Genomic DNA, 43778 nt, shown 5'->3' on the forward strand with positions numbered 1-43778 from the left:
GGCCGTGTTGCCGCGGTGGCCCAGGCGGCGCGGGAGCAGCAGCGGGCGGCAGGCAACCTCGAAGCTGCCGCCGTGTCGGCCTACAACAGTGCCGCCAGCCGTATCCTCGACGCTACGAGGGACGGCTCACTGCTGCGTGGCGAGGTGCTGGCCCGCTGGCAGGACTTCGTGGGTACCGGAGAGTTTTTCCGGACCCTGGAACAGAACGTTGGCCGGTTCCGCGACCGTTTGGGCGCCTTCTTCCGCGGAGAACCGCCGCCCGCCATCCGCGTGGAAGCAGCCATCGAGACGGGCCTGCAGGCCGTCATCGTGGACGAAGCCGCGAATGCCGCCGAGGACACTGACCAGAGCTGGCGGAACGACTCCGCCGGACGCCATCTGCTGGGAACGGACGACCTTTCCGGGACATCCCCGGGCTTCGAGGACCGCGCAGCCGCCGCAATCAGGGCCTGGCAGGAGTCCCTGATGGAAATGATCCGCACCGAAGGCCAGGGAAAGCGGACCCAGGCCCGCTGGCTGTCCTTCGGCATCAACGGGCTGGGGGCGGCCCTGATGATCGTGGTGTTCTCGATGACGGCCGGACTGACAGGACTCGAAGTGGGCGTGGCGGGGGGAACGGCCGTTGTGGGACAGCGGCTGCTGGAGGCTGTTTTCGGCGAGGACGCCGTCCGGCGGATGGCCGAAAAAGCGCGGGAGGACCTGGACGTGCGCTGCCGGCAGCTGCTGCAGGACGAACAGCAGAAATTCCTGTCCCGGCTGCCGGAACAGGACGCCAGATCCGCCGAGGCCTTCGCTGCCCACGCGAACGCGCTGGCCCGGCTGGCGGACACCACATGAGCCGTCACAGCGACACGCGCGATGCCTCACGGCTGGACCGCAGGCTCTCCGCCCTCAACGACGCCCGGGAACTGGGCGAAGGCGTCCTCCCCGACGAATCGCTCCAGGAGGTGCTCAACGTCCTCGAGCGGGCCAGCTCCCGGCGGTCACTGTCCGCCGACCACACCGTGGTGGGCTTCTTCGGCGCCACCGGCAGCGGCAAGTCCTCCCTGTTCAACGCTGTGAGCGGAGCGGAGATCGCGACGGCGGCAGCGCGCCGTCCCACCACGTCCGAACCTTTGGCGGGGGTGTGGGGAGCGGAAGGCAGCGAACCCCTGCTGGACTGGCTGGAGGTCCGGAACCGGCACCATGCTGAAGCCGTGGACGGCTTCGCTGACGAGGCCACCGGCTTGATCCTGCTGGACCTGCCGGACTTTGATTCGACCAGGGCCGCCAACCGTGAAGTGGTGCAACAGATGGTGGGGCTCGTCGACGTCCTGGTCTGGGTCCTTGATCCCCAAAAGTACGCCGATGCGGCTGTCCACAACGACTTCCTGGCCCGCCTGGCCTCGCACGGGGCCGTCACCCTGGTGGTCCTCAACCAGGTGGACCGCCTTCCCGCCCAGGACGTCCAGCCGGTGCTGGAGTCCCTCCGGTCCATCCTTGCCCGTGACGGCCTCGCCAAGGTCCAGCTCCTGGCGGCTTCTGCACTCACCGGGGCAGGGGTGGACAAAGTCCGGGACGCTATCCGCGGCGTAGCGGTACACCGCAAAGCCCAGTCACAGCGGCTGGCGGCTGACATCACCCGGGCCTCAGCGGAACTGGGCACAGTATCCGGTGGCGGAGAGGCGGCTGGCGTCCGGTCCGGTGGAAAGACGCGCCTGGCGGACGAGTTGGCTGTTGCGGCGAATGTCCCCGCTGTTGTGCGGGCAGTGGGCCAGTCCTATCGCCTCGAAGCAGTGAAGCGGACCGGCTGGCCCGTCACCCGCTGGCTTTCCAGGTTCCGGCCGGACCCCTTGCGTCGCCTTAATCTGCGCAGCGCCGCTCCTTCGGAGCTGAACCGGACTTCGCTGCCGCAGGGGGGAGCGCCCGAGCGTGCCAGGACGGATGCAGCCGTGCGGGAGTTCGCCGACGCCGCCAGCGCGGGCGCTCCTGGCCCCTGGCGGGCGGCCATCCGGAGCGCGGCGAGGGAGGGCAGGGAGCGGCTGCCCGACGCACTGGACCAGGCGATTGCCGCTACCGACCTTGCGGCCAACCGTAAGTCGTGGTGGTGGACCGTATTCAACGTGGTGCAATGGCTGTCCCTGCTCACAGTCCTGGGCGGGCTGGGCTGGCTCGGCGTCCTGGCGGCGCTTGGCTACTTCCAAATGCCTGTACCGGAAGTGCCCAGGGTGGAGGGCTGGCCGGTGCCCACCCTGATGATCGCCGGCGGGGTGGTCCTGGGGATCTTCCTTGCCCTCACCGGCAGGTTCATAGCCGCGGCCGCCGCCAAGGCCAGGGCAGCACGGGCACGGAAGCGCCTTAACGCAGCGGTGGCGGCCGTGGCCGAGGAACTCGTGGTGGAACCAGTGGAGGTCGAAGTCAGCAGGCTTGCAGCGTTCAATGCGGCGCTGAAGGCAGCCGCCGGATAGGAGTAATGAGCGACGCCGGCGGGCAGCCAGTCAGCCGGCTGCGGAGAGTCCGACGGCGGCATCCCTGACTTTGATGAGGGTGCGCAGGTTCCGGGTGGTGGTGGAGGCCTTGAACCTGGCCTTGGAAGTGATTTTGCTGAACGGACTGTCCAGGGTTCCCCCGGCGGGGGCCAGCCAGGCCAGCGCTTCAGGGCCCAGCCGCTTTTGCTCAGCGCCCTCCAGTGCGGCTCCGGCTGCTTCGAGTTCGTCCAGCATGCCACTATCGGAGGAGAGCGTGATGTAGGTGTGAGTGGTCTTATCGTCGTCCGGGTAGGGGCAGGCAGTTACCAGGTCCGCCACCCGGGCTGCGTCCAGGACCACTACCCAGGCGTCATAGCCGAAGGTCTCCCGGAGGCATTTCTCGCATTCCCGTTTTACTGCGGTGGCGTCCAGGCTGCTGGTCAACACCACGTTTCCGCTGGCAAGCAGGGTTCGGGCGTCCGGAAAACCGGCGGACTTGAGCGCCTCCCGGAGCTCCGCCATCTTGATGTTGATGCCGCCCACGTTGATGCCCCGAAGAAACACTGCAAAGCTGCCCATGGCGAAATCCTAGCGTCCGCAGCACCGGGCGAGGGAAAAGCCTGCAGGAACAGGTTCCTGCGTCAGTCGTTGTTTTTGCGCAACGCCTCGGTGAGGATACGGCCGGCATTGCAGACCACTTCGGCGTGCAGCCTGCCGGGCTGGCGGGTGAGCCGCTCGATGGGACCGGAAATGGAAACTGCTGCAATCACCCGGCCGGACGGTCCGCGCACCGGTGCTGACACTGAGGCGACCCCCGGCTCGCGCTCGCCGAGGCTCTGGCCCCAGCCCCGCCGTCGTACTCCTGCAAGGACGGTGGGCGTGAAGCGGGCGGACTGCAGCCCTTCGAGCAGGCGGTCATGGTCCTCCCATGCCAGCAGCACCTGGGCGGCCGAGCCTGCCTTCATGGACAGCTGCGTTCCCACCGGAATGGTGTCGCGCAGGCCGATGGGACGCTCCGCGGAAGCAACGCAGACGCGCCAGTCGCCCTGGCGGCGGAAGATCTGTGCGCTCTCACCGGTGGCATCGCGCAGCTGCATCAGCACCGGCCCCGCCGATGCGATCAGGCGGTCCTCGCCCGCGGCCGACGCCAGTTCAACAAGACGGCTGCCCAGGACGAAACGGCCCTGGATATCGCGGCTGACCAGCCGGTGGTGGACGAGTGCCAGGGCAAGGCGGTGGACAGTGGGACGGGCCAGGCCGGTTGCCGCTACCAGCTGCGCCAGGGTGGTGGGGCCTGCCTCAAGTGCATCCAGCACTTGGGCCGCTTTATCAATGACACCGACTCCACTAGAATTGTCCATGTAATGATATTGCCGTCTCAATATCTGAGATGCAAATCTTTCGGCTGGCGCAGTGCCGAGCGTACTGGTTCAGTGGAACTATCAGCCAAACAGCAGTGAAGGGAGATGGCCATGGCAAAGACATTGGCCGAGAAAGTCTGGGACGCGCACGTGGTGCGCAAAGGCGACGGCGAAGGTGCCAATGCCCAGCCCGACCTTCTTTTCATCGACCTCCACCTGGTCCATGAGGTCACGTCCCCGCAGGCGTTCGAAGGCCTGCGCCTGGCCGGCCGCAAGTTGCGCCGCCCGGACCTGACCATCGCCACGGAGGACCACAACACTCCCACGCTGGACATCGACAAGCCTATCGCTGACCTGACCAGCCGCACGCAGATCCAGACGCTGCGCAACAACTGCGCGGAGTTCGGGGTGCGGCTGCATTCCCTTGGGGATGCAGAGCAGGGCATCGTCCACGTGGTGGGTCCGCAGCTGGGCCTCACCCAGCCGGGCATGACCGTGGTCTGCGGCGACTCGCACACCTCCACTCACGGTGCCTTCGGGGCGCTGGCCATGGGCATCGGAACCTCCGAGGTTGAGCACGTCATGGCCACCCAGACGCTGTCCCTGAAGCCGTTCAAGACCATGGCCATCAACGTCGAAGGCACGCTGCGTCCAGGCGTCACCGCCAAGGACATCATCCTGGCCGTCATTGCCAAGATCGGCACCGGCGGAGGCCAGGGCTACGTCCTTGAGTACCGCGGCTCCGCCATCCGCGCCCTGTCCATGGACGCGCGCATGACCATCTGCAACATGTCCATCGAAGCCGGCGCCCGCGCCGGCATGGTGGCGCCGGATGAGACCACTTACGGATACATGAAGGGCCGTCCGCACGCACCGCAGGGTGCTGACTGGGACGCCGCCGTCGAGTACTGGAACACCCTGCGTACCGACGACGACGCCACCTTCGACGTGCAGGTTGACCTTGATGCCGACACGCTGGAGCCCTTCGTCACCTGGGGCACCAACCCCGGCCAGGGCGTCTCCCTGTCCGAGTCCGTGCCGTCTCCGGAGGACTTCGGCGACGAGAATGCCAAGGCTGCCGCCGAGCGCGCCCTGCAGTACATGGGCCTCCAGGCCGGCACGCCCATGAAGGACATCCGGGTGGACACCGTCTTCCTGGGCTCCTGCACCAACTCCCGGATGGAAGACCTGCGTGCCGCTGCAAACATCATCCGCGGGCGCCAGAAGGACCCCAACATCCGCATGCTCGTGGTCCCGGGCTCGGCACGCGTCCGCCTGGAAGCCGAGGCCGAGGGCCTGGACAAGGTCTTCAAGGACTTCGGCGCCGAATGGCGTTTTGCCGGCTGCTCCATGTGCCTGGGCATGAACCCGGACCAGCTGGAAGTGGGGGAGCGCTGCGCCTCCACCTCCAACCGCAACTTCGAAGGGCGCCAGGGCAAGGGCGGCCGGACCCACCTGGTGTCCCCGGTGGTGGCAGCAGCCACCGCCATCCGCGGGACCCTGAGTTCGCCGTCGGACCTTGATCCGGCCCCCGAATCCGCCGCCATCCGTACCGACGCAGCCTAGGACACGCCATGGAAAAGTTCACCACCCACACCGGAATCGGCGTCCCGCTGCGCCAGAGCAACGTGGACACGGACCAGATCATCCCCGCTGTCTACCTCAAGCGCATCACCCGCACCGGCTTCGAGGACGCGCTTTTTTCGGCATGGCGCAAGGACCCTTCCTTCATCCTCAACCAGGAACCGTTCAACGCCGGTTCCGTCCTGGTGGCAGGCCCCGACTTCGGCACCGGCTCCTCCCGCGAACACGCGGTATGGGCGCTGAAGGACTACGGCTTCAAAACCGTGCTCTCCTCCCGCTTCGCCGATATTTTCCGCGGCAATTCGGGCAAGCAGGGCCTGCTCGCCGCCCAGGTGGCGCAGGACGACATCGAACTGATCTGGAAAGAGCTCGAAAACGCTCCCGGCACCCAGGTCACGGTGGACCTCGTGTCCAAAACCGTGGTGTGCGGCAACATCGTTGCTCCCTTCGACATCGACGACTACACCCGGTGGCGCCTGCTCGAAGGCCTGGACGATATCGGGCTGACGCTCCAGCACGAGGCGGACATCACTGCCTACGAGGCCACCCGCCCCGCCTTCCTGCCAAAAACCCTGCCGGCACGCCTATCCTGAGCGGGCGGAAGTACCTGCCGACCGTGCGACGGCGGTCCGCCACGCCCTGCCGCCGTCGCCGGCGTATTTCGGTTCGGTAACGCGACCTCCTATGCTTGGTTGGAGCCTTTGCAAGGTTTTGGGGGCTAGTTATCGTGAGGAAACCGGTATATGAGTAGTGTTCTGACAATCCGCGGCGGAGTCCCGCTCACAGGCCGCGTCAGCGTCCGGGGAGCGAAAAACCTCGTTCCCAAGGCGATGGTGGCAGCGTTGCTGGGCAACGAACCGTCCGTGTTGCGGAACGTTCCGGAGATCAAGGACGTGGAGGTAGTCACCTCCCTCCTGCAGCTCCACGGCGTGACCGTGGTCAAGGACCCCGTCAACGGGGACCTGACGTTGGACCCGAAGGCTGCCAAGACTGCGCCCAGCACCGCCATTGATGCCCACGCCGGCGACTCGCGGATTCCCATCCTGCTTTGCGGTCCCCTGATCCACGCCATCGGTGAAGCGTTCATTCCCGATCTCGGCGGCTGCAAGATCGGCGACCGTCCCATCGACTACCACCTCGACGTGCTGCGCCAGTTCGGTGCGGTAGTGGAGAAGCGGCCGGGCGGCATCCACATCTCGGCACCCAAGGGCCTGCACGGGGCGAAGATTTCCCTGCCCTACCCGTCCGTCGGTGCCACCGAGCAGGTGCTGCTCAGCGCCACCCGCGCCGAGGGCATCACCGAACTCTCCGGGGCCGCGACGGAGCCGGAGATCATCGACCTGATCGCCGTGCTGCAGAAGATGGGCGCCATCATCAGCGTCCAGACGGACCGGACCATCCGCATCGAGGGCGTCCGCGACCTCGGCGGCTACAACCACCGGGCCCTCTCGGACCGCAACGAATCGGCGTCGTGGGCCTCCGCAGCGCTGGTGACCAAGGGCGACATCTTCGTTGAAGGCGCCTCCCAGCGGGACATGATGACGTTCCTGAACACCTACCGCAAGGTGGGCGGCGGCATGGACATCGGCGAGGACGGCATCCGTTTCTACCACAAGGGCGGAAAACTCAACCCCCTGGTCCTGGAAACGGATGTGCATCCCGGGTTTATGACCGACTGGCAGCAGCCGCTGGTGGTGGCGCTGACCCAGGCTGAAGGTGTTTCGATCGTCCACGAGACCGTGTACGAGAACCGCTTCGGCTTCACTGACGCCCTGATCCGGATGGGGGCCAGCATCCAGGTGCACCGCGAGTGCCTGGGGAGCGTGCCGTGCCGGTTCGGCCAGCGGAACTTCCTGCATTCCGCGGTGATTTCCGGGCCCACCCAGCTGAAGGGAACCGACATCGACGTCCCTGACCTCCGCGGCGGCTTCAGCCACCTGATCGCGGCCCTCGCCGCCACGGGAACCTCCCGCGTGACGGGGATCGACATCATCAACCGGGGCTACGAGCGCTTCACCGAAAAGCTGGCCGGACTGGGCGCCGACTTCGACATCACCCCCACGAAGTAGCGGTACTGACGTGAAAGAGTCTGCGAAAAGCAGGGCCACCTTTATGTTCATCGCCGGGGTTGCCCGGCCGCTGTTGAACCTCATGATGGACAAGAAGTGGGAGGGAACGGACAAGCTTCCCGCCGGCGGGTTCATCGCGGCCCCCAACCACTGCACCGAAATTGATCCGCTGGTGGTGGGCCACATGCTGTACAACCACAAACGTGCACCGCACTTCCTGGCGAAGGCCGGCCTCTTCAAGGTGCCTGCCCTGGGCTGGCTGCTGCGCGCCACCAAGCAGGTCCCGGTGGAGCGTTCGACGGCGGGAGCGAACCGCTCGCTGCAGGTCGCCCAGGAGATTGTCGCCGAGGGCGGCGCCATCATCATTTACCCTGAGGGCACCCTGACGCGGGACCCGGACCTGTGGCCTATGAAGGGCCACACGGGCGCGGCGCGACTGGCGCTGGAGGGCGGCATTCCCGTGGTTCCCATCGCTCACTGGGGCGCCCACGAGGTCTTCCCCCGCTACGGCAAGCGGTTCCACATCTTCCCGCGCAAACGGTCCCGGGTGGTGGTTGGTGATCCCGTGGACCTCAGCGCCTTCTCCGGCCGTCCCCTGGACAAGGCCACACTGGCTGGTGCCACCGACGCCATCATGGACGCCATCACCGCTCTCCTTGCGGACCTGAGGGGGGAGCAGCCGCCGGCGGTGCGTTGGGATCCGGCCAAGCAGCAGCAGTCAAAGCACGGGCGCTTCGTGGAGCGCGGGCAGCAGCAGACCGGCGAACGGACGCCCGGTGATTCCTGAGGGGACGGTGATTCCTGAAGGGATACAGGGGGGATCGGCCCGTTCCGTTGCCGTGCTCGGGGCCGGCTCCTGGGGGACTACATTTGCGAAGATCCTGGCCGACGCCGCCACGGCGGCCGGTGTGCCGCGCACCATCCGGCTGTGGGGCCGGCGCAGTGAAGTGGTGGAGGAGATCAACACCTTCCACCGCAACAGCCAGTACCTGAAAGACATCGCCCTCCCCGACAGCATTACCGCCTACACCGAGGTCCGCCAGGTATTCGACGGCGCTGACTTGGTGGTCCTGGCGGTGCCGGCGCAGTCCCTGCGGCCGCAGCTGCGCGGGTGGAAGGACATGATCGTGCCCGGCGCCATGGTGGTTTCGCTGATGAAGGGCCTGGAACTGGGCACCGACGCACGGATGAGCGAGGTCATCAGCGAGGAACTTGGCGTTCCCACCGAGCGCATCGCCGTCGTATCCGGTCCCAACCTGGCGATGGAGATCGCCCGTGAGGAGCCCACCGCGTCTGTGGTGGCCTGCACCGATTCCGCAGCTGCCGGCTGGATTGCCCGCAGCTGCACCGCGCCTTATTTCCGGCCCTACACCACGGCGGACGTCGTTGGGGTGGAGATCGGCGGCATAGTGAAGAACGTCATCGCGCTGGCAGTAGGGATATGCGAGGGCCGGCAAATGGGGGACAACACCAAAGCTTCCGTCATCACCCGCGGCCTCGCCGAGACGTCCCGCCTCGCGCTGGCGCTGGGTGGTGACGCGAAAACGATGGCGGGCCTGGCGGGCCTGGGCGACCTCGTGGCCACCTGCTCTTCGCCCCTGTCGAGGAACCACACCGCCGGACGCTTGCTCGGCCAGGGCCTGACGCTGGAGGAAGTAGGCCAGAAGATGACCCAAACAGCCGAAGGCATTAAATCCGGCCAGGCCGTGCACGAACTCGCAGCAAAGCTGGGCGTCGAGATGCCCATCACAGCCGCCGTCGTCGCCGTGCTGGCAGGCAAGTTGTCCGTTGACCAACTGGGGCCCGTCCTGCTGGCCCGGGAACTGAAACCTGAAGGCGATTACTGAACATGTCCCACAATCTGACCGCAGCAGAGCCCGCCGGCGGGGCAAAGCCCCGGGTGGCAGTACTTTTCGGCGGACGGTCCAGCGAGCATGCCGTGAGCTGCGTTACCGCGGCCGGCGTCCTTGGTGCCATTAACAAGGACAAGTACGAGGTGATCCCGATCGGAATCGCCAAGACGGGGCAGTGGGTCCTTGCCGCCGACGACACAGCCCAGTGGTCCCTCTCCGCATCCTCGTTGCCTGAGGTGGTCCCGTCACAGAAAACAGTGACGCTGGCCGAGATCGGCGGTGAACACCAGCTGATCGTGGCTTCCCCGAACGAGGTTCCGCAGGAGCTCGGCACCGTGGATGTGGTGTTCCCGCTGCTGCACGGCCCGTTCGGTGAGGACGGCACCATCCAGGGGCTCCTGGAACTCTCGGACACCCGGTACGTCGGAGCCGGCGTCCTGGCCTCAGCTGTGGGGATGGACAAGCACTACATGAAGGTGGTCTTTGAAGCGGCCGGCCTTCAGGTGGGCCCGTACATTGCCGTCACCGACAGGCAGTGGCGCAAGGACGCGGAGTCCGTGCGGAAGCAGGTGGACCGGCTCGGGTTCCCCGTCTTCGTCAAGCCCGCCAGGGCCGGATCCTCGATGGGCATCTCCAAGGTGGACTCGCTGGATGAGCTGGATGCGGCCATTGAGGAAGCACGGCGGCACGACCTCAAACTCGTCATCGAGGCAGGAATTGCGGGCCGCGAGATTGAATGCGCAGTGCTCGAAGGCAGGGGGACCGATGCCCCCCGCACCTCCATGCCCGGCGAGATCTCCGTGGCAGGCGGCACGCACGAGTTCTACGACTTCAACGCGAAGTACGTCGAGGAAGACGCCGCGGCGCTCAGCTGCCCGGCAGACCTGCCCGAGGAAGCCATCACCAGGGTGCGTGAACTCTCGGCGGCTGCTTTTGACGCGGTGGGCGCAGAGGGATTGAGCCGGGTGGACTTCTTCTACACACCGGACGGCCAGCTGATCATCAACGAGATCAACACCATGCCGGGCTTTACCCCCAAGAGCATGTACCCGCAGATGTGGGCCGCCTCCGGCCTGGGCTACGCGGACCTGATCGATGAACTCATCTACTTGGCACTGAACCGCAAAACCGGACTCCGCTAGCCGCCTCGGTGGTCGGACTTCCCCCGTGGTTGACCGTGTCCGGCGGTTAGGCTTGCCGGAACCTACTGGCTTTCCGGCAGGTTCTGCAGCTCCTCCTGGCCCACGCAGTTCCTGCCGGCCGGGATCTCGGCTGCGGCAACTGCAAGGTCGGCAAGCACCGTGGCGGAGCTGATCTTGTCCGGGTCCATCAGGATCTCCGTAGCCGGCTCCCGGCCGTAGGTGGTGAGCGTCCACACGGGGTTGCCTTCCTTGATGACCCAGTCGATCCCGTTGACGGTCACGCACCGGTCGGTGGTGGGTCCCGGAACATTCACGCCGCAGCGCAGGACCACCAGCGAGGGATCACCCCAGGCGGCCGTGGCCTGGCTGTTCGTCTTGCGAAGTGCGGAGTCCCCGATGGCCTCAGGCAGCGCCACCATCATGGGGGCGCACGCCGGGTTTGCGGCATCCTTGGCAGCAGGAACGTCCACCACCGGCGCACAGGCAGCGAGCGGGAGGGCCGCAAAAGCCCCGATCAGTGCGGTCCTGGCAGCGCGGGCGGTCAGGGAAGCGTGGGGGCGGTGCATACTCCAAGCCTATCGCCGCCGCCACACCGGCCAGGACACGGTGCCGGCTGTGGGGGCCGCCAATGTCCGGGGTCCGCTGTAGCGTAGTGGCGTGCCAGAGAACTGTTTAACCGCCCACCCCCAGCCCACAGCCGTCGGTGCGCTGTCCGAAGCCGAATTGCTGGCGCGGATCTTCCCCCGCCTGTCCATGCCGGCGTCTCACTCCCAGGCCACGCTGCTGGGGCCGGGGGACGACGCCGCCGTGGTTGCAGCGCCGGACGGGAAGACGGTGGTGAGCATCGACACGCAGGTCCAGGACCAGGATTTCCGGTTGGAATGGCCCAACGGCTACCGGACCACCGGCTTCGACGTCGGCTGGAAGGCCGCGGCGCAGAACCTGAGCGATATCAACGCCATGGGAGCCACCGCCACGTCCCTCGTGGTGAGCCTGACCCTTCCACCTGAGACACCTGCCAGTTGGGTGGAGGACCTGGCGGACGGGCTGACGGCGGCCATCAGGGAGCTGGGGGCCGCGGGATGCTCGGTGGCAGGAGGCGATCTGGGGCGCGGCCGGGAAATCTCTGTCACTGCTGCCGTGCTCGGCACCCTCCACGGCGGCCGTGCCGTGCTTCGGTCCGGTGCGCGGCCGGGGGACGTCCTCGCGCTTGCCGGCACGGCCGGACATGCGGCCGCCGGCCTGGCCCTTCTGGAGTCCTCCGTACCCGTCGAAGCTCTGGGCGGACGTGAGCGGGTGTTCCTGGACCTGCAGTGCAGGCCGAGGCCACCGCTGAGTGCCGGCCCCGCAGCGCGGGCGGCCGGTGCCACAGCCATGCTCGATGTCTCGGACGGCCTGTTGCGGGATGGATTGCGGATGGCCGCGGCCAGCAGCACCACCCTCGATCTTGATCCGGCGCAACTGGAGGTGCTGGGGGAAGTCTTGCGGCCTGCCTCGGACCTGCTGGGAACGGATCCCGTGGCGTGGGTGCTCAACGGCGGGGAGGACCACGGCCTGCTGGCCACATTCCCTGCTGATGTTCAGCTGCCTCCCGGATTCGCTGCGATAGGCTCAGTACAAGCACTGGAAAGCAATGAAAGCCCGAGCGTCACAATTGCGGGCCGGCCCGCGGACGCCGGGGGATGGGATCACTTTGCACACTAAGGTTGCCGCCAACGCGCAAGCGATGAAGAGGTGGTTGAGCAAGGCTGAGACCGTCATTGGGAACCACAGCGACCGCCTCAACGCCATCAATATCTTCCCCGTGGCGGACGGGGACACCGGGACCAACCTGTACCTGACCGTCCGTGCGGCCGCCCGGTCCGCTGTTGCCGCTGAAGACCAGCCTGCCCAGCTGGATGTCGGCGTCGTCCTTGCTGCCGCCGGCCAGGCGGCGATGGAGGAGGCCCGCGGAAACTCGGGAACCCTGCTTTCCGTGTTCCTGTGCGCCGCGGCTGAACCCCTGGCGGGCCACACCCGGCTGACGTCCACGCTTCTTGCCGCAGCGCTCAACCGTGCCCAGATCAGGGCGTGGTCAGCCCTCAGCGACCCCGTCCCGGGGACCATGCTTTCAGTGATGGAGGCAGCGGCGCGGGCCGCCGCTGCGGTGGACGCCGGACAAAATGGTGACGACAGCAACCACGCCCTGGGCCTTGCCCTGGACGCAGCCGTTGAGGGTGCCCTGGCTGCCGTGATCCGCACCGAGGACCAGCTGGACGCCCTGACCTCGGCCCGGGTGGTGGACGCGGGCGGAGTGGGAATGCTTTTGATCCTGGATTGCCTCCGTTCCGCGGTCCTGGGTGAAGAACTCCAGAGTGAGCTGCTCGACGGCCTGCATGGCTATGACGTCTCGGATCCCCACATCCACACCGCCCTGCCCGACGATGACGGCGTTGAAGTCATGTTCACCATCAACCTTTCGCCCCTCCACGCAGCCACCCTCCGCCAGCAGCTGGACGAGATCGGCGAGTCCGTCATCATGAGCCAGGTGGGCGGCAACGAGGACGCTGACGGGAACTACCGCTGGCGGGTCCATGTGCACGTTCCCCAGCCGGAACCGGCCGTGAGCATCATCCGGGCCCTGGGGGAACCTTCCCAGCTCAGTATCAGCGAACTCGCGCTCCCGCGCGAACCCCACACGGATGCAGTGAACTCCAGTGGGCATGACCGCTGAACTGGATCTTGCGCTGGAACGGCGGCTTGGAAAGCGTTCCGCAACCGTCATCGAGAAGCATCTGGGCATCACCACCGTTGACGGGCTGCTGAACTACTTCCCGCGCCGCTACATGAACCGCGGCGAGCTGACGCCCATCAGCGAGCTTCCCCTCGACGAAGAGGTCACACTCATCGCCAGGGTGCTCTCCAGCAGTACCCGGAATATGCAGGCCCGCCGCGGCACCATCACAGACGTCATCGTGTCCGACGACGACGGGCAGCAGGGGCTCCGGCTGGTCGGCGGCACGGACTACCGCGGAAAAGTCCCCGGCACCCTCAAAATCACCTTCTTCAACGGGTACAAAGCAAAGACGGACCTCCTGCAGGGCCGCCGGGCCCTGTTCTCCGGAAAAGTAACCAGGTTCAAAGGCCAACTGGGCCTTACCAACCCGGACTTCCAGCTCCTGGATGAGGATCCTTTCAGCGAGGGCAGCCAGGACCCGGAAAAACTGGCCGCCATGCCCATCCCGGTGTACCCGGCCACTGCCAAGCTGCCCAGCTGGAAGATCCAGAAGGCCGTCCATACGCTGCTGGAAACCCTGGACCTGGATACTCTGCCCGATCCCGTTCCGCCCGCCGTCGCCCGGCGTGAAAAGTTCCTTCCGGTAGCCGAGGCCTACCGCCTTATCCACGCGCCCGAATCCGCCGAGGACTGGCGGCGGGCGCGGGACCGGCTCCGGTACCACGAAGCGCTGGTGCTGCAGTCCGCCCTGGCCCGGCGCCGGGCACAGCTGGCTGCGGAGGAAGCCACCGCCCGGCGGCAGGTTCCGGGCGGACTGCTGGAAGCCTTCGATGCAAACCTTCCCTTCACGCTCACGGCGGGGCAGGCCGCCATCGGCAAGACCCTGGCGGCCGAACTTGCCCACGACTCCCCGATGAACCGGCTGCTGCAGGGCGAAGTGGGTTCCGGCAAGACCATCGTGGCGTTGCGGGCCATGCTGCAGGTGGTGGACGCCGGGGGACAGGCCGCGCTCCTGGCACCCACCGAAGTCCTTGCCGCCCAGCACTACGAGTCGATCCGCCGCTCCCTCGGACCGCTCTCCAGGGACGGCCTGCTGGGCGGGCTGGACACCGCCTCCGTCCAGGTCACCCTGCTGACGGGTTCCATGCCGGCCGCCGCCCGCAAGCAGGCACTGCTCGATGCTGCATCCGGGACGGCGGGGATCATTATCGGCACCCATGCCCTGCTGAGCGGCAACGTGGGCTTCTACGATCTTGGCCTGATCGTGGTGGATGAGCAGCACCGCTTCGGTGTGGAACAGCGGGACGCCCTCCGTGCCAAGGCACGGAAGCCGCCCCACCTGCTGGTCATGACTGCCACGCCCATCCCGCGCACTGTGGCCATGACCGTATTCGGGGACCTTGAAACTTCCGTACTGGACGAGTTGCCCGAAGGCCGGGCCCCGATCAGCACCCATTTGGTGGGCCTTGCCGAAAACCCGGCCTGGGCCGGACGCATCTGGGCCCGGTCGCGCGAGGAAATCGACAACGGGCACCAAGTGTATGTCGTCTGCCCCAAGATCGGCACCGACGACGACGGCGACTTCAGCCCGGAGGAAGCGGACCTGTCCGATGGCCCTGAGGGGGAAAACGGGCGCGAACTCGCGTCGGTGACAGCCGTCGTCGAACATCTCCTGGCCGAGCCGGCACTTGCGGGTGTCCCCGTGGCCCCGCTGCACGGGCGGCAGCTGCCGGACGTGAAAGCCGCCGCCATGGCCGGCTTCGTGGACAACCGGGTCAAACTGCTCGTCTCCACCACCGTTATTGAGGTGGGCGTGGACGTCCCCAACGCCACGCTGATGGTCATCCTCGACGCCGACAGGTTCGGCATCTCCCAGCTCCACCAGCTGCGCGGCCGGGTGGGCCGGGGCGGGCTGCCAGGAACCTGCCTGCTGGTCACCGCCCTGGAGCCCGGCCACCCCAGCCGGAAGCGGCTGGAGGCGGTAGCCGCCACCACGGACGGTTTCGAGCTTTCCCAGGAGGACCTCAAGCTCCGCCGCGAGGGCGACATCCTCGGTGCCTCCCAGTCCGGCGGACGCTCCACCCTTCGGCTGCTGCGTGTGCTTGAGCATGAAGCCGTCATCAGCCGGGCCAGGGACGACGCCCAGCAGATCGTGTCACAGGACCCCTCGCTGGCTGGACATCAGGAACTGGCCGAAGCCATCGAGAAGTACCTCAACCCCGAAAAGGAGGCGTTCCTTGAACGCGGTTAGCAAGGCGGACCCCACAATGCGCGCCGGCGGAAGCAGAGGCCTCCAGTGAGCCGGATCATTTCCGGCGCAGCCGGCGGTACACCCCTGCAGGCCGTCCCGGGCTCCTTGACCAGGCCCACAACCGACAGGGTCAAAGAAGCGCTCTTCTCGCGCCTTGATGCCTTTGATGTCATCAGCGGCGCCAGGGTGCTGGACCTTTACGCAGGCTCGGGATCCCTCGGTGTGGAGAGCGGCAGCAGGGGAGCCCAAACCGTGGACCTCGTGGAGTCCGATGCGAAGGCGAGTGCTGTGTGCCAGCGCAACGCGGACCTCATCAACGGGGTCCTGGGCCGAAAAGCCGTGACGGTCCACCGGTCCAAGGTGGAACCATTCCTTGAGCGCGCCGATGCCGCCGCAACCTGGGACCTGGTGTTCCTGGACCCGCCCTATCCGCTGGAGGAGGTGGCTCTGGCCGCGGTGCTCGAAAAGCTGGCCGGGCACCTGACACCGGCGGCCGTGGTGGTGGTGGAGAGGTCGTCCCGCTCGCCGGAGCCGGCCTGGCCGGGCGGGCTGGCGCGGTTCGCGGAGAAAAAGTACGGCGAAACCAGGCTGTGGTTCGCTGAGCCGTTTGTCCCCGACGCCGTCGATGCCGAGGTCCTGGAGGCCGAAGGCGCGGATGCGGGCGGGAACACCCAGTAGGAAACCTTCCCCGCGAGGCCGCCTCAGACGGCGAGTGCGTCCAGGTCCACTCCGGCCAGGACCTTCGCCGGATGCGGCCCCCGGGCGGTCAATTCCTCGGACCAGCCGGCGGGCCAGGGTGTTTGCGTGCCGGCCAGGATGATGTTCCCGGGGTAGCGGCCTTCGAACATGCCTGCTTCAGCAAAGGCGGCGACGTCAGCCATTGCGCGCCGCATCGCCGACACCTGGCTGCGGAGCAGGGTGAGGCCTGGCTCGTCGCCCACATTGACGATCAGGAGCCCGCCCGGGGCCAGCCGTTCCCGCAGCTCGCTGTAAAACTCCGTGCACGCAAGATGCGCCGGGGCCTCGGGCCCGGAGAAGATGTCCAGGATCACCACGTCAAAAAGGAGGCCGGGCTCAAGGTCCGTCAGTGCATCCCTGGCATCTCCAATGACGGTGTGCAGGTTGGTCCCCTCGGGAAGGGGCAGCTGCTGCAGGACGAAATCAAGCAGTTCGCGCTCCAGCTCCACCGCGTACTGGGTGGAGCCCGGCCGGGTCGCCTGGATGTAGCGGGCCAACGTCAGGGCCCCCGCTCCCAGGTGCAGCGCCGTGACCGGCGTTCCTGCCGGACCCGCAAGGTCCACCAGGTGCCCGATCCGCCTCAGGTATTCGTAGAAGATCTCATCCGGCCGCGCCAGGTTCACGTGCGACTGTTCAGCGCCGCCGATACTGAGCACATAGCTGCCCTCAGTGAAAGCGTCCGGTTCGATGGCTGCGTGCTGCCCGCTGGTGCGAAGGAACCGGGCCGCCGCCCGCCCGCTGCCTGCCTGCATCAGACCAGTCCGCCAAGGGTGGCCAGCCGGGCGGCAGCCTCCTCAAGGACGTCGGTCTTTTTGCAGAAGGCGAAGCGAAGCAGGCTGCGCGTCCGCTCCGCACCTTCCGCATGGCAGAAGACCGGGACGGGAATGGCTGCCACTCCCACCAGGCCTGGCAGCCTGCGGGCCAAGTCTACCGAATCATGGATTCCCAGCGGGGCAGTGTCGACGTTGACGAAGTACGTACCCTGCGGGGAGTAGACGTCGAAGCCTGCCGCCCTCAACCCGTCGCTGAGGATGTCCCGCTTGCGCTTCAGGGTGGCGGCAACGTCCTCATAGAACGCATCCGGCAGGCCCAGGCCGGTGGCAATGGCCGCCTGGAAGGGGGTGCCCGAACTGTAGGTGAGGAACTGCTTGACCGTCCGCACAGCGGATACAAGTTCCTCCGGGCCCGTCACCCAGCCGATTTTCCAGCCTGTCAGCGAAAACGTCTTGCCGGCCGAGGAGATGGTGATGGTGCGGCCGGCGGCTCCGGGCAGGGAAGCCACGGGCACGTGGCGGGCGCCGAACGTGAGGTGCTCGTACACTTCGTCAGTGATGATCAGGCAGTCATGCTTCCGGGCCAGGTCGACAACGCGCTGCAGGATGCTCCGGGGAAAAACCGCACCCGTGGGGTTGTGCGGGTTGTTCAGCAGCACCGCCCGGGTCCGTTCGCTGAAGGCCGCTTCCAGGGCGGCCAGGTCCGGCATAAAATCCGGGGCCAGCAGCGGCGCCGTGACATGCGTGGCGCCGGACAGTCCGATCACCGCACCGTAGGAATCGTAGAACGGCTCGAAGGTCAGGACCTCGTCCCCGGGGCCGGTAAAGGCCAGCAGGGCAGCGGCGATACCTTCGGTGGCGCCGGTGGTAACGATGACCTCGGTCTGCGGGTCGAGGGACAGGCCATAGAACCTGTCCTGATGCGCGGCCACTGCTTCCCGGAGTTCCAGGATTCCCTTGCCGGGGGCGTACTGGTTCACGCCGGCGGCGATGGCGGCGCGGGCAGCCTCCCTGATTTCCAGCGGACCGTCCTCATCCGGAAAGCCCTGGCCCAGGTTAATGGCGCCGGTCTGCGCCGCGAGGGTGGTCATCTCTTCGAAGATGGTGACGCCCAGCCCGCCATCCGGCCCGAGGAGGTTGGCGCCGAGCGCGGTCCGTTGCCAGGGGGCAGGGGCCAGGGGGGTGGAAACTTCCCGTGGTGGATGCATCCAGTCATGGTATCCCGGCCTTTCCATGGGGTAGGTTCGGAGCATGAGACGCGCTGTCTGCCCCGGATCCTTCGACCCCATCCACAACGGCCATCTCGAGGTTATTGCCCGGGCCGCCAGCCTGTTTGACGAAGTAATAGTGGCGGTATCCACCAACCCGGCCAAAAAGTACCGGTTCGCGCTGGGGGAGCGCCTGGACATGGCCCGTGAAACCCTGGCGTCGCTCAAGGGCATCGTGGTGGAACCCGTGGGCGAAGGGCTCCTCGCGGAGTACTGCCGGCAGCGGGGTGTGTCGGCCATCGTCAAGGGCCTGAGATCGTCTTCCGACTTCGACTACGAGCTGCCCATGGCCACGATGAACCGGCAGTTGAGCGGTGTGGAAACAGTCTTCCTGCCGGCCGAGGCCCACTACATCCACTTGTCCTCAACTTTGATCAAGGAAGTCGCGGGCCTGGGCGGCAGCGTCTCCGACTACGTCCCCAGATCCGTGCACCGGAGAATGCTCGCGGGCGGGTCGGCGGAGGATCAGCAGCCAAGAGGGTAGGCTTGTCAGGTACTTCGGCGGTCCCCGCTGGCTGGTTTGAGTCCCCGCGGCTCTTCAGGCTAAGATGGTACGTCGGTCATATGTTCAACAGGAGTTCTCATTAAAAGAGATGCTGGTTCGCCCCTGGCGTTCGACGTCAAGGACCTCGGACGCAGTCCGGGAAGCATGCGGACACTGAAGGAACATGTACCCGCACCGGGTGATCTTGGTGTGGCGCTCATTGGTGTTCAGGAAGGCTCGGATATCGAGCTGGATCTGAGGCTTGAGGCCGTACACGAAGGAATTCTGGTATCCGGAACCGCACTTGCCGAAGTAACCGGTGAATGCGGCCGATGCCTGGATCCCCTTGCGTATGACCTTGAGGTCAATGTGCAAGAACTTTTCTTCTATGAGGGCGTACAGCTTTCGGACGAAGAAGATGATGAAGAGCAACGTCGAGTCGAGCACGATGTAATCGATCTTGAACCGGTGTTGCGGGACGCGGTTGTCACCAATCTGCCGTTCCAGCCGGTGTGCCGGGAAGACTGCCAGGGCCTTTGCTCCGAATGCGGAGCTCGCCTGGAAGACGAGCCGGGGCACCACCACGAGGTCTTGGATCCTCGCTGGGCTGCCCTAGCTGATATGGCTAAGCCTGACCGGCAAAATTGATTTGTACGTGTTTGTCTAGAGAGAAATGAGTTAGCCGTGGCTGTTCCCAAGCGGAAAATGTCTCGCTCGAATACCCGCGCCCGCCGCTCGCAGTGGAAGGCGACCGCCCCCCACCTGGTGAAGACCGTGGAGAACGGCCAGGTTACTTACAGCCTGCCGCACCAGGCGAAGGTCGTCACCGATTCGGCCGGCACCGCGCTGTTCCTTGAGTACAAGGGCCGCAAGGTCGCGGACGTCTAATCGGCCCCTCAGGCTGACATGATGTCTTCAACTGAAGAGCTTTTGAAGCGTCTCGGTGTCTCCATTGACGCCGGGACGCTTCGTCTTGCGCTCACACACCGTTCCTACGCCTACGAAAACGGCGGCATCCCCACCAACGAGCGGCTGGAATTCCTGGGTGACTCCATCCTGGGATTCTCCGTGACGGACGCCCTGTACCGGGACAATCCTGACCTGCCCGAAGGCGATCTCGCGAAGCGCCGCTCGGCCGTGGTCAGCACCCGCGCCCTCGCCGGCATCGGGCGGAGCCTGGGCATTGGCGACTACATCTACCTCGGACAGGGCGAAAAGCTCACCGAGGGCAAAAACAAGGCGTCCATCCTGGCGGACACCATGGAGGCCCTGATCGGCGCCACCTACGTGTCCAACGACATCGAGACGGCCCGCCAGCTGGTGATGCGACTGATCGGGCCCCTGCTGAAGGACGCCGCTGCCCTGGGTGCCGGGACCGACTGGAAAACCAGCATCCAGGAACTCGCGGCCAGCCGCCAGCTCGGAACCATCCACTATGCGGTGGACGGGTCCGGGCCGGACCACGCGCGGGTTTTTACCGCAGTCCTGCACATCGGCGGCACGGCCTACGGCAGTGGTACCGGCCACTCGAAAAAGGAAGCGGAGCAGGAAGCTGCCGCCGACGCCTGGCGTGCTCTTTCGGGGACTGCGGCTTCCCACACCGGGGGCAAGTCCGCCGGCTCCGTGGCCGCCAAGTAGGCATTGTGCCCGAACTGCCCGAGGTTGAGGTGGTCCGCCGCGGCCTGGTGAGCTGGGTCCGCGGCCGGATCATCGAACGTGTGGACGTCCTTGATGACCGCTCCATCCGGCGCCATGCGCTTGGGGCCGGGGATTTCGTCGGAAACCTGGAAGGCGCCATCGTGGCCGACGTCGTGCGGCGCGGCAAATTCCTCTGGATGCCGCTGCTTGACGCAACCGCCGGCACCGCTGACGAACCGTCAGGGAACGGGCGTCCCGCCGTCGCGCTGATGGCCCACCTTGGCATGAGCGGCCAACTCCTCATGCAGGACGCTGACGTCCCGGACGAGAAACACCTTAAAGTGCGCTTCCGGCTGGGCTCACGTGACGGCATGCCCGAGCAGCTGCGGTTCGTGGACCAGCGGATCTTCGGCGGCCTGTTCGTCACCTCCCTGGTACCAACGGACGACGGCGGCCCTGGCGGCCTCGCTGAATCACCCCTTCCGCTGATTGCAGAGGAAGCGGCCCACATCGCCCGGGATCCCTTGGACCCCGCCTTCTCGTTCGATCTTTTCTACCGCCGCCTGCGCAAACGTAAAACTGGCCTGAAACGGGCGTTGCTGGACCAGGGCCTGGTATCCGGCATCGGCAACATCTACGCCGACGAAGCGCTGTGGCGTTCCCGCCTCCACTTCGCCCGGCCCACAGACACCCTTCGCCGTGCCGAGGCCGAAAGGGTGCTGGGCAGCGCCCGTGACGTGATGCTCGATGCCCTGGCCGCCGGCGGAACAAGCTTCGACTCCCTCTACGTGAACGTCAACGGTGCCTCCGGGTACTTCGACCGGTCCCTTAACGCCTACGGCCGGGAGGGCCAGCCGTGCCATCGCTGTGCCGCTGCGGGAATCCACGCCCTGATCCGCCGCGACCAGTTCATGAACCGTTCCTCGCACACCTGCCCGGTGTGCCAGCCGCGTCCCCGCAACGGCCGCTGGTAATCCGCCGGCCGGATATTCTGCGGATTCTTCGGTTCCGCAATGTGGACCCGGCTGCAAAACTTTGTCCGTGAAGGCCAGGCGCAGCCCGCCCGCGCATGGCCCCCTTGCCGGACAACAGGAACGGGCAGCCGTTGTACATCTCGATGTCGGACCGCAAAGGCGGCCAGCAGGACCTGCAGGAAACAGGCAGCCGCGGCCCGACAGCCTTCAGGTTGTCACCGGTGATCATCTGGCTCGGCGTCGTGAGCATGATGACCGACATATCGTCCGAGTCCGTTGCCGCCGTCCTTCCGCTCTACATCACCGGGTTTCTTGGGCTGTCAACCATCGCCTTTGGGGTCATAGACGGTATTAACCAGGGCGCCAGTGCCATTGTCCGGATCGGGGCCGGATGGGTCTCGGACCGCACAGGCCACCCCAAGCGCGTGGCCGTGGCCGGCTACGGGCTGTCCATGGTGGCAAGGATCGGCTTCCTTTTCGCCGGAGGATTTTGGGCCATCGCCGGAATCGTCACCGGGGACCGGATCGGAAAGGGCATCCGGACGGCTCCCCGCGACGCCCTGATCTCGGCAGCCGCGCAGCCCGAGTACCTGGCCCGGTCATTCGGGATCCACCGGATGCTGGATAACATCGGTGCTGCTGCCGGTCCGCTCATCGCCTTCCTCATCCTGATGCTTATACCCAGCGGATTCAACACGGTGTTTGTCGTGTCCCTGGCCTTCGCCATCATCGGCGTGGCCGTGTTGCTGCTGGTGGTGCCGGACACCTTGAAGCCCGCGTCCCGGCAGGCCGGAGGGACGTCCCGGCCCGCTTTCCGCTGGTCACAGCTGAAATGGTCGAGCCTCAAGGACCAGGGCATGGCCCGCCTCGTGGCGGTCACAGGGCTGCTCGGCCTGCTCACCATCGGCGACGGGTTTGTCTATCTCCTCCTGCAGCACCGGGAAGCCTTTGCTGTCCAGTGGTTTCCACTCCTTTACGTGGGAACGAACGTGGCATTCCTGGTATTCGCAATTCCGCTGGGCCGGCTGGCTGACCGCTGGGGCAGGGTCCCGGTCTTTTTGGCCGGCCACGTGGCGCTCCTCGCCGGTTACGTGCTGGCCGTACTTCCGCTCGGCGGGACCGCCGCCACGCTCGGCTGCCTGGTGCTGCTGGGAGTGTTCTATGCCGCAACCGACGGCGTGTTGTCGGCCCTCGTCAGCCAACTGGCTCCACCGGAACGGCTGGGAACTGCCCTGGGAACCGCGCAGACGGTGGTGGCAGTCAGCAGGATGGCCGCCACAACCTGCTTCGGCCTCCTCTGGTACCTGCTGGGGCCGGTCGCAGCAGCCGCCTGTGTGGCAGGGCTGCTGGTTTTGGCTGTGCCGGCCGCCGCCCTTGTCCTTCGCGGCACGGCCGGAAAGGCAGCGGCGCTGTGAGCAGGACCACCGTGGATACTGCCCCAGGCAGCCGCAATCCTGGCCCCGGTGGCACCCGTGGCGCCGGTGGCTCCGATGAGTACAGAAGCACCGGGCTTGACGCACCCGGTGCGGGTAGCCGGCGGCGGCTGGTGCTCCTGCTGGCAGTGGCCGCCCTGGTCCTCGCCGGGGCAGGAGCCTACGGACTCGCGGCGTTCCAGCAGGAACAGGCCAGCCAGGAAGCCGCATCCCCGGTGAAGGTGGTCCCGGCCACGGCCTTGCCGCCGGAGCCGTTTCTGATGTTCCGCAATACGGCGTCCGGGCATGGTTACGGACAAGCTGCCACGGTTGCCCTGGCCGATCCTTCCGGGGAACGTGCCCTGAGCGGTCACGCCTGTGACCGCGTCTACGCCTCAAGGGAACTGGTCAGTTGCCTGCAAACCATCAACGGGATTCCCACAAAATACGAGGCCGCGACCTACGATTCGTCGCTGAAGCGCCTTGATTCCTGGATGCTGGGAGGCATCCCCAGCAGGACGAGGCTGAGCGGAGATAGCTCGCTGATCGGCACCACAGTTTTTGTTTCCGGGCACTCCTACGCCTCCTCCGGCTTTTCCACGGAGACCGTCATCCGCGGCAGGGACGGTACCGTCCACGGCAACCTGGAAGAGTTTTCGCTGATTTCAGACGGAACCCGGATCAAGGCTTCCGACCGGAATATCTGGGGCGTCACCTTCATTCCGGGGAATCCCGCCGGCTTCTACGCCACCGCGTCATCACAGGGCCATATCTGGCTCGTCCGGGGCGACCTTACCGCCAGGACGTTGACGGTAGTGGCGTCAGGCGTTGAGTGCCCGTCGATTTCACCGGACGGAACCCGGATCGCGTTCAAAAAGAGCAGCACCGGCACCCTGGTGGGGCACCGGAACATCGCCGTGCTGGACCTCGCGTCCGGGAAGGAAACCGTCCTGGGCGAGGAGCGCGACATTGACGACCAGCTTGAATGGCTGGACAACAGCACCGTGGTTTACGGTGTACCCCGGGATGACACCGGCCAGGACAGCGATGTCTGGGCGGTTGCCATCGAAGCCGGAGCGGCTCCCCGGCTGTTCATCGAGCACGCATGGTCTCCCGCGGTGGTCCACTGACGCTTATCCGCCCCTTCCGAGGAACCGGATACAACTGAGGCGGGGCGTAAATCCGGGTCATTGCGCCACAACGCAGTAGATTTGGTGCAGGGAAGCAGCATCCGCCCCACGCCACCCAGGAGATCCGAAAAGCCTTGCACCTCAAAAGCCTGACCGTCCGGGGGTTCAAGTCCTTTGCGTCCGCCACCACGTTCGAGTTCGAACCCGGCGTCACCGCCGTGGTGGGCCCGAACGGCTCCGGCAAGTCCAACGTTGTGGACGCCCTGGCCTGGGTCATGGGCGAACAGGGTGCCAAAACGCTACGCGGCGGGAAGATGGAGGACGTCATCTTCGCCGGAACCTCCGGCCGGCCGCCCCTGGGGCGCGCACACGTCTCGCTGACCATCGACAATACCGACGGTGCCCTGCCCATCGAGTACAGCGAGGTGACCATCTCGCGTACGCTCTTCCGCGCGGGCGGTTCCGAATATGCGATCAACGGTGCAAGCTGCCGCCTGCTGGACATCCAGGAACTGCTGTCCGATTCCGGCCTGGGCCGCGAAATGCACGTCATCGTCGGCCAGGGCCAGCTGGACAGGGTCCTGCACGCCACCCCGGAGGACCGCCGCGGCTTCATCGAGGAGGCAGCCGGCATCCTCAAACACCGCCGTCGCAAGGAGCGGACGGTGCGCAAGCTGGAGGCCATGCAGGCCAACCTTCAGCGGCTCACCGACCTCACGGGGGAAATCCGGCGCCAGCTCACCCCGCTGGGCAAACAGGCTGAAGTTGCCCGCAGGGCACAGCGCGTCCAGTTCGACGTCCGCGACGCGCGGGCCAGGCTTTTGGCCGACGACCTGGTCCAGCTGCAGCAAGCACTGGAACAGGATGTGGCAGACGAAGCTGCCCTGAAAACCCGGCGTGCCTCCGTCGAGCAGGAGCTTGAGGCCGGCCGAAGGCAGCAGGCTGCCTTGGAACAGCTGGCCGCGGAGTCAACACCGAAGCTGAACGCCGCACGGGACACCTGGTACCGGCTGACCGCCTCGCGCGAACGGCTCCGGTCCCTCGGATCGCTGGCCCAGGAACGCAGCCGCCTGCTCGGCTCCGCTGAACCGGCTCCCGCCGGCCGGGACCCTGAACAGCTGGAACGGCAGGCCGCGCGCGTCCGCGCGGAGCTCGCCGAACTCGAACGCCACCTCCTGGACAAGCGCAGCGCCCTTGGAACAGCCAGTGCAGCAAAGGCTGAAGCCGAAGCGGCAGCCCTTGCTGAAGACAAGCGGCTGACGGCAGTGCTGCGGGCGGCCGCCGACCGGCGCGAAGGACTGGCGCGCCTGGCCGGACAGGTTGCCGCGGCGCGGTCCCGGGTGGAATCCGCGCAGGCCGAGCTGGGCAGGCTGCGGGAATCGCAGGCTGCCGGGCTGGAGCGCCGTGCCAGCGCGCAATCCGAATACACGGCGCTCGAAAACCAGGTGGCCGGCGTGGAGGAGGGCGAGGAATCCCTTGACGCGGATTACGAGGCCGCCAGCGACGCCCTGGACGCGGTGCTGCAGGAAATCTCTGATCTGACCGCCGCGGTCAGCGAAGGAATCCGGAAGCGTGACGCCCTGGTGGCGCGCCTTGATGCCCTGAAGCTTGGCCTCACCCGGAAAGACGGTGCCGGGCACGTCCTGCAGTCAGGCGTGACCGGTGTGCTCGGAACCCTGGCCGGGGAACTCACCGTGGAACCGGGCTTTGAGACCGCAATAGCAGCGGCACTGGGGGAGGCCTCGGAAGCCGTGCTGGTCCATGACGAAGAGGCAGCGGCAGCCGCGGTCCAGGTCCTCAAGGATGACGACGCCGGGCGCGCGTCGCTCCTGCTGGCTTCCCCGGGTGCCGCCTCAGGAGGCCAGACCGGCTCACCGCCGTCCCTTCCGGAGGGGGCAGCCTGGGCCGCCGCACTTGTCAGGGACGCCGGCCGCTCCGCCGCCGCAGTGCGGCACCTGCTGGCGGGCACCGCCGTCGTCAGCGACATCGAAGCAGCTGCCCAGGTGGTGTCAGCCCATCCCATGATCACCGCGGTGACCCGGGCCGGGGACATATTCACTGCCGTGTCCGCCACCGGCGGCTCAGCCAAGGCGCCGTCGCTATTGGAAGTCCAGGCGGCAGTGGACGACGCCGAAGGCCAGCTTTCAGACGTTACCGCCGGGCTTGAACGGAGCAGGTTCGCCCTGGCCGGCGCAGAGGCCAGGCGGGCGGAGGCGCAGGAACGGGCCGACGCCGCCCTGGACCGGCTGCATGAATCGGATGCGAGGCTGGCAGCTGTTGCCGAACGCCTGGGACACCTCAACTCGGTGCTGCGCAGCGCCGTGGGTGAAAGCGAGAGGCTGGCTGCCTCCCTTTCACGGGCCGAGCACAACGTCGCGGCGGAGGAGGAAGCCCTCGCTGCCGTGGCCGCCCGGCTGGCCGCCGCCCAGGAAGCGCCGCTGGAGCAGGAGCCGTCCACGGAACATCGGGATGCCCTGGCAGCGGCAGCGTCAACTGCCCGGGCCGCCGAGGTGGAGGCCCGGCTGTCACTGCGCAGCGCGGAGGAACAACTGACCGCCACGCAAAACCGGGTGGCCTCACTGGAACGTGCGGCAGCAACGGAGCGCCGCGCCCGCGAGGAAGCAGCCGAACGCGCCCGCCGGCGCCGCGCCCAGGCGAAACGTGCCGCGGCAGTCGCAACCGCCGTCGAACTCGCCATGGGGTACATGGACGTGTCCGTGGACCTGGCACGGCACGAACGCGACCTTGCCGAGGACAACCGGGAACAGCGGGACCGGGAACTGCTGCACCTCCGGACAGCAAACGACGCCTTTGCGCGGGAACTGGCCGAACTCACGGACAATGTGCACCGGGATGAGCTGGCCCGGGCGCAGCAGCTGGCCCGCATTGAAGCCCTCGAAAGCCGTTCCATCGATGAACTTGGCATCACCCCGGACGCCCTGGTGGCGGACTTCGGGCCGGACGTTCCCGTCCCGGTGCCGGCCGAAGAAAGCAGCGACAAGTGGGCTGCCCTGCGCGCCCCGGTGGATGCAGGCGGAACCGAAATCGTCGAGGGAAAGCCCTACGTCCGCGAGGAACAGGAAAAACGGCTCCGCAAAGCTGAACGGGATCTCGCCAGCCTGGGCCGGGTGAACCCCCTGGCCCTGGAGGAATTCGCCGCGCTCGAGGAGCGCCACCAGTTCCTCAGCACGCAGTTGGAGGACCTCAAAGCCAGCCGGAAGGACCTGCTGGACATCATCAAGGAAGTGGATGACCGCGTCCAGCGGGTCTTCACCGAAGCTTTCGAAGATACCCAGGCGCAGTTCATCAGGGTTTTCGCCAGGCTTTTTCCCGGCGGCGAGGGCCGCCTTGTCCTCACTGATCCCGGGGACATGCTCACCACCGGCATCGAAGTGGAGGCCCGCCCTGCCGGCAAGAAGATCAAGCGGCTGTCGCTCCTGTCCGGCGGCGAGCGCTCGCTGACCGCCGTCGCCCTGCTGGTGGCCATTTTCAAGGCCCGCCCGTCGCCGTTCTATGTCATGGACGAGGTGGAGGCTGCGCTGGACGATACCAACCTGGGCCGGCTGATCACCATCTTTGAGGAGCTCCGGGAATCCAGCCAGCTCATTGTCATCACCCACCAGAAACGGACGATGGAGGTCGCGGACGCGCTCTACGGCGTGACCATGAGGGGCGACGGCGTCTCCACCGTGATCAGCCAGCGCCTGGGAGCAGAGGTATAGGCGCGGGCGCCGGTGAACCTTGCGTGCGTCAGGCGTCAATCACGTGTGAGGCGTGTGTGAGAAGCTAGGGGAGTGAATGACATCCTCCCCATAATTTTGTCCATTGTTGCTGCCTTGGCGGTTATTGGCGGGCTGATTCCGGTCCTGCTCAAGACGCGGAAAAACATCAACCAGTACCCGGGCACCCGTGATGCCAACGATCCCGTACTGCCCCGGGGCGGCAGCACGGCCGTCGAGGACAGGCCGGCCACCACCGGTGGCACGCCCGCCGGCACCGTGGATCTGGAGGAGCTGGACACCACCACGGTCCCCGACGATGCGGCGGGGCTGGAAGTCATCCCGGTGGAGACGCCGCTGCCTGTGGCCGGGCGGCTCATGCGCCTTCGCGAACGGCTGGTCCGCTCCAACAACATTATGGGCAAGGGGCTCCTGGCCCTGCTGTCCAGCGACAAGATCGATGAAAACGTCTGGGACGAAGTAGAGGAAACCCTCCTCCTGGCGGACCTTGGCACCGAACCCACCATGCAGCTGGTTGATGCCCTGCGTGAGCGCGTCAAGGTGCTGGGAACCCGGACGCCGGAGCAGGTCAAGGTGCTGCTCCGCGAGGAACTCATCAAGCTCGTTGATCCCACCATGGACCGCACGCTGAACGTCCAGCGCCACGCCGACAAACCTGCCGTGATGATGGTGGTGGGCGTGAACGGCGTCGGCAAGACCACCACGGTGGGCAAGCTCGCCCGCGTCCTCGTCGCGGAGGACAAGGACGTCCTGCTCGGCGCGGCGGACACGTTCCGTGCTGCCGCCGCCGAACAGCTGGCAACCTGGGGCCAGCGCGTGGGAGTGCCCACCGTGAAATCGGACATCGACGGCGCAGACCCCGCCTCGGTTGCCTACGAGGCGGTCAAGGCCGGGATCGACCAGGAGGTCGATGTAGTCATGATCGACACCGCCGGCCGGCTTCAGAACAAGGTCGGCCTTATGGACGAGCTCGGGAAGGTCAAGCGTGTGGTGGAAAAGCTGGCGGAGGTGGATGAGGTCCTCCTGGTGCTGGACGCCACCACCGGCCAGAACGGGCTGAACCAGGCACGCGTTTTCTCCGAGGTGGTCAATATCACGGGCATCGTCCTCACCAAGCTGGACGGCACTGCCAAGGGCGGCATCGTGGTCGCCATCCAGAAGTCACTTGGCGTTCCCGTGAAGCTCATCGGACTGGGCGAAGGCGCTGACGACCTCGCACCCTTCGAACCTGAAGCGTTTGTGGACGCCCTGCTGAACTAGTCCCGCCGGAGACCCTCACGCCTTGCCGGGCTTGAGGGTCTCCCTGGTCCCGAACCAGGCGCCGGCTGCAACCAGCATGACGCCGCCGGTGACCCCAAAAGCCCAGCCATACCCTAAACGGTCCGCCAGCACGCCGGCCAGGACCGGCCCAACGATCGCGCCGACGTCGGACAGCATCTGGTACACAGCCAGCACCTTGCCCCCTGACCGCTCATTGCCGATCACGTCCGCGACAGCTGCCTGCTGCGCCGGCCCGAACAGCCCGGAGCCGACGCCGGCCAGTGCCGAGGCGGCCAGGAACCAGGGGAGCTGGTCGGTGAAGCCGATGCCGGCAGTGGCGGCGGCCGCCACCAGCAGCCCCGCTATCATCATTGGCCTGCGCCCCATAGTGTCGGCCAGGCGCCCGGAGAAGGTCAGCGCCGCGGCGTTGCCGGCGGCGAAAACGGCCAGCGCCAGCCCCGCAGCCTCAGGACCGGCCCCGAACACGGCAGCCGCCAACAGCGGAACCGTCGCCATCCGCACGCCGAACGTGGCCCATCCGTTCGCGAAGCTGGATGCCAGCGCAGCCCGGTAAGCCCCGGTGCCCAGCGCCTCCCCGAACTTCATCTCCGGTGCCCGCTGCTGCGCCTGCGCCGACCCGCGGCGCTGGTGGCTCAGCTGCGTCTGTACCACCACCGCGGCAACAATCAGTGCCGCGGCATACGCCAGGAACGGGACCCTCAGGCCGAACCCGGCCAGCAGCCCGCCCACAATGGGGCCGCACACGCTGCCAACAAGGAACGCCGACGCGTAGGCCCCGGACACCCGGCCCCGGCTTTCCGGCGGTGCCAGCCGGACCACCAGAGCCATGGACGCCACCGTGAACATCACTGACCCTGCGCCGCCGAGCCCGCGGAAGAGCAGCAACTGCCAGTAGTTCTGGGCAAAAGCGCAGGCTGCCGTGGACACAGCTACGATCAGCAGCCCCGCCACGTAAACGGGCCGTTCTCCCACTTTGCCGATCAGGCTTCCGCCGGCGGGGGCAATCACGAGCCGCATGAAGGCGAAGATGGCAACGATCACCGACGCCTCGGTGTTGCCTACCCCAAAGGTTGTGGCGAACTGTGGCAATACGGGCGCAACAAGCCCGAATCCCAGCGCAATCAGGAACGCGGCGACGAGCATCACCTTGATGTCCCGCGGCAGCGGGTCCCGCTGCGGCCGAAGGCGGGCCAGGATCCTTGAAGTGGCGCCGCTTCCGCGGGGTGCTGCCGTCATGGTGCGCAATTCCTTGCAGTGGGGAGGGCCAGGGGCCTGCGGGATCGATGAAACACAACCGTAACAAGTGCGATATGCACCATTTACTTCCTAGAGGTTCTTGTAACAGGCCGGCAATCTAAATCCTCCGCGGGCGAAACACGCCAACGACACACTCTTTACAGGACGCAAAAAGGCGTTGGCAGGCGGAGGATTCCGCAACATTCGATGAGAGAGGACGTGCACCATGGAACTTACCGCAGGTCACGTTTGGCTCATGGTGGCGGCAGCACTTGTGCTGTTCATGACACCTGGCCTTGCATTTTTCTACGGCGGCATGACCCGTGCCAAGGCAGCACTGAACATGATGATGATGAGCTTCATCTCCATCGGCATCGTCAGCGTTGTGTGGGTACTGTGGGGCTACTCCATGACGGGCGGTGATGGCTTCCTGCAGATCGTCGGGAATCCCTTCGCCAGCTTTGGTCTCGAGGGAGTCAACACGGCGGATTCGCCGGACGGCCTCATCCTTGTCGGCTACGGTGCAACCTTTGCGATCATCACCGTGGCCCTGATCAGCGGCGCGATCGCTGACCGGGCCAAGTTCGGCGCCTGGAGCGTCTTCGTCCCCGTGTGGGTAACGCTGGTCTACTGCCCGTTGGCCTACATGGTCTGGGGTGGCGGCCTCTTCGGTGAGGAAGGTGCGATCGGCCAGGCACTCGGCCCGGCCATCGACTTCGCCGGCGGCACCGTTGTCCACATCAACGCCGGTGTGGCGGCTCTGATCCTCGTCCTGATCATCGGTAACCGCAAGGGCTTCGGCAAGGACCCGAACCACCGCCCGCACAACATTCCGTTCGTGATGCTTGGTGCAGCCATCCTGTGGTTCGGCTGGTTCGGCTTCAACGGCGGCCTGGCCTCTTCCGCTGAGCAGGGCGGCCTCATCTGGGTCAACACCCTGGCGGCTCCTGCAGCGGCAATGCTCGGCTGGCTGGTCACCGAACGCATCCGTGACGGCCACCCCACCTCCCTGGGCGCAGCATCCGGCGTAGTTGCCGGCCTGGTGGCCATCACCCCCGCGTGTGCAAACGTCAGCCCCGTCGGTGCCCTCGGCCTCGGCCTGGTAGCCGGCGCGGCCTCCGCCCTGGCCGTGGGGCTCAAGTTCCGCTGGGGCTTCGATGACTCGCTTGACGTCGTCGGCGTCCACCTTGTGTCCGGCATTATCGGCACGGTGGCCCTGGGCTTCATCGCACTGCCTACCGACGGCGTGGGCGGCGGCCTGTTCTACGGCGGCGGTATGACCCAGATGTGGGCACAACTTGCAGCAGCAGGCATCGCCATCGCCTACTCCGCAATCCTGACGGCGATCATCGCCTTCGCCATCCACAAGACCATGGGCTTCCGGGTCTCGCAGGAACAGGAAACGGTGGGTGTGGACCTCAGCCTGCACGCCGAAACCGCCTACGAGTTCGGTGTGGGCGGCCATGGCGGGAGCTTCCAGCCGCTGCACGAGATGATCACCGGCAAGAGCCAGCAGGAAGGCGCACAGGCTGCCGACGCGGCTGCTGCGCCGAAGAAGGAATCAGCAACAGGCAAGGAAAGCGTGGGGGCATGAAACTGATTACCGCAATCGTCAGGCCGGAAAAGCTCGAAGCCATCCGGGAAGGACTGGAAGCCTATGGCGTACAGGGCCTGACGGTCAGCGCGGCCAGCGGCTACGGCCGGCAGCGCGGCTACACCGAGGTCTACCGCGGAGCCGAGTACAACGTGGACCTGCTGCCCAAGATCCGGGTGGAAGTCCTGGCCACGGACGAGCAGGCCGATGACATCCTGGACGTCATCATCGCCAGCTCGAACACGGGCAGGGCAGGTGACGGCAAGGTCTGGACCATGGACGTCTTCGAAGCAGTTCGGGTCCGCACCGGGGAACGCGGAGTCGCCGCGATCTAACCAATCGCACCTCGTCACGACAGGCGGGGTAATGCAACAGAAAGAGCGGGCAGGGAACCGAAGGTTTCCTGCCCGCTCTTCTGTTTGCCCGCAAAGCCGGCACGGCTGCCGGCGCCGGTAACGGCCTACTGTGCCCGTTCGCGACTGGACCAGCCCACCGGGCCGGCAGATCCGGCGTCGTACTCGTCCAGCGGGACGCTGTCCTGCTGCCAGGCCTTCAGCACGGGTTCAACGATCCGCCAGCAGTCTTCTGCGGTGTCGCCCCGGACGGAGAGCAGCGGATCGCCGGCGAGCACGCCCTCAAGGACTTCACCGTAGGGCAGCAGTTCGGAGGCGCTCAGTTCAGCGTCCAGGGTGATCCGGGACAGGCTCAAAATTTCGCCGGGGCCGTTCACATCGACGTCGAACTGAAGCGTATCCGGCCCAAAGCCGATCCGCAGCCGGTTCGGCGAATCCACCCCCGTAAAGCCCTTGGGCAGATGGGGGACGGGCCGGAACGTCACCACAGCCTCCTTGCGCTTCACACCCATCGCCTTGCCGGAGCGGAGGATAAACGGGACACCCTTCCAGCGCCAGTTGTCGATTCCCACCTGGATCTGGGCGAGGGTTTCGGTCCCGCGGGAGGCGTCCACGCCCTCCTCCATTGCGTATTCCGGCACCTCTTTGCCTCCTACCGTGCCGGCCGCGTAGCGCGCCCGGTGTGTGGAGTCCGTGTACGGGGCGCTGACGCTGCTGGCGCGCAGGACGGTGGAAATGGCGTCGCGCAGGTCGCGTTCGCTTATGGTCGACGGCGGCTCCATGGCCATCAGGGCCATGATCTGCAGGAGGTGGCTCTGGATCATGTCCCGCAGTGCGCCCGCGCCGTCGTAATAGCGGGCCCGGCCCTCGAGCGCGAGGTCTTCGTCGAAGATGATCTCCACCTTTTCCACGTGATGCCGGTTCCAGACCGGCTCAAGGAAGTTGTTGGCGAACCGCAGGCCCAGGATATTCAGTACCGTGGCCTTGCCGAGGAAGTGGTCCACGCGGTGGATGTGGTCCTCCGGGACCAGGCGCACCAGGGTCTGGTTCAGCGATCGGGCGGATTCCTCGCTGGAACCGAACGGCTTTTCCATCACCAGCCTGGTGCCGGCCGGAACCTGCTCCGGGCGGAGGGTCTCGCAGGCCAGCTGGCTGATCCGCGGCGGCAGCGCGAAATAGACCGCCGTGGGACCCTCCAGTGTGGTGAGCAGCGAGGCCAGGGCGCCCTCGGCGGTGACATCGAGCTGGTGGTAGACCGTCTCCTTTTCCAGGTCCGCCAGGGCGCGTTGTCCCTCGGGACCCGCGGACTCCGCCGGCCCGGAAAAGGACTGATGCACCCTGTCCCGCCATTGCTCCGGAGTCCAGGGATCCGAGCCTGCCCCTACCAGCCGCAGCCCTGCCGCCCGCCCCGTTCCCACGAGGCGTGCGAGGCCCGGCAGGAGCAGCCGGCCGGTGAGGTCTCCGGAAGCGCCGAGGATGAGCAGGGTTTTTACAGTTGTTGGGCTCGTCATTTCGCCAGCATGCCACCTTGCGGGCCGGCTTGGTACCCTAGATAGTCGAGTCCCGATCATCCACTGAAAGAAGTGCACGGCACGTGTTCAATTCACTCTCTGACCGGTTGACAGCAACCTTCAAAAATCTCCGCGGCAAAGGCCGCCTCACTGAGGCCGATGTTGATGCCACAGTGCGGGAGATCCGCCGCGCCCTCCTGGACGCGGACGTTGCCGTTCCCGTAGTCCGTGAATTCACCAGCCGGGTGCGCGAACGCGCCCTGGGCGCCGAAGTTTCGGGCGCGCTGAACCCGAGCCAGCAGATCGTCAAGATCGTCAACGAGGAACTCGTGGAGATCCTGGGCGGCGAGACCCGGCGGATCCGGCTGGCCAAGAACGGCCCCACCATCATCATGCTGGCCGGCCTCCAGGGCGCCGGTAAGACCACCCTGGCCGGCAAGCTGTCCAAGTGGCTGAAGTCCCAGGGCCACAGCCCCATGCTGGTTGCCTGTGACCTGCAGCGCCCCAACGCCGTCACCCAGCTCCAGGTGGTGGGCCAGCGGGCCAAGGTACCCGTCTTCGCACCCCACCCGGGTGCCACGTCCTCCGAACTGGAGCACCCGGCAGGGGACCCGGTGGAGGTGGCCCGCGCCGGTGTCGAGGAAGCCCGCCAGAAGCTTCACGACGTCGTCATCGTGGACACCGCCGGCCGCCTCGGCGTTGACGCGGACATGATGGAGCAGGCACGCCAGATCCGCCGCGCCATCGTGCCCAACGAAGTCCTGTTCGTTATTGACGCGATGATCGGCCAGGACGCCGTGAACACCGCGCTCGCGTTCGACGAGGGCGTCAACTTCACCGGCATCGTGCTGTCCAAGCTCGACGGCGACGCCCGCGGCGGTGCGGCCCTCTCGGTGGCGTCGGTCACCGGCAAGCCCGTGATGTTTGCGTCCACCGGCGAAGGCCTGGACGATTTCGAGCTCTTCCACCCGGACCGGATGGCTTCGCGCATCCTGGACATGGGCGATGTCCTGACGCTCATCGAGCAGGCCGAGAAGTCCTGGGACAAGGACGAAGCTGCCCGGATGGCGAAGAAATTCGCCGACCAGGAGGATTTCACCCTCGAGGACTTCCTGGCCCAGATGCAGCAGATCCGCAACATGGGCTCGATGAAGAAAATGCTCATGATGATGCCCGGCGCGCAGAATATCCGCCAGCAGCTGGAGCAGTTCGACGAGCGCGAAATTGACCGCGTGGAAGCCATCGTCCGGTCCATGACGCCGCACGAGCGCCTTGCCCCGAAGATCATCAACGGTTCACGCCGCGCCCGCATCGCCCGCGGTTCCGGCGTGCACGTGTCCGAGGTGAACGGCCTGCTGGAGCGTTTTGCGCAGGCCCAAAAGATGATGAAGAAGATGGCCCAGGGCGGCATGCCGGGTATGCCCGGAATGCCTGGCATGCCCGGGGCCGGCGGCGGCGCCCGGAAGAACGCGAAGAACGCCCCCAAGAAGAAGGCCAAATCCGGCAACCCGGCCAAGGCTGCCCAGGAGCGCAAGGAAGCCGAGGCCCGCCGCGCGAACGCAGCCAAGGCCCTTCCCACCGGTGCCGCGTTCGGCCAGCAGTCCGGTGACTTCGACCCGTCACAGCTGAACCTGCCCAAGGGCTTCGACAAGTTCCTCGGCAAGTAGCCGCCGGTTCCCCGGGGAAGTAGCGCCAAGTTCGTTTTGACGGTCCATAACGACACTTGGCGCTACTCGCTTGGATGGTTCCCCGGGGAAGTCAGTGCCGTGGAATAGGGTTGGGTCATGTTCAAGCAGAGGGTAGTGTTCGTGCACGGCGCCGGCAGTTTCGGCTCCGCCGCCTGGCCGCGCCAGCACGGAATGGCACTGTCCTACGATGCTTTGTTCCTCCGCCGCCACGGCTATGATCCCGTGGCCGAGCCGGTTGAATCCTCCTTCGAGGAGGACGCCAGGATTGTGCTGCGGTCGCTGGCCGACGACGGCCGGGGCGCCGCCGGAGGGCATGTCGTGGCACATTCCCAAGGCGCCATCGCGGCGATGCTGGCCGCCGTCGAACGCCCGGACCTGGTCTTTTCCCTGACGCTGGTGGAACCGGCATGCCTGTCGCTTACCGCCGAACTTCCGGCCACTGCGGCCCACATCGGCACCATGCAGCCGCTCTTCGATGCCCGGCACCAGATGAGCGACCAGGACTTCCAGCGCGAGTTCGTCCGGCGCGTCTACGCCACCGACCTGCAGAAGCCAGCCACTGCCGAGGAGAAACGTTCCGCCCGGCGGCTCCGGCTGCAGGCTCCCGCCTGGGAAGCCCCGCTGCACATCGTTCCCGGCGTGCCCACCCTGGTCCTCACCGGGGGATGGGAACCGCTCTACGAGGAAATCGCCGGATACCTGCGGGAGACCGGCGCCCTGCACCGCACAGCGGCGGGAGGGCACCGGCCCCACGACTCCGTGGAGGGGGACCGCATCATCCGGTCCTTCATCCGGGACGTGGGCAGGGTGCAAGCACCCTGGGCGTCCTGAGGCGTCAGCTGCCGGAGGGGACGCTCAGCTCCGGAAGGTAGACCTTGCCGCCGGCCGCCAGGAACTCCTCGCTTTTCCCGCGCATGCCCGCTGCAGCATCGGCCAGCGCCGCCTGCTCCGCCGCGGAACCATACTCATCCCGGATGTCCTGGCTGATCCGCATGGAGCAGAACTTGGGGCCGCACATGGAGCAGAAGTGCGCCGTCTTGGCCGGCTCGGCAGGCAGCGTCTCGTCATGGAAGGCCTCAGCCGTCACCGGGTCCAGGGACAACGCGAACTGGTCGCGCCAGCGGAACTCGAACCGCGCCTTGGACAGGGCGTCATCGCGTTCATGCGCGCCGGGATGGCCCTTGGCGAGGTCTGCCGCGTGGGCCGCGATCTTGTAGGTGATCACCCCGGTCTTGACGTCGTCCTTGTTGGGCAAGCCCAGGTGTTCCTTGGGAGTGACGTAGCAGAGCATGGCGGTGCCGTAGCGGGCGATTTCCGTGGCGCCGATGGCCGAGGTGATGTGGTCATAACCGGGCGCCACGTCGGTGACCAGCGGCCCCAGGGTGTAGAACGGGGCACCCTTGCACAGTTCCTGCTGGCGCTCGACGTTCTCCCTCACCAGGTGGAACGGGATGTGCCCGGGGCCTTCCACCATCACCTGCACGTCGTATTCCCACGCCCGCTGCGTGAGCTCGGCCAGCGTATCCAGCTCAGCGAACTGCGCCGCATCATTGGCGTCTGCCGTCGCCCCCGGCCGCAGCCCGTCACCCAGGGAAAAGGCGACGTCGTACTTGGCGAAGATTTCGCAGAGCTCGTCGAAGTGCGTGTAGAGGAAGTTTTCCTGGTGATGCGCCAGGCACCAGCCGGCCATGATCGAACCGCCGCGGGACACGATGCCCGTTACCCGGTTGGCCGTCAGGGGAACGTACCGGAGCAGGACGCCGGCGTGGATGGTCATGTAGTCCACACCCTGTTCGCACTGCTCAATGACGGTGTCGCGGAAAATCTCCCACGTCAGTGCGTTTGCTTCCCCGTTGACCTTCTCAAGTGCCTGGTAGATGGGAACGGTCCCGATCGGCACCGGGGAGTTGCGGATGATCCATTCCCTCGTGGTGTGGATGTCGTCGCCGGTGGAAAGGTCCATCACCGTGTCCGCGCCCCACTGGGTGGCCCACTGCAGCTTGTCCACCTCCTCGGCGATTGAGCTGGTGACCGCCGAGTTGCCGATGTTCGCATTGATCTTCACCAGGAACGCCTTGCCGATGATCATCGGCTCGGACTCCGGGTGGTTGATGTTGTTCGGAATAATGGCCCGGCCGGCAGCCACTTCACTGCGGACCAGCTCCACATCGCAGTTCTCCCGAAGCGCCACGAACCGCATCTCCGGGGTAATCACGCCTTGCCGGGCATAGTGCATCTGCGTGACGGTTGCGCCGTCGACGGCGCGGCGGGGCACCGGCCGCGCGCCCTTCCACTCAGCGCTCGCCGCCCCGCGGCGGACGGCAGAGCGGCCGTCGTCGAGCAGGTTCCGCCCGCGCCCGCTGTACGTTTCGGTGTCACCGCGGGCTTCGATCCACTCCGCGCGGAACGGGGTGAGGCCGCGGACGGGATCACTGCCCGGACCGGCGGTCCGGTAGACCCGGAAGGGCCCGTTCGGCTGGCCGTTGGGTGAATCCGCAAGTTCGATTTCCGTGACCGGCACCCGGATTCCGGCCGCCTCATCCTGGACGAACGCCAGGGAATGGGACTTCAGCGACTGTGTTACCGGAGGCTGGTCCTGGCCACCTGCGGTTGTGCCGGACGGATTTTGGGCAGGGTTAAGCTGTGCATTTGGTGTACTCAAGGAATACTCACTTCCTTCGCCGGCATTACCCGGACAGGTTCAACGGTCGCAGGCTGCATCAGCCCGATCTCAGCCCCTGCAAGGGCACCCGTGTGGTCACCAAGAAGCTACCACAGCTGTCCGGAATGCCATTGTCATATCCCGTGGTGCTAGCCTTTCGGGGCGGGAAAGGGAAGCAGATCCATGGCAGAAATCATCCAGTTCAACGGTGCCGTGCTGACCGGGCCGGACACCGGGGTACGCGGGCTGTGGTCCGTTGGCGGCAGGCTCACGTTCCGGCGGCCGGCGGCGGAACCGGACAGGTTTCTGGACGGCTGGGTGCTGCCGGGTTTTGCTGACGCCCACTGCCATATCGGCCTGGGAACAGGGGGTGCTGTCGATGAAGCGACGGCGGAAGAACAGGCACGAACCGACCTGGAAGCAGGCACACTGCTGGTCAGGGATGCGGGTTCCCCCGCAGACACCCGCTTCCTCCAGGGCAGCCGTGCAGCGCCGGTGCTGATCCGTGCCGGGAGGCACGTAGCCAGGACCCGCCGATACCTCCGCGGCTTCGCCGAGGAAGTGGAACCCGACCGGCTGGTGGAGGCCGTCCGGAAGCAGGCGCGCGACGGCGACGGCTGGGTCAAGCTCGTGGGGGACTGGATAGACCGCGGCGCCGGCGACCTGGCGCCGTCGTTCCCTGCCGCCGTCGTCAAGGACGCCGTCCGGGCAGTGCACGATGAAGGCGCCCGGATCACCGCGCACTGCTTCGCCGAAGAGACACTGGACCAGATGCTGGACGCGGGCATCGACTGCGTCGAACATGCCACCGGACTGCTGCCGCGGCACGTTCCCCGGTTCGTGGAGCAGGATGTTCCCATCGTGCCCACCCTCATCAACATCGCCACTTTCCCGGACATCGCTGTGCAGGCCGAGCCCAAGTTCCCCCGGTACGCCGCACATATGCGCGCCCTGTGGGAACGCCGTGCGGAACGGGTGCTGGAGGCCTTTGAAGCCGGGGTGAAGATCTACGCCGGCACGGATGCCGGCAGCGTTATCGGCCACGGCAGGATCGGGGACGAAATCCTGGCCCTCCACCACGCCGGACTGCCCACAACCGCCGCCCTCGACGCCGCGTGCTGGGGCGCCCGGAAGTGGCTGGGCGCTGAGGCGCTCGAAGAAGGTGCCCGGGCCGACGTCGTCCTGTGCCGGCAGGACCCGCGCCGGGTTCTGGAAACCGTGCAGGAGCCGGCCCACGTGGTGCTGGGAGGGCACGTCGTACGCTGACCCGGGAAGTCCCGGAAGCCACTTGGAATAAATTGAAGCTTCAAGTAATTTTAACAGTGACAGGCCCACCAACCCGACGGGCCACAGCACCGGGAGTTTCACATGACTGCAGAAGCCGCCACCCAGGATCTTCTTCCTGCCGACCTCACCATGGGCACCGTGATGCTCAAGGTGGGCGACATGAAGGTCATGACCGACTACTACCAGCGTGCCCTCGGCCTTGAGGTAATTACTGAACAGGACGGCGGCCTGTACCTCGGCCGGCGCCGGAAGCCGCTGGTCCACCTTGCGCCCGCCCCCGGGCTGAACCTGCCCGGCAGGGGAGAGGCCGGCCTCTTCCATACGGCGCTGCTCTTTGAAAACCAGGCCGACCTTGCCGCCACCATCGCCACGGCGGCACAATTCGAACCGCGCTCCTTCACAGGCAGCGCCGACCACCTCGTCAGCGAGGCTTTCTACTTCAACGATCCCGAAGACAACGGTATTGAGCTCTACTGGGACCGCCCGCGCAGCAACTGGTCCTGGAACGGCACCGATGTGGTGATGGACAGCCTGGCCCTGCCGCCGCAGCGCTACCTGCAGCAGCACCTCACCGAGGAATCCCTGGAGCGCCAGCGCGGAACTGTTGCCGGGGTGGGCCACGTCCACCTCCAGGTAGGCGACGTCCAGTTGGCGCGCGACTTCTACGTGGGTATCCTCGGGTTCGAGAAAACCGCCGGCTGGCACGGGCAGGCACTCTTTGTCTCCGCCGGCCGCTACCACCACCACATGGCCATGAACGTCTGGAACAGCCGCGGCGCGGGGCCGCGCAAGGACACGTTGGGCCTTGGCGAAGTGCTCATCGAGGTTCCGTCCGGGGACGACGTCGGGGCGCTGGCTGACAGGCTGAAAGTCGCCGGGGTGCCTTCCCGCCACACCGGCGCTGAACTGCGGTTCGAGGATCCCTGGCGCAACAACATCCGGGTCACGGTCCGCTGACACCGCTCGCCCCCCGCGCCGGCAGGCGTTGCCGCGCCGGGGCGGGGCGGCCTGTACTAGGCTGAAGCCCAACGGCCGGGGTGGCAGACACTGCCCGCCCAGTGGACCGAACCGTCAACGGAATGAGGGTAATTCCCATGGGCTTCACCGAGATCTTTGTCGCTGACCATGCGGGTGCGCTGAAGCGCGCCGGGGTGCTGGACCAGGGCGGCAGCCAGCCGGCTGCCCAGGCCCTGCGGATCCCTGACATCAGCGACTTTGAAGTCGAGCAGCTCGGGGAACTTGCAGGCGCCGCCGTGCATGCCGGCGGAGCGGACTATGAGCTGACCATGGTGGACGTTGCCAGCGATTCGCTCCTGGCCGTACCTCCGGCCATGGTCCGCGCGCTCGCGGACCTGCTGACCTACGAAACCGAAGGGGAGGGCAACGTCCTGGACGACGTCGCCGAACGGTGGGCGGCCCAGGATGACATGCCTTTCGACTCAGCCCAGGCCCGGACCTACGTCCAGCAGTTGGCTGAACTTGCCGGCGGCATCGACGACTCGGAACGCAGCGGCCTCTACGTCTGGACTTCCTAGGCTTCCCGCCCGCAATCGGCGGGCAGGGTGTCAAGTCGAAATCCGGGCGCTCATCTGGCACAATAGACAGGTACTCGATCTGCGTGGCCCCTCTCTCCGCGTCCGGATCCTGTCCTTCGAACCCGCAAGTACGGCCCGCCCCACGGGTGCAGAACGCCGGGCTCACCCCCTTTTCTGAAACAGGAGTGACCACAAAAGTGGCCGTAAAGATTCGCCTTAAGCGCTTTGGCAAAATGCGCGCACCGTACTACCGCATCGTCGTCGCTGACTCACGCACCAAGCGTGACGGACGCGCCATCGAGGAGATCGGCAAGTACCACCCCACCGAAGAGCCCTCATACATCGAGGTCAACTCCGAGCGTGCGCAGTACTGGCTGTCCGTCGGCGCCCAGCCGTCCGAGCAGGTTGCCGCGATCCTGAAGATCACCGGTGACTGGCAGAAGTTCAAGGGCCTGCCGGGCCAGGAAGGCACCCTGAAGACCAAGTCTGAGAAGCCTGCCTTCGTTGCCCCCGAAAAGGGTTCTGTGATCATCCCGGAAGCCATCACCAAGAAGGCCTCCAAGTCTGACGCAGCCGAGGCACCTGCCGAAGCCGAAGCAGAGACCACCGAGGCTGAGTAAATTGCTGGCAGAAGCGCTGGAACACCTGGTCCGGGGAATCGTTGATTCCCCGGATGACGTCAAGGTCAGCTCCAAGAGCAACCGCCGCGGGGATACCCTCGAGGTGCGCGTTCACCAGGACGACCTCGGAAGGGTGATCGGCCGCCAGGGCCGCACGGCACGCGCACTGCGCACCGTTGTGGCAGCCCTGGCCGGCGGCGAGCCGGTGAGGGTCGACGTCGTCGACACTGACCGCCGCCGCTGAGCGCTCGGCAACATCAGCTTTGCTCCGGCCCCTCCACCCATGGTGGAGGGGCCGGAGTGCTTTCACCGGCACCCCCGGACCATACGGAACAGACACATCGAACAGAGGAACACATGCAGCTTCAGGTGGCACGAATCGGCAAACCCCACGGCATCCGCGGGGAAGTAACGGTCCAGGTCCTGACCGACGCCCCTGGAGACCGGTTCGTACCGGGCACCGAATTTGTGGTCGAACCGGCCTCTGCCGGCCCGCTGACCGTCAGCAGCGCCCGCTGGAACAAGGACATCCTGCTCCTCGGCTTCGAGGAAATCGAGACCCGCAATGACGCGGAAACCCTGCGCGGGGCCAAGCTCTTTATTGAAACCGAGGAACTCGACGAGGACGACGACGAAGGCTGGTACGAGCACGAGCTCGTGGGACTCGAGGCCAGGGTGGGATCCCAGGTGGTGGGCAAGGTTGCCGCGCTGAACACCATGCCGGTCCAGGATCTGCTGGTGGTCACCACCCCGGGCGGGGAAGAGATCCTCATCCCCTTCGTTGAGCAGATCGTTCCCGAGGTCAACATCGAGGAAGGGTTCGTGCTCCTCACCCCGCCGGACGGCCTGTTCGAGCTCAACGCGGACCAGGACGCCGGCACTGATCCGGAAAGCAAAGCCTAAATGCGGATCGACGTCGTCAGTATCTTCCCCGAATACCTGGCACCGCTGGAGCTTTCCCTGATCGGCAAGGCCCGCCAGGACGGGTTGCTGGACCTGCACGTCCACGACCTGCGTGCCTTCACCACCGACAGGCACCGGACCGTGGATGACACTCCGTACGGTGGCGGCGCGGGCATGGTCATGAAGCCCGAGCCCTGGGCGCAGGCCCTGGCATCGATCGCCGGGGGTCGGCCCGAGGATGCAGGACGGCCGGTCCTGATTGTCCCGTCGCCCGCGGGGGAGCGGTTCACCCAGGCCCTGGCCTACGAACTGGCCGAACAGGAGCACCTGGCCTTTGCCTGCGGCCGCTATGAGGGCATCGATGAGCGGGTCATCGAATGGGCCCACGAGCACTTCACCGTCCGGCCCGTCAGCCTGGGCGACTACGTCCTGAACGGTGGTGAGGTGGCGGTGCTGGCCATGGTCGAGGCCATCGGCAGGCTACTGCCCGGCGTCGTCGGTAATCCGGAATCACTGGTCGAGGAGTCACACTCCGACGGGCTGCTGGAATACCCGGTGTACACCAAGCCGTCCGTCTGGCGGGAGCGGGAAGTGCCGGCCGTCCTGCTCAGCGGCAACCACGGAAAGATCGCGCAGTGGCGCCGGCACGAACAGTTCCGCCGGACGGCGGAGCGACGGCCGGACCTGCTCGAAGCGTTCGACGCCGGAAAGCTGCCCCGTGCCGACCGCACAGCACTGCAGGACCTCGGGTACGACGTCGTCGACGGGCGCCTGCAGCGCCGCCCCGCCCACCCGGACGAACAGCCGGGCTGACCCGGAGCTCCTTCGGCCCGCAGGATTGGCTGTCCAGCGCGGACTGTGGCAAAATTAGTCCTTGTGTCTGCTGGGTCCGCACCTGCCACAGGGGGAGCGCAACCAACAGCTAAGACAACCGGCCGCATCAATCAGTGAAGCGGCCGGACTACTAAACTTTCGGCAGCAATCTCCAGTGCGCCATCAGCGTACGGGCTTGGCTGCCGTGACCCAAAGTGAATGACCCGTGGCGTTCACCAGGAGTGCACTCATGCATATTCTCGATTCCGTAGATGCAGCCTCGCTGCGCACCGATGTTCCCGCGTTCCGCGCAGGTGACACCCTCAAGGTTCACGTGAACATCATCGAAGGCAAGAACACCCGTGTCCAGGTATTCCAGGGCTTCGTCCTGGGCCGCCAGGGCGAGGGCGTCCGCGAGACCTTCACCGTCCGCAAGGTGTCCTTCGGTGTCGGTGTGGAGCGTACCTTCCCGGTACACTCCCCGATCATCGAAAAGATCGAGGTCGTCACCAAGGGTGACGTCCGCCGCGCCAAGCTTTACTACATGCGCGCGCTGCGCGGCAAGGCTGCGAAGATCAAGGAAAAGCGCGACTTCAGCACCGCCAAGTAAGTCCTACCGGACCTACCAGGCAGGGCCGCAGCCGTACCCGGCCAGCGCCGGAGCCATGCACCAGCGCCCAGGATACGGACTTATGGACCACACAAAACGCAGCCC

At 66.3% G+C, this 43778-nt stretch carries 41 protein-coding genes and 1 riboswitch (1 of these 42 running past the window's edge); of the genes, 33 read left to right on the plus strand and 8 right to left on the minus strand.

The genetic code is table 11. The annotated features are described in order from the left end of the window. Window positions 1-837, plus strand: the final stretch of a protein-coding gene (locus tag ARTSIC4J27_RS08105; RefSeq protein WP_050054733.1) for a dynamin family protein. Its footprint begins 888 nt before the window's first position; the window shows 837 of its 1725 coding nt (coding positions 889-1725); its start codon lies beyond the left edge, outside the window; its stop codon occupies window positions 835-837. Beyond that, complete coding sequence (locus ARTSIC4J27_RS08110; RefSeq protein WP_050054697.1) at window positions 834-2447, plus strand: GTPase; 1614 nt, start codon at window positions 834-836, stop codon at window positions 2445-2447. The genes ARTSIC4J27_RS08105 and ARTSIC4J27_RS08110 overlap by 4 nt, the downstream gene beginning before the upstream one ends. A 30-nt stretch (window positions 2448-2477) precedes the next feature. On the opposite strand, the gene ARTSIC4J27_RS08115 is transcribed toward ARTSIC4J27_RS08110, so the two are convergent. Both ARTSIC4J27_RS08115 and ARTSIC4J27_RS08120 read right to left on the minus strand, forming a co-directional pair. Further along, on the minus strand, window positions 2478-3026 hold the full coding sequence (locus ARTSIC4J27_RS08115; protein WP_050054698.1) for a DUF1697 domain-containing protein: 549 nt from the start codon (window positions 3024-3026) through the stop codon (window positions 2478-2480). A 62-nt stretch (window positions 3027-3088) separates the two neighbouring features. After that, window positions 3089-3808 (minus strand): IclR family transcriptional regulator, encoded by a 720-nt coding sequence (locus tag ARTSIC4J27_RS08120; RefSeq protein ID WP_009356552.1) that lies wholly within the window; start codon window positions 3806-3808, stop codon window positions 3089-3091. 111 nt (window positions 3809-3919) lie between these two features. On the opposite strand from ARTSIC4J27_RS08120, the gene leuC reads away from it, so the two are divergent. The 6 genes from leuC to ARTSIC4J27_RS08150 all read left to right on the plus strand — a co-directional run bounded on the left by leuC (window position 3920) and on the right by ARTSIC4J27_RS08150 (window position 10456). Then, complete coding sequence (gene leuC, locus ARTSIC4J27_RS08125; RefSeq protein WP_050054734.1) at window positions 3920-5374, plus strand: 3-isopropylmalate dehydratase large subunit; 1455 nt, start codon at window positions 3920-3922, stop codon at window positions 5372-5374. Between the two features lie 8 nt (window positions 5375-5382). Continuing rightward, window positions 5383-5985, plus strand: coding sequence for a 3-isopropylmalate dehydratase small subunit (gene leuD, locus ARTSIC4J27_RS08130; RefSeq protein ID WP_050054699.1), 603 nt, complete (start codon window positions 5383-5385; stop codon window positions 5983-5985). A gap of 150 nt (window positions 5986-6135) precedes the next feature. Then, window positions 6136-7461, plus strand: coding sequence for a UDP-N-acetylglucosamine 1-carboxyvinyltransferase (gene murA / locus ARTSIC4J27_RS08135; RefSeq protein WP_050054700.1), 1326 nt, complete (start codon window positions 6136-6138; stop codon window positions 7459-7461). A gap of 10 nt (window positions 7462-7471) precedes the next feature. Continuing rightward, window positions 7472-8248 carry a lysophospholipid acyltransferase family protein gene (locus tag ARTSIC4J27_RS08140; protein WP_050054701.1) on the plus strand — a complete coding sequence of 259 codons (777 nt, stop codon included), beginning with the start codon at window positions 7472-7474 and terminating at the stop codon, window positions 8246-8248. Continuing rightward, window positions 8238-9308: an NAD(P)H-dependent glycerol-3-phosphate dehydrogenase gene (locus ARTSIC4J27_RS08145; RefSeq protein WP_235436603.1), complete on the plus strand. Its 1071-nt coding sequence runs from the start codon at window positions 8238-8240 to the stop codon at window positions 9306-9308. The genes ARTSIC4J27_RS08140 and ARTSIC4J27_RS08145 overlap by 11 nt, the downstream gene beginning before the upstream one ends. A 2-nt stretch (window positions 9309-9310) precedes the next feature. After that, window positions 9311-10456, plus strand: coding sequence for a D-alanine--D-alanine ligase family protein (locus tag ARTSIC4J27_RS08150; RefSeq protein WP_050054702.1), 1146 nt, complete (start codon window positions 9311-9313; stop codon window positions 10454-10456). Between the two features lie 62 nt (window positions 10457-10518). Here ARTSIC4J27_RS08150 and ARTSIC4J27_RS08155 read toward each other — a convergent pair whose 3' ends face one another. After that, window positions 10519-11022, minus strand: coding sequence for a DUF3515 domain-containing protein (locus ARTSIC4J27_RS08155; RefSeq protein WP_083435370.1), 504 nt, complete (start codon window positions 11020-11022; stop codon window positions 10519-10521). A 91-nt stretch (window positions 11023-11113) separates the two neighbouring features. Between ARTSIC4J27_RS08155 and thiL the strand changes: the two genes are divergently transcribed. The 4 genes from thiL to rsmD are packed head-to-tail and all read left to right on the plus strand — an operon-like array spanning window position 11114 to window position 16101. After that, on the plus strand, window positions 11114-12160 hold the full coding sequence (thiL, locus tag ARTSIC4J27_RS08160; RefSeq protein WP_050054703.1) for a thiamine-phosphate kinase: 1047 nt from the start codon (window positions 11114-11116) through the stop codon (window positions 12158-12160). Window positions 12161-12182: 22 nt separating this feature from the next. Beyond that, on the plus strand, window positions 12183-13169 hold the full coding sequence (locus ARTSIC4J27_RS08165; RefSeq protein ID WP_050054704.1) for a DAK2 domain-containing protein: 987 nt from the start codon (window positions 12183-12185) through the stop codon (window positions 13167-13169). Further along, entirely contained in the window at window positions 13159-15423 is a 2265-nt protein-coding gene (locus ARTSIC4J27_RS08170; RefSeq protein WP_050054737.1) for an ATP-dependent DNA helicase RecG, read from the plus strand. Before ARTSIC4J27_RS08165 ends, ARTSIC4J27_RS08170 begins: the two co-directional genes overlap by 11 nt. A 45-nt stretch (window positions 15424-15468) precedes the next feature. Next, the gene (gene rsmD, locus ARTSIC4J27_RS08175) at window positions 15469-16101 is read left to right on the plus strand and encodes a 16S rRNA (guanine(966)-N(2))-methyltransferase RsmD (protein WP_050054705.1); all 633 of its coding nucleotides are present in this window, start codon (window positions 15469-15471) and stop codon (window positions 16099-16101) included. 23 nt (window positions 16102-16124) lie between these two features. Here rsmD and ARTSIC4J27_RS08180 read toward each other — a convergent pair whose 3' ends face one another. Together ARTSIC4J27_RS08180 and ARTSIC4J27_RS08185 are read right to left on the minus strand one after the other, a co-directional pair. Then, a complete protein-coding gene (locus ARTSIC4J27_RS08180; protein ID WP_050054706.1) occupies window positions 16125-16913 on the minus strand; it encodes a spermidine synthase in 789 nt (262 codons plus the stop codon). Next, window positions 16913-18142 carry an aminotransferase class I/II-fold pyridoxal phosphate-dependent enzyme gene (locus tag ARTSIC4J27_RS08185; protein WP_235436604.1) on the minus strand — a complete coding sequence of 410 codons (1230 nt, stop codon included), beginning with the start codon at window positions 18140-18142 and terminating at the stop codon, window positions 16913-16915. Before ARTSIC4J27_RS08185 ends, ARTSIC4J27_RS08180 begins: the two co-directional genes overlap by 1 nt. Before the next feature lie 43 nt (window positions 18143-18185). Between ARTSIC4J27_RS08185 and coaD the strand changes: the two genes are divergently transcribed. The 9 genes from coaD to ftsY all read left to right on the plus strand — a co-directional run bounded on the left by coaD (window position 18186) and on the right by ftsY (window position 28840). After that, window positions 18186-18686, plus strand: a complete 501-nt coding sequence (coaD, locus tag ARTSIC4J27_RS08190; protein WP_050054708.1) for a pantetheine-phosphate adenylyltransferase — start codon at window positions 18186-18188, stop codon at window positions 18684-18686. 123 nt (window positions 18687-18809) lie between these two features. After that, window positions 18810-19334, plus strand: coding sequence for a YceD family protein (locus ARTSIC4J27_RS22095; protein ID WP_083435371.1), 525 nt, complete (start codon window positions 18810-18812; stop codon window positions 19332-19334). 36 nt (window positions 19335-19370) lie between these two features. Then, window positions 19371-19574, plus strand: a complete 204-nt coding sequence (gene rpmF, locus ARTSIC4J27_RS08205) for a 50S ribosomal protein L32 (protein ID WP_009356569.1) — start codon at window positions 19371-19373, stop codon at window positions 19572-19574. A gap of 21 nt (window positions 19575-19595) precedes the next feature. Then, entirely contained in the window at window positions 19596-20324 is a 729-nt protein-coding gene (gene rnc / locus ARTSIC4J27_RS08210; protein ID WP_050054709.1) for a ribonuclease III, read from the plus strand. Between the two features lie 5 nt (window positions 20325-20329). Further along, entirely contained in the window at window positions 20330-21298 is a 969-nt protein-coding gene (gene mutM / locus ARTSIC4J27_RS08215; RefSeq protein WP_050054710.1) for a bifunctional DNA-formamidopyrimidine glycosylase/DNA-(apurinic or apyrimidinic site) lyase, read from the plus strand. 131 nt (window positions 21299-21429) lie between these two features. Beyond that, window positions 21430-22713 (plus strand): MFS transporter, encoded by a 1284-nt coding sequence (locus ARTSIC4J27_RS08220; RefSeq protein WP_235436608.1) that lies wholly within the window; start codon window positions 21430-21432, stop codon window positions 22711-22713. Next, entirely contained in the window at window positions 22710-23840 is a 1131-nt protein-coding gene (locus ARTSIC4J27_RS08225; protein ID WP_327077641.1) for a TolB family protein, read from the plus strand. Before ARTSIC4J27_RS08220 ends, ARTSIC4J27_RS08225 begins: the two co-directional genes overlap by 4 nt. A gap of 134 nt (window positions 23841-23974) precedes the next feature. Continuing rightward, a complete protein-coding gene (gene smc, locus ARTSIC4J27_RS08230) occupies window positions 23975-27562 on the plus strand; it encodes a chromosome segregation protein SMC (RefSeq protein WP_200900769.1) in 3588 nt (1195 codons plus the stop codon). 72 nt (window positions 27563-27634) lie between these two features. Continuing rightward, window positions 27635-28840: a signal recognition particle-docking protein FtsY gene (ftsY, locus tag ARTSIC4J27_RS08235; RefSeq protein WP_050054711.1), complete on the plus strand. Its 1206-nt coding sequence runs from the start codon at window positions 27635-27637 to the stop codon at window positions 28838-28840. Between the two features lie 15 nt (window positions 28841-28855). Here ftsY and ARTSIC4J27_RS08240 read toward each other — a convergent pair whose 3' ends face one another. Next, the gene (locus tag ARTSIC4J27_RS08240) at window positions 28856-30097 is read right to left on the minus strand and encodes an MFS transporter (RefSeq protein WP_050054712.1); all 1242 of its coding nucleotides are present in this window, start codon (window positions 30095-30097) and stop codon (window positions 28856-28858) included. Window positions 30098-30323: 226 nt separating this feature from the next. Here ARTSIC4J27_RS08240 and ARTSIC4J27_RS08245 point away from each other — a divergent pair, with 226 nt between their 5' ends. After that, window positions 30324-31691, plus strand: a complete 1368-nt coding sequence (locus ARTSIC4J27_RS08245) for an ammonium transporter (protein ID WP_050054713.1) — start codon at window positions 30324-30326, stop codon at window positions 31689-31691. Then, window positions 31688-32026, plus strand: a complete 339-nt coding sequence (locus ARTSIC4J27_RS08250) for a P-II family nitrogen regulator (RefSeq protein ID WP_015937412.1) — start codon at window positions 31688-31690, stop codon at window positions 32024-32026. Before ARTSIC4J27_RS08245 ends, ARTSIC4J27_RS08250 begins: the two co-directional genes overlap by 4 nt. Window positions 32027-32151: 125 nt before the next feature. On the opposite strand, the gene ARTSIC4J27_RS08255 is transcribed toward ARTSIC4J27_RS08250, so the two are convergent. Further along, complete coding sequence (locus ARTSIC4J27_RS08255) at window positions 32152-33555, minus strand: glucose-6-phosphate dehydrogenase (RefSeq protein WP_050054714.1); 1404 nt, start codon at window positions 33553-33555, stop codon at window positions 32152-32154. A gap of 83 nt (window positions 33556-33638) precedes the next feature. Here ARTSIC4J27_RS08255 and ffh point away from each other — a divergent pair, with 83 nt between their 5' ends. Further along, window positions 33639-35222, plus strand: coding sequence for a signal recognition particle protein (ffh, locus tag ARTSIC4J27_RS08260; RefSeq protein ID WP_050054715.1), 1584 nt, complete (start codon window positions 33639-33641; stop codon window positions 35220-35222). Between the two features lie 117 nt (window positions 35223-35339). Next, entirely contained in the window at window positions 35340-36074 is a 735-nt protein-coding gene (locus tag ARTSIC4J27_RS08265) for an alpha/beta hydrolase (protein WP_050054716.1), read from the plus strand. A gap of 4 nt (window positions 36075-36078) precedes the next feature. Here the strand turns inward: ARTSIC4J27_RS08265 and thiC are convergent, their stop codons facing one another. Continuing rightward, window positions 36079-37905 (minus strand): phosphomethylpyrimidine synthase ThiC, encoded by a 1827-nt coding sequence (gene thiC / locus ARTSIC4J27_RS08270; protein ID WP_050054717.1) that lies wholly within the window; start codon window positions 37903-37905, stop codon window positions 36079-36081. Next, a riboswitch (TPP riboswitch) is annotated at window positions 37900-38007 on the minus strand. It overlaps the preceding gene by 6 nt. 81 nt (window positions 38008-38088) lie before the next feature. Between thiC and ARTSIC4J27_RS08275 the strand changes: the two genes are divergently transcribed. From ARTSIC4J27_RS08275 to rplS, 8 genes are all read left to right on the plus strand, one after another. Beyond that, complete coding sequence (locus ARTSIC4J27_RS08275) at window positions 38089-39171, plus strand: amidohydrolase family protein (protein WP_050054718.1); 1083 nt, start codon at window positions 38089-38091, stop codon at window positions 39169-39171. Between the two features lie 102 nt (window positions 39172-39273). Continuing rightward, a complete protein-coding gene (locus ARTSIC4J27_RS08280) occupies window positions 39274-40149 on the plus strand; it encodes a VOC family protein (protein ID WP_050054719.1) in 876 nt (291 codons plus the stop codon). 137 nt (window positions 40150-40286) lie between these two features. After that, window positions 40287-40727: a hypothetical protein gene (locus tag ARTSIC4J27_RS08285; RefSeq protein ID WP_200900771.1), complete on the plus strand. Its 441-nt coding sequence runs from the start codon at window positions 40287-40289 to the stop codon at window positions 40725-40727. A 197-nt stretch (window positions 40728-40924) separates the two neighbouring features. Further along, on the plus strand, window positions 40925-41347 hold the full coding sequence (gene rpsP, locus ARTSIC4J27_RS08290) for a 30S ribosomal protein S16 (RefSeq protein ID WP_050054720.1): 423 nt from the start codon (window positions 40925-40927) through the stop codon (window positions 41345-41347). A gap of 1 nt (window position 41348) precedes the next feature. Then, window positions 41349-41591, plus strand: a complete 243-nt coding sequence (locus ARTSIC4J27_RS08295; protein WP_013601399.1) for an RNA-binding protein — start codon at window positions 41349-41351, stop codon at window positions 41589-41591. 113 nt (window positions 41592-41704) lie between these two features. Beyond that, a complete protein-coding gene (rimM, locus tag ARTSIC4J27_RS08300; protein WP_050054721.1) occupies window positions 41705-42250 on the plus strand; it encodes a ribosome maturation factor RimM in 546 nt (181 codons plus the stop codon). Continuing rightward, window positions 42251-43063, plus strand: coding sequence for a tRNA (guanosine(37)-N1)-methyltransferase TrmD (trmD, locus tag ARTSIC4J27_RS08305; protein ID WP_050054722.1), 813 nt, complete (start codon window positions 42251-42253; stop codon window positions 43061-43063). A 250-nt stretch (window positions 43064-43313) separates the two neighbouring features. Beyond that, the gene (gene rplS / locus ARTSIC4J27_RS08310) at window positions 43314-43673 is read left to right on the plus strand and encodes a 50S ribosomal protein L19 (protein WP_050054723.1); all 360 of its coding nucleotides are present in this window, start codon (window positions 43314-43316) and stop codon (window positions 43671-43673) included. The last annotated feature ends 105 nt before the right edge of the window (window positions 43674-43778 follow it).

The sequence above is a fragment of the Pseudarthrobacter siccitolerans genome (assembly GCF_001046895.1).
Lineage (GTDB): Bacteria > Actinomycetota > Actinomycetes > Actinomycetales > Micrococcaceae > Arthrobacter > Arthrobacter siccitolerans.

What these genes read in the sequence shown, in the direction of transcription:
- ARTSIC4J27_RS08110 (WP_050054697.1), top strand. Translation starts at nt 834, where the DNA reads ATGAGCCGTCACAGCGACACGCGCGATGCCTCACGGCTGGACCGCAGG.
- ARTSIC4J27_RS08115 (WP_050054698.1), bottom strand. Translation starts at nt 3,026, where the DNA reads ATGGGCAGCTTTGCAGTGTTTCTTCGGGGCATCAACGTGGGCGGCATC.
- ARTSIC4J27_RS08120 (WP_009356552.1), bottom strand. Translation starts at nt 3,808, where the DNA reads ATGGACAATTCTAGTGGAGTCGGTGTCATTGATAAAGCGGCCCAAGTG.
- leuC (WP_050054734.1), top strand. Translation starts at nt 3,920, where the DNA reads ATGGCAAAGACATTGGCCGAGAAAGTCTGGGACGCGCACGTGGTGCGC.
- leuD (WP_050054699.1), top strand. Translation starts at nt 5,383, where the DNA reads ATGGAAAAGTTCACCACCCACACCGGAATCGGCGTCCCGCTGCGCCAG.
- murA (WP_050054700.1), top strand. Translation starts at nt 6,136, where the DNA reads ATGAGTAGTGTTCTGACAATCCGCGGCGGAGTCCCGCTCACAGGCCGC.
- ARTSIC4J27_RS08150 (WP_050054702.1), top strand. Translation starts at nt 9,311, where the DNA reads ATGTCCCACAATCTGACCGCAGCAGAGCCCGCCGGCGGGGCAAAGCCC.
- ARTSIC4J27_RS08155 (WP_083435370.1), bottom strand. Translation starts at nt 11,022, where the DNA reads ATGCACCGCCCCCACGCTTCCCTGACCGCCCGCGCTGCCAGGACCGCA.
- ARTSIC4J27_RS08165 (WP_050054704.1), top strand. Translation starts at nt 12,183, where the DNA reads ATGAAGAGGTGGTTGAGCAAGGCTGAGACCGTCATTGGGAACCACAGC.
- ARTSIC4J27_RS08170 (WP_050054737.1), top strand. Translation starts at nt 13,159, where the DNA reads ATGACCGCTGAACTGGATCTTGCGCTGGAACGGCGGCTTGGAAAGCGT.
- ARTSIC4J27_RS08180 (WP_050054706.1), bottom strand. Translation starts at nt 16,913, where the DNA reads ATGCAGGCAGGCAGCGGGCGGGCGGCGGCCCGGTTCCTTCGCACCAGC.
- ARTSIC4J27_RS08185 (WP_235436604.1), bottom strand. Translation starts at nt 18,142, where the DNA reads ATGCATCCACCACGGGAAGTTTCCACCCCCCTGGCCCCTGCCCCCTGG.
- coaD (WP_050054708.1), top strand. Translation starts at nt 18,186, where the DNA reads ATGAGACGCGCTGTCTGCCCCGGATCCTTCGACCCCATCCACAACGGC.
- rnc (WP_050054709.1), top strand. Translation starts at nt 19,596, where the DNA reads ATGTCTTCAACTGAAGAGCTTTTGAAGCGTCTCGGTGTCTCCATTGAC.
- ARTSIC4J27_RS08240 (WP_050054712.1), bottom strand. Translation starts at nt 30,097, where the DNA reads ATGACGGCAGCACCCCGCGGAAGCGGCGCCACTTCAAGGATCCTGGCC.
- ARTSIC4J27_RS08245 (WP_050054713.1), top strand. Translation starts at nt 30,324, where the DNA reads ATGGAACTTACCGCAGGTCACGTTTGGCTCATGGTGGCGGCAGCACTT.
- ARTSIC4J27_RS08250 (WP_015937412.1), top strand. Translation starts at nt 31,688, where the DNA reads ATGAAACTGATTACCGCAATCGTCAGGCCGGAAAAGCTCGAAGCCATC.
- ARTSIC4J27_RS08255 (WP_050054714.1), bottom strand. Translation starts at nt 33,555, where the DNA reads ATGACGAGCCCAACAACTGTAAAAACCCTGCTCATCCTCGGCGCTTCC.
- ARTSIC4J27_RS08265 (WP_050054716.1), top strand. Translation starts at nt 35,340, where the DNA reads ATGTTCAAGCAGAGGGTAGTGTTCGTGCACGGCGCCGGCAGTTTCGGC.
- ARTSIC4J27_RS08275 (WP_050054718.1), top strand. Translation starts at nt 38,089, where the DNA reads ATGGCAGAAATCATCCAGTTCAACGGTGCCGTGCTGACCGGGCCGGAC.
- ARTSIC4J27_RS08280 (WP_050054719.1), top strand. Translation starts at nt 39,274, where the DNA reads ATGACTGCAGAAGCCGCCACCCAGGATCTTCTTCCTGCCGACCTCACC.
- ARTSIC4J27_RS08285 (WP_200900771.1), top strand. Translation starts at nt 40,287, where the DNA reads ATGGGCTTCACCGAGATCTTTGTCGCTGACCATGCGGGTGCGCTGAAG.
- rimM (WP_050054721.1), top strand. Translation starts at nt 41,705, where the DNA reads ATGCAGCTTCAGGTGGCACGAATCGGCAAACCCCACGGCATCCGCGGG.
- trmD (WP_050054722.1), top strand. Translation starts at nt 42,251, where the DNA reads ATGCGGATCGACGTCGTCAGTATCTTCCCCGAATACCTGGCACCGCTG.
- rplS (WP_050054723.1), top strand. Translation starts at nt 43,314, where the DNA reads ATGCATATTCTCGATTCCGTAGATGCAGCCTCGCTGCGCACCGATGTT.